Here is a 56,091-nt window from a genome sequence, read left to right as displayed (position 1 = left end):
GTACCCACGCCCGGTATGCCTGCAGAGGTCATGATCCAGACCGCAACGCGAACTTTCGCGCAGTATATTGCCAAACCAGTCGCAGACAGCATGACGCGAGCGTTCCGCGAACAGTGAATCGCCCCGAGTTTGCCGGAGATGAGGAGCCCCCAGTCTCCTGGACACCTGCTTCCTTCAGTTTCTGGTGTCTGATTTCAAAATCAACGGGCGGCGGCCCGTCCAAAAGGGCGGATTGGTTCATCACTCGGATCGCGGTGGGCAATACTTGTCCATTCGATACACGGAGCGTATGTAGGCATCGAACCATCGGCCGGCAGCCTAGGGGAGTCCTACGACAACGCCCTCGCTGAGACGATCAATGGTCTCTAAAAAACCGAACTGGGTCATCCGGCGGGGGTATTTTCGGAAAAATGAAGCAGGCATCGGAAATCGACTGGCCCGAGGGCTATGGTCGCCGGGTACTGGCCTCGGTCGATAGCACCAATGCCGAGGCTGCGCGGCTGGCCCCCGGCTTGCGTGGACCGGAGTGGATACTGGCGCTGGAGCAGACGGCGGCGCGCGGGCGGCGCGGGCGGGTTTGGGTTAACCCGATGGGGAACTTCGCGGCGACCTTGGTGATGCGGCCCAATGAGAGCCCGGACAAGGTGGCGTTGCGGTCTTTCGTGGCGTCGCTCGCGCTTTTCGACGCGCTTGTTGCGGCGACCGGGCGTGCCGAGGGGATCAGTCTCAAATGGCCCAATGACGTGCTGCTCAATGGCGGCAAGCTGGCGGGTATCCTGTTGGAGAGCGCGGGCGCGGGCCGGGGGCTGAGTCATTTCGCCATCGGCATCGGAGTGAATCTGCGCAGCGCCCCGGCGCGCGCGGAGGTGGAGGAGGGCGCGTTGCGACCTGTCTCGCTGTTGTCCGAGAGCGGGGTGGCAATCGGGCCGGAGGAGTTTCTAGACCTTCTGGCCCCGGCCTATGCGCGGTTTGAGGCGCAATTCGTGACCTACGGGTTCGCGCCCATTCGCCGGGCATGGCTCGACCGGGCGGCGCGCCTCGGTGAGGCGATCACCGCGCGCACTACACGCGACAGCCATCACGGCACGTTCGAGACGGTAGACGAGGCGGGCAATCTCGTTCTAATGACACCGAAGGGGCGGCAGGCGATTGCCGCAGCCGAGGTGTTTTTCTGACGCGGGAGGGCGGTGCCCATGCTTCTGGCGATTGATTGCGGCAATACCAACACGGTATTCTCGATCTGGGACGGGACGCGGTTTTTGTGCACGTTGCGCACCTCGACCGAGCATCAGCGCACGGCGGATCAGTATTTCGTCTGGTTCAAGACGCTGCTGGCGCATCACGGGATTGATGCCAAGATCAACGCGGTGGTGATCAGTTCCACGGTGCCGCGGGTGGTGTTCAATCTGCGCGTTCTGTCTGATCGCTATTTCAATTGCCGCCCGCTGGTGGTGGGCAAGCCCGACTGCCGTCTGCCGGTGGATGTGCGGGTGGATGCGGGCACGCAGGTGGGGCCGGATCGGCTGGTCAACACCGTGGCGGGCTATGACCTTTATGGCGGCGATCTGATCATCGTGGATTTCGGCACCGCCACCACGTTCGATGTGGTCGATCATGATGGTGCCTATATCGGCGGGGTGATCGCGCCGGGGGTGAACCTGTCGCTTCAGGCGCTACATGAGGCGGCGGCGGCGCTGCCGCATATCGACGTGACCAAGCCTGACCGCGTGATCGGCACCAACACGGTGGATTGCATGCAATCGGGTGTATTCTGGGGTTATGTCGGCCTCATTGATGGGATATGTGAACGGATAAAGGCCGAGCGTGGCCGCGCCATGAAGGTGATCGCAACAGGTGGGCTGGCACCGTTATTCCAGCAAGGTACGGACATGTTCGACATGTTCGAGGACGATCTGACAATGCACGGGCTGACCGTGATACACGAGCATAACAAGGAGGGCTGACGCCCCATGAGCAGCGAACGTTTGATCTACCTGCCCCTCGGTGGGGCGGGTGAAGTTGGTATGAATGCCTATGTCTACGGCTATGGCAAACCGGGCAAGGAGAAGCTGATCCTGGTCGATCTTGGGGTGACGTTCCCGGATATGGACGGCACGCCCGGCGTCGATCTGATCCTGCCGGATATTTCCTGGCTTGAGGCGCGCAAGGACGATCTGGAAGCGGTGTTCATCACCCACGCCCATGAGGATCACGTCGGTGCCGTCGCGCATTACTACGACCGCCTTGGCGCGCCGATTCATGCGCGCGCCTTCACCGCCAACATCGCACGGCGCAAGATGGAGGAGCATGGCCATTCCGAAAAGGCGGTCAAGACTGCGTCTGCGTGGCCCGAGACGGTCAAGGCGGGGCCCTTCAGCGTGGGGTTCGTGCCGATCTCGCATTCGATCCCGGAAAGTTCCGGCCTTGTCATCGACAGCCCCGGCGGGCGCATCGTGCATAGCGGCGATTTCAAGATCGACGAAAACCCGATCGTGGGAGAGCCGTTTGATCATGACCTCTGGGCGAGTCTGGCCGAGCCGGGGGTCAAGGCGCTGGTTTGCGATTCGACCAATGTGTTCAGCCACCATGACGGGCGGTCCGAGAGCACAGTGGGCCAACCCATTACCGATCTGGTGCAGGCATCAAAGGGCATGTTCGTCTGCACGACCTTCGCCAGCAACGTGGCACGGGTCAAGACGCTGGCCGAGGCGGGCAAGCGTGCCGGGCGTTCGGTCTGCCTGTTGGGCCGGGCGATGCGGAGGATGATCGAGGCGGCGGTCGAGACTGGCGTGCTCAAAGATTTCCCCGCGACCGTCAGCCCCGAAGAGGCGAGCAACATCCCGCGCGAGAACCTGATGCTGATCGTCACTGGTAGTCAGGGCGAGCGGCGCGCGGCGAGCGCACAGTTGGCCAATGGCAAGTACAATGGCATGGTGCTCAAAGAGGGTGACACGTTCCTCTTCTCCTCCAAGACCATTCCCGGCAACGAGCGCGGCGTCATCCATATCATCAACAAGTTCTCCGAGATGGGCGTGGATGTGGTCGAGGGCGATGATCGCTATCACGTCTCCGGCCATGCCAACCGGCCCGATCTCGACGCGATGCACAAGCTGATCAAGCCGCAGATCGTGGTGCCAATGCATGGCGAGCACCGCCACCTGCGCGAGCATGTGAAGCTGGCAGAGGCGAACCGGATCAGCGGCGTTCTGGCCGTCAACGGCATGATGATCGACCTCAGCGGCAATGCGCCCAAGGTGGCCGAATATGTCGAGACCGGGCGCACTTACGTGGACGGCTCGATCAAGATCGGGGCGATGGACGGTATCGTGCGCGACCGGATTCGCATGGCGCTCAACGGGCATGTGATGATCAATGTCATCATGGACGAGGAAGACGAGCCCCTAGGCGAGCCTTGGGTCGAGGTGATGGGGCTTGCCGAGACCGGACGCAGCCGAGCGCCGCTGGTCGATGTGCTGGAAGAGGATCTGGCGCAGTTCATGGGCCGGGCCGGGGCCAAGACGCTGACCAATGACGACAAGCTGGAAGAGGGGTTGCGCCGGGTGGCGCGGCAAAGCGCGCAGAACGAGATCGGCAAGCGGCCCGAAGTGACGGTGGTCATCAGCCGCCTGACCGCCTGAGGACGCCGCCCATGCGCATCGCCTATGTGATGGCCGAGGGGCGGGGCGATACCGATCTTCTGCTGCACGGAGTGGCCGTGCGCGCGCAGGCGCGCGGGCTGCGGCTGTGTGGCACGGTGCAGATCAACTCCAACTGCGATGCGGATCGCCCCTGTGACATGGATGTTCAGGTCTTGCCCGACGGGCCGGTGATCCGCATTTCACAGACCCTCGGGCCGGGGGCGCGAGGCTGTAGGCTCGACCCGGCCGCGCTGGAACAGGCGGTGGCCGAAAGCGAGACGCGGCTCGATGCGGGCTGCGATCTGGTGATCGTCAACAAGTTCGGCAAGCACGAGGCGGAAGGGCGCGGGTTTCGCGGGTTGATTGCGAACGCGCTGACAGCCGGGGTGCCGGTTCTGGTTGGCGTCAATCACCTCAACGCGGCGCGGTTTCAGACGTTTTGCGAGGGTTTGGCGGAGCCTGTCGCGCCTGATGATGCTGCCCTCGACGCCTGGCTTGCACCGCTCTACACGGAGATATGGGCAAAAGTTGGTGATGCCTGATCAGGCGGCAGTTTGAAGTTGGCGGATCCCATCGCGGAACTCAACCCCCTGGATGATCTCGGGCAGGCGGTTCTGTCCGTCGAGTTTGCGCCATTTCTTCTGCGCTGACATCATCAGCTTGAAGGCCATGGCCAGCCCGGTCTTGCGGCTGAGGCATCCTTTGGTGCGTTTCGTGCGGTGCCGGACCGTGGCGAAAGTGCTTTCGATCGGGTTTGACGTTCGGATGTGTTTCCACTGTTCCGCCGGATAGTCGTAGAAGGTCAGCAGCGCATCCCGGTCCTTGACCAGCTTGGCGACCGCCTTGTCCCATTTCACGCCGTAGGTTTCGACGAAAAAATCGAAGGCTGCGTTGGCCTTGGCTTTTGTCTCTGCCTGCCAGATGTCGTGCAGATGACCCTTGGCCTTGGCTTGCACGGATTTCGGCATCGCGTTCAGCACGTTCATGGTCTTGTGGACCCAACAGCGTTGCTCCCGCGTCGTGGCGAACACCTCGCGCAGGGCTGTCCAGAACCCCATGGCACCATCGCCGATAGCCAGCTTTGGATCCTGCTTCAGGCCACGCCGCTTAAGATCAAGCAGAACCTCGCGCCAGCTTTGAGTGCTCTCGCGGAAGCCGTCGGTCATGGCCAGCAGTTCCTTGCGGCCATATTCGTCTGCGCCCACAACCACCAGAACACATTGTTTTTCCTCAGCCATTCGCGGCTTGAAGTAGACTCCGTCTGCCCAGATGTAGAGAAACCGCCGCGAGCCAAGATCGCGTTTCTGCCAAGCCTCGTAGTCCTGCCACCAATCGGCTTTCAGGCGCGTGATGGTCTTGGCGGATAGACCCTTGGCATTCGGGCCCAGCAGCGCTTCAAGTGCCTCGGTAAAATCGCCCGTGGACACGCCCTTGAGGTAAAGCCAAGGCAGCAGTTCTTCGATAGATTTCGCTTTGCGCAGGTAACGTGGCAGGATGCTGGGCGTGAAGGTGATCTTGTCTTCGTAAGCACCCCGATCCCGAACCCGCGGCACCTTCACGGGCACCGGACCAATGCCGGTCATTACCTCGCGCTCAGGCAAGTGACCATGACGGACCAGGCGTGCCCGCCCATCCTCAAGTCTTTCTCCGGAAAAGGCCGCCATGAGTGTGGCCAGCTCGGCGTGGATCGCCTGTTCAATCAGCTTGCGCGCGCCATCGCGGATGACATCCGTGAACGGATCGGCGCTAAATCCCGATGGATCGGGCAGTTGAGTAATGGTAGTCTCTGACATGGGGCATATCCTTTTCTCAGCAGAGAATCGCGGCGTCTGAACACCGCCATGATATGCCGCCCCTCAGGGCGTCACCAACTTTCGCGCCTATCTCCTCTACACGGATTGACGGTCGCAAGAAGAGTGCAGCGTAAACCGCTGAGGTTATTCAGTTTTCACGCTACCGGTTTTGGGGAACGGTGGCGGACCGAGGAGGATTCGAACCCCCGACCCCTTGATTCGTAGTCAAGTACTCTATCCAGCTGAGCTATCGGTCCGTCGAGGGCAGGAATTAGACTCTGCGGACCGGCAATGCAAGGGCGTTTTGGAAGATTTATGACACATCCGTCAAATTTCCCTTGGGCAGGGTGATGCAAAAGGATGTGCCCGTCTCGTCGCTGTGTTCAAGCGAGAGCGAGCCGCCGTGACCACGCACGAGATCCTGCGCGATGGTCAGCCCAAGGCCCGTCCCACCCTTGGTCGCCCCACCTTGAAATGGCTTGAACAGGTGTTCGAGGGCCTTCGCGGGCAGGCCGGGGCCGGTGTCGGCAACACGGATGATCCAGGCGCGCTCGTCTTCGTCGGCCATGACACTGATCTCACCCGGATTTCCGGTGTTCACAATGGCTTGGCGGGCATTCCTCACAAGATTGGCGATCACGCGATAAAGTTGCTCGGCATCGGCGCGCAGCACCATATCGGCTGGGACGTCCTCGGCAAAACTGATATCGGACTTGCCCGCCGATAGCCGCTCGCTGTCGATGACATCGGCCACGATATCGGCAAATCGCACCTGCGCGAGGGTTGGGCCGGGTTCTTCTGCCTTGCCATAGGCGAGCGTGGCCTCGCAGAGATGGATCGCGCGGGTCAGCGAGTTCACCAGCTTCGGTGCCATGCGTTTCACGCTGGGGTCTTCGCTCATCTCGATGCGGTCTGTGAAAAGCTGCGCCGAGGTGAGGATGTTGCGCAGATCGTGGCTGACCTTGGCCACGGCGCCGCCAAGCTGTGCCAGATGCTCTTTTTGCTTGAGCGCACTGGTCAACTGGGTTTGCAGCGTTTGCAGCGTCTCCTCGGCCTCGCGCAACTCGCGAATGCCCGAGGAAGGAGCGATCACCCGGTGCGCGTCTTCTGGCGCTTCGGCATAGGCCTGCATATTTCCGACCACCCTGCGGATGGGGCGCACCAGAAAGTATTGGACGGCCCAGAACAGAAGCACGGCGGTAAAGACCGAGATCACCAGCGACAGCCAGAGGATACGCAGCCCGTAGTCGATCATCGCGGCACGCAGGTCGTCGGTCTCCAGCGTAACCTCGATCAACAACCCGCCCATGCGCACCGGCTGACCGATCACCCGGATCACCTGATCTTCCGGGGTGGTCAGCCGGGTCATGGCATCGCGGATGAGGGTAAAGGCGGGCGCGTTCCGCAGATCGTAGGTTTCGGATATCGGTCGGGGCACGGGTGAAGACAGTACCAGTTGCCGTGCCTCGTTGCGTCGCATCACCACGTTGAACACGCCCGCGTTGCGCAATAGTTCCTCCTGGAGGTCCGGGTTCACCTCTTCATCGGCTAAAAGCACCAGCGATGCGATCTGCGCCCGTTCCAGTCGGGTCAGCAGGAACTCCTCGCGAAAGCGGGCGATGGAGGGCACGAAGATCAGGACTTCGGCCAGCATCACGAAGACGGCCGTCAGGATCAGGAAGCGTCCCGAAAGTGAATTGAGCAAGCTGTCCCCTCCCTTGGTCGCCGCTCAGGGCAACCAGCGCTGCACGAAGCCTACAACACGTTTGACCATAGGGTTATCAAACAGCTTTGGCGAGAAATAGGCCCCGGCGACGCGCTTGTTGATCTCACCCAAGGTGGGGTAGGGGGCGACCATGTTGGCGACGTGTTTCATCTTGAACCCGTTGGCGAGGATGAAGGCCCAGAGATTGATCAATTCGCCCGCCTGTGCGCCTGCAATCGACGCGCCCACGGGCCGCCCGCGCACCACCATCACCTTGATCAGACCATCGGTCTTGCGCTCGGCAATGGCGCGGTCGTTGTGGGTGTAGTGAAAACGCACCACGTCGAGATTGCCGCCATGTTCCTTGCGCGCGGCCTCTTCGGTGAGGCCGACATGCGCGATCTCGGGGTCGGTATAGGTGGCCCATGGCACGTGATCGGTGCGTTCCTTGGCGGGCAGGCCAAGCAGTGCCTGCCGGATGATCAGCCCGGCGTGATAGCCCGCCATATGGGTGAATTGTAGCCCGCCCGCCACGTCGCCGATGGCATAGACCCGGCGATTGGTGGTCCGCATCGAGGTGTCGACCTTGATGCCGCGTTTCGTGGTCTCGATCCCGGCGGCGTCTAGGTTGAGGCGGTCGGTATTGGCCTTACGCCCGACGGCCATCAGCAGATGCGTCCCCTTGAAGATGCGCCCGTCCTTGGCCTCGACCTCGATCGCGCCCGCCTTGCCGCGAATTTCCGACGCCATGGCGCTTTCTTCAATGCCAATCCCTTCGGCCTTGAACTGGTCGATCACAACTTGCGCCAGTTCCGGATCATCCTGACCCAGCACCTTGGCCCCCTCGATCACTGTCACGTCACAGCCCAAGCGCCGATGCGCCTGCGCCATCTCCATGCCGATCGGGCCGCCGCCGATGATCAGGAGGTGATCAGGCTTTTCGCGAAGATCGAAAATCGTCTCGTTGGTGTCATAAGGTACCGTGTCGAGCCCTGGAATCGGCGGCACGAAAGGGGACGACCCGGTTGCGATGACTACCCGGCGCGCGGTGATCAGATGATCGCCTGCCTTCACTTGCTTGGGTGAGATGAATTCGCCGAATTCCCGGATCACCCGCACGCCGAGCCCCTCGAACCGTTCCTGGCTGTCCACCGGCTCGATCTGGGCGATGACATCGGCCACATGATCCTTGGCGGCGGCGTAATCCACATCCGGGGTCACATTCGCCACGCCGTATTGTGCGGCATGGGATTGCGCATAGGCCGCCTTGCCGCTGGCGATCAGCGCCTTGGAGGGCACACAGCCGAAATTCAGGCAATCGCCGCCCATCTTGTGGCCTTCGAGCAGGACCACGCTCGCCCCCATCTGCACCGCGCCCGCCGCGACGGACAGCCCGCCGGAGCCGGCGCCGATGACCAGCAGATCCGTCTTAATCTCTTGCATGCTCAAATGTCCTTCTTGCCACGAATGCTCTTGATCAGGATGGGGAGTGCTGCGAGCGCGCACAAGCCCAGGATCGGCCCGATGATCTGCGGCTCCCACAGGAGTGACAGATCGGGGCTGTCGCCGCGGTCGAAGACCTCGCCCAGGCCTACGCCGATCCAGGTGAAGACGATGGCTCCGGGGATGATTCCCAGCACGGTGGTGATCGCGAAATTCACGAAGCGCACGCCGACGAGGGCGGGCAGCAGATTGGCGACGAAAAACGGCACGGCGGGTACGAGGCGCATCAGGAACAGCACGCTGATTTCATTGTCGTGCAGCCCCGCCTTGAGCCGCTTCAGCGTGCCCTCGGAGGTTTCGATCCGGGCCGCGAGCGAACTGCCCAGCCCCCACCGGGCCGCGAGAAAGATTGCGAAGGCGCCGAGCGACGCGGCCAGCACGTTGAACGCCGTGCCCGAGACGAGGCCGAAGAGAAATCCGCCGGTGACCGAGGCCACCGCCGCACCCGGCAGCGAGAAGGCTACGATCACGAAATAGATCGCTATGAAAGCCAGCACCATCAACCCGAAATTGGCGTCCCGGAATGCCAGTAGCGCCTCTCGATTGTCGCGCAGCGTGTCGAAGGTGATGTAGTCTCGCAGCGTGAAATAGCCGATGATGGCTACGGTGAGAATGATGGCGAGCGGCGCGTGTCGCGCCCAGCCTCCGGTTTTGTGCTCTGACGAATGCTGCATGCTGTAATCCATGGTCCTACCCGGGTTTGACTGCGTTGCCTTCTACTTGCACCGCGGGTCGCTGCTATACCAGTGGCCTCACGCGGGGGTGATCGCGGGTGATGGCATGGGCGGCTGGAACGGGCGTTTCGTCACCTCTTGTAACATCACCGGGTCAGCCCCGCATGATTTTGTTGCAAATTCCGGTTGCGGGGGTTTGACTTGATCCTGACCCACCTCTATAGACCGGGCTTCGGATACATCAGGGCCGTGTGCGATTCCGATTGCAGCGTGGCCCCAACGTCGGAGACGGAGCGATGAAACGCACCTTTCAACCCTCGAACCTGGTTCGCAAACGCCGCCACGGGTTCCGCGCGCGCATGGCCACCAAAGCCGGCCGCAAGATCCTGAACGCACGTCGTGCGCGTGGCCGCAAGTCGCTGAGCGCGTAAGCGCCAGCACGTTGTGACGACCATGACACCGCCGGAGGCCCCTGACCGCAAGCCAGGGAAAAGCCCCCCGGCGGTTTCGTCATGCACGCATGACAGTTTGAACGTATTGCGCAAGCGGTCGGATTTCCTTGCCGCTGCGCGTGCGAGGCGTCAGGGCACGCCCGCGATGATGGTGCAGGGCCGCGACCGGCGCGATGACGACCCTTCGATCCGGGTGGGATTTACCTGTTCCAAGAAGGTCGGCAACGCGGTTGCGCGCAACCGGGCCAAGCGCCGGTTGCGTGCCGTGGCGCGTGAGGTCTTGCATAGCTACGGGCAACCCGGCTGGGATTATGTGTTGATCGGCCGGGCGCAAGAGACGGCGGCGCGGCCCTATGAGGCGCTGCGCGACGATCTGATCCACGCATTGCAAAAGTTGCGGGGGCCCAGATGAGCCCGCTTGCCCGGATCCTGGCCTTGCCTATCAAGGGCTATCGCCTCATCCTGTCGCCCTGGGTCGGCTATCACTGCCGCTATCATCCGACCTGTAGCCAATACGCGCTCGAGGCGCTCGAGACGCATGGGGCGCTCCGGGGCGGGTGGCTCGCGGCAAAGCGTATCGCGCGCTGCAACCCCTGGGGTCAGTGCGGTCATGATCCGGTGCCGGACCGCGATCAGCGCTAACTGCGTGAGGCATAGCCGCTGCGCGAGAATGGCCCTTTTACCCGGAGGCCATCCATGTAATAGGGACGTGCCAAACGAGATATCCATGGAGAACCATAATGGAGATTCGCGAGGCGCTCACCTTTGATGATGTTCTGCTGGTGCCTGCGGCATCGAGCGTGCTGCCCAACACTGCGGATACGCGGACCCGCGTGACCAACACGATCAGTCTCAATATCCCGTTGCTGAGTTCGGCCATGGACACCGTGACTGAGGCGCGCATGGCAATCGCCATGGCGCAGTTCGGCGGCATCGGTGTGATTCACCGCAACCTGACGGTTGAGGAACAGGCCCGTGAGGTGCGCCGCGTCAAGCGTTTCGAGAGCGGGATCGTCTACAACCCCGTTACACTGCGCCCCGACCAGACGCTTGGCGATGCCAAGGCACTCATTGAGCGTTACAATTTCACCGGCTTTCCGGTGGTCGACGAGAAGGGTCGTGTTGTCGGTATCGTCACCAATCGCGACATGCGTTTCGCCTCTAGCGATGACACGCCGGTGCATGTGATGATGACAAGCGATAAGCTCGCCATCCTGCAGGAACCTGCCGACCGCGATGAGGCCAAGAGCCTGATGCAGGCCCGCCGGATCGAGAAACTGCTCGTGACCGACAGCAACGGCAAGCTGACGGGTCTGCTGACGCTCAAGGACACCGAGCAGGCCGTGCTCAACCCGACCGCCTGCAAGGACGAGCTCGGGCGGCTGCGGGTCGCGGCGGCCTCGACTGTGGGTGACGCGGGTTTCGAGCGTTCGCAGGCGCTTGTCGATGCCGGGGTGGATATGATCGTGATCGACACCGCACATGGCCATTCCGAAGGCGTGGCGCGCGCCGTGGAGCGTGCCAAGGCACTCTCCAATCAGGTGCAGGTCGTGGCGGGCAACGTCGCTACGGCAGAGGCCACGCGCGCGCTGATCGACGCAGGCGCAGATGCGATCAAGGTCGGTATCGGGCCGGGCAGCATCTGCACCACGCGGATGGTGGCTGGCGTCGGCGTACCGCAACTGACCGCGATCATGGATTGCGCGCAGGCGGCGGGCAGCGTGCCGGTGATCGCCGATGGCGGCATCAAGTTCTCGGGCGATTTCGCCAAGGCGATCGCGGCGGGGGCCTCCTGTGCGATGGTGGGCTCCATGCTCGCGGGCACGGATGAAAGCCCGGGCGAGACGATTCTCTACCAGGGCCGGACCTTCAAGGCCTATCGCGGTATGGGCAGTCTTGGGGCGATGGCGCGCGGCTCCGCCGACCGGTATTTCCAAAAGGACGCGGCAAGTGACAAGCTGGTGCCCGAGGGGATCGAGGGGCAGGTGGCTTATAAGGGCCCTGCCGGAAACGTGTTGCATCAACTGGTGGGCGGCTTGCGTGCAGCCATGGGCTATACCGGCTGCGCGACGGTTGAAGAGATGCGCCGCGATTGCAATTTCGTGCGCATCACCGGCGCAGGCCTGAAGGAAAGCCATGTGCATGACGTGCAGATCACCCGTGAAAGTCCGAACTATCGGATCGGGTAGGAATTCCAATTGGTTGCCGGGCGTTCTTGAGGTGAGCTCGTGACTCCCGGGGCACGTGTGGCGGCGGCAATCTCCGTGCTCGACGCGGTGCGCGCGGGCGAAGCGGCTGAGAAGGCGCTTACCGGTTGGGCGCGCGGCGCGCGTTATGCGGGTTCCAAGGACCGCGCGGCAGTGCGCGATCATGTCTTCGACGTATTGCGCCGCTGGCGCTCCTGCGCGGCGCTTGGCGGTGGTGACGATGGCCGTCACCTGATGATCGGCGCGATGCGGTCCGAGGGCATCGATCCTCACACGGTCTTTACCGGCGACGGACATGCGCCGACCGCGCTGACCGAGCCGGAACGGGCGGGTGGCCATGTGCCTGTGGGGCTTGATGCGCTTGACCTGCCGGATTGGCTCTGGCCGCATTTCGAGACCTCGCTCGGCGCATCTGCCGAGGGTGCCGCAGAGATGCTGCGCCACCGCGCGCCAGTGATGCTTCGGGTTAATTTACGGCGCGGAACTGTGGCGGATGCACAGGCGCAGCTGGCGTCCGAGGGGATTGATACGACTACGGCCGATATTGCGAAGTCCGCGCTGCAAGCGATTTCCGGAGAACGAAAAATTGCCGGATCAGTCGCCTATGCCGAAGGTCTGGTGGAGCTTCAGGATGGCAGCAGTCAGGCCGCGATGGAGGCGCTGCAGATCACAAAAGGGGCGCGTGTTCTGGACTACTGCGCAGGCGGTGGTGGCAAGGTGCTTGCCCTCGCGGCCCGCGCCGATGCCGCATGGTATGCACATGATATCGCGCCGCAACGCATGAACGACTTGCCCGCGCGCGCTAAACGGGCCGGCGTGGAGGTGACGCGTCTGGAGACCGGGGCCATCGCCCGCGCCGAACCGTTCGATCTCGTGCTGTGCGATGCCCCCTGTTCCGGCAGCGGCACCTGGCGGCGCAGTCCTGAGGCCAAGTGGCGCCTGACACCGGAGCGGCTCGAGGACCTGACGCAGATCCAATATGAAATACTGGCCAGAACCGCGCCGCGCGTGTCGGATGGCGGCTGTCTGGCCTATGCGACCTGCTCCGTTTTCAAGCAAGAGAACGAAGCGGTGGTCGCGCGATTCTTGCAAGAGCATCCGTCATGGCGGCTCGGCCAGCAGAGGACGTGGCCGATCTCGGGGGCGGGCGATGGCTTCTGTCTCGCACAGCTGGTTCGTGGATAGGTTTAGCGCAACAACCTTGACGGGTTTTCGGCTGTCGTTAAAGTTCAATTAAGGTCTTTGGGCCACGCTGCGGCGGAATTGGATCTGACAGAAAGGCGTCTTTGTGGCATTCTTGTCCACTTCCGGCAGACCGCTAGGCAGGGCTGTTCTCAGGATCGGTCCGCGCAGCGGAATGATCGTTTTGGCGGGTCTGCTGTTCGCCGTCGTTGCCGTCATGCTCGGTGATCCGCGCGCGCGGTTGATGGTGGCTTTCGCGGCGGGAATACTTCTGTTCGCCGCAGCCTGGCTGGTGATTTTTCGCCGCAACGGCGCAGCGCGCGAGAAACAGACCGTGACGCACGCCGGAGCGTTGATGCAGGATGATCCGTCACCGATGATCCTCGCCGCCGCGGATGGGCATATCCTTTATGCCAATCCTGCTGCGGGCAAGGCCTTTGTGACACCTGCGGTCACGACGCTGGCCGCCGCATTGAGAGAGACGCTTGCCAATCCCGGTCCGGTGCTCTTTCGGATGGAAAGCCGGGCCGGAGCGAAAGGTGCAGCGACCGAACATATCGTGACGCGGGCGGGCCATGTGCATGTGACCGTGCATCGCGCAGGCGAGGGGCAGTTTCTCTGGCGGATCGAGCCATCGAGCACGCGATCCAATCGTGGAACCGACAGTCATGCCTTGCCGATGCTGATCGTCGGGCGCAATGATGCGGTGCTCTACATGAACCCCGCCGCGCGCCAGCTTGTGGGCGAACGGGTGCGGTCCCTCGACCGGATTTGTCCGGGCCGCAGGTTTCAGTCGGGCGAGGTGCATAGCGTGCAAACCCCGGACGGTCCTGTCGACTGTCTGCTGGTCGAGAGACAGGGCGTCGCCGGGCGGCGTGAGATCTACATTTTGCCCGGGATTTCCGGATTGGAGCGCCCGGTTGACGGATGGGCCTTTTTCGACGAATTGCCGGTGCCCTTGCTCAAGCTGCGGCGCGATGGCGCTATCGCGCTGTTGAACCTCCCCGCCAGGACGCTGCTCGGGGTGGAGGGGAGCGCGGATATTCGATTGGGTGATGTGCTGGAAGGGCTTGGACGCTCGATCTCCGACTGGCTCGACGATGCCGCCGCCGGACGTGGAACCGTGCATTCGGAATTCCTGCGTGTGCGCCGCGATGACCGGGAGGTTTTCGTTCAGGTCACCCTCAATCGCGCGACCGAGGACGGCGAGGTGGTGCTGATCGCGGTCATGAGCGATGCGACGGAGTTGAAATCGCTCGAAGCGCAATTCGTTCAAAGCCAGAAAATGCAGGCGATCGGACAGCTTGCCGGTGGTGTGGCGCATGATTTCAACAATCTCCTCACAGCGATCACAGGGCATTGCGATTTGCTGCTGTTGCGCCACGATCAGAACGCGCCCGACCATGCCGATCTCATGCAGATCAATCAGAATGCAAATCGCGCGGCGGCATTGGTCAGTCAGCTACTGGCCTATTCGCGCAAGCAGACGTTGCTTCCGCAGGTCATCGACCTGCGCGACAGCTTGTCGGACCTCACGCATCTGCTCAATCGTCTGGTCGGAGAAAAGGTGTCTCTGACCTTGAGCCACGACCCCACATTGCACGCGATTCGCGCCGACAAGCGGCAGCTTGAGCAGGTCCTGATGAACCTTGTCGTGAACGCGCGCGATGCAATGCCCGAGGGCGGCGACATTCGCATCGTCACCGAGAATCTGACACTTACCGAACCGATGCGCCGGGACCGGGCCGTGGTTGCGCCAGGGCGGTATGTCTCTGTGAAGGTTATCGATGAAGGCGAGGGGATCGCGCCCGATAAGCTGCAGAAGGTGTTCGAGCCATTTTTCACCACGAAGCGCACCGGCGAAGGGACCGGGCTTGGCCTGTCCACCGCCTATGGCATCATCAAGCAGACCGGAGGGTTCATTTTTGCCAACAGCGTGCCCGGTGAGGGCGCGACGTTTCAATTGCTGTTTCCGGCCCATACCCAATCGCCAGACTTGGAGGCGTCGTCTGATGTGGAGCCGGATGGGCGCGAGCATGTGAGTGGTGTCATCCTGCTAGTCGAGGACGAGGCCACGGTACGGGCATTTGCCAGCCGCGCCCTGCAGATGCGCGGCCTGACCGTGCTCGAGGCCGAATCTGGCGAGGACGCGCTGGAAATTCTGGAGGATCAGGATCTAAACGTGGATGTGTTCGTGACCGATGTCGTCATGCCGGGCATCGATGGGCAGACCTGGGTAATGCGGGTTCTTGAAAATCGTCCGTCGGTAAAGGTGGTGTTCATGTCCGGATATGCCGAAGAAACGTTTGGGGACGTGCAGGAGAAGATTCCGAATTCGATCTTTCTTCCGAAACCATTCTCACTGAACGAGTTGACGGAAACCGTCTTGCGCCAGATCGGATAAGGCCCCAATCATGGTGGTGTCATTCTTTGGCATTCGATTTTGGACGTGGGGACTGTGGCGTGTATTGACCGCCCCCCGTGATCCCCTGCCATAGGGTGAAGTCCGCCGCATACTTGCGGCGCAGGCGGGTCTCTGTTCCCGAGGAGAGGTCCAGTGGCACTGAAGGCGACTGATTTTGCCAAGAGGTCTCTATACTGGTGGCGAGGCGTTTTTCCAGAAAGGCGCGGAACCCGGTCTGATCCTCGTATCGGAAAAGATGCGTGACTCTGGTGCCATTGCGTTGCGGTTCGAGGAACTTGGCCTGCGAGCCGACCTGCGCGAAACTCGGAGACTCGCCCTTGCAATACGCGGTGACGAAATCATCGAAACTGATGCCACGCGTGCTATTGGCCTGCCCGTCGAGGGATGCGCGTTGTCGGTAGCGATACCAGCTTCCAAGCCAGCTGACGGGTTCGCGCATGACGGCGACGATCTCTGCATCCTCGCCAATGAATCGCTCGATCATCTGTCTGAAAAACCGGTTATAGCGAAACACCGGCGCGTGCTTGAGTTCGGGCGGTGCGCTCACGACAATCGAGGCCAATGGGGCGAGGGCGGTTTCATAGGCTGTCGTCCCGGTCTTGGGGACTGACAACAAGATCAGGCGTTGCTTTGAAAACACGAGCATATTTCGCCTCTTTCCGGATTCGGCCCCGCTGGCCACGGATATAAACCACTTGTTAATGCTTAACGGGAAAACTGTCACCACAAACAAACTTCTTGAAATGTTCTTGTTTTACCCTCATACGGATATGGAACAAGTCATGAACAAAGGCAATCATTGCCGCCCTTGGCCGGGTATGGAATAAGGAAGCGAATGAATGGCAACGGCAGATCTTCTCTCCATGGATAACAAGCGCAACGCAGACAAGCAAAAGGCGCTCGACAGCGCCCTGGCCCAGATCGAACGGCAATTCGGCAAGGGCTCGATCATGAAGATGGGCGGCGACAATCCGATCGCCGATATCGAGGCGACCTCGACCGGGTCGATCGGGCTCGATATCGCGCTTGGCATCGGTGGCATTCCCAAGGGCCGTGTGGTCGAGATTTACGGGCCCGAAAGCTCGGGCAAGACCACGCTGACCCTGCATTGTGTGGCCGAGGAACAGAAAAAGGGCGGGGTATGCGCCTTTGTCGATGCCGAACACGCGCTTGACCCCATCTATGCGCGCAAGCTCGGAGTAGATCTTGATGAGTTGCTCATTTCGCAGCCCGATACCGGCGAGCAGGCGCTCGAGATCGTCGATACGCTGGTGCGCTCTGGCGCGGTAAGCCTCGTGGTGGTCGATTCGGTGGCCGCTCTCACGCCCAAGTCTGAGCTGGAAGGTGAGATGGGGGACAGCAGCGTCGGTGTGCATGCCCGCCTGATGAGCCAGGCGATGCGTAAGCTCACCGGCTCGATCAGCCGCACCAAGTGCACGGTGATCTTCATCAACCAGATCCGCATGAAGATCGGCGTCATGTTCGGCAGCCCCGAAACTACGACCGGCGGTAACGCGCTGAAGTTCTATAGCTCGGTGCGGCTCGACATCCGCCGTATCGGTGCGATCAAGGATCGTGACGAGGTGGTCGGCAATTCGACGCGCGTCAAGGTCGTCAAGAACAAGGTGGCCCCGCCCTTCAAGCAGGTGGAATTCGACATCATGTATGGCGAGGGCATTTCCAAGACCGGCGAACTGCTCGACATGGGGGTCAAGGCGGGCGTGGTCGAGAAGTCCGGCAGTTGGTTTAGTTACGGGGACGAGCGTATCGGACAGGGCCGGGAAAACGCCAAGACCTATCTCAAGGAGCATGCGCATATCGCGCTCGCCATCGAGGACAAGATTAGGGCCGCCCACGGGCTCGATTTCGACATGCCTGATGCGCCCGAAGAGGATGGCGATGACATCATGGAAGGGTGATCAGGGCGATCCCACGCAAAAGGCCCGAGATGTCGTTCTCGGGCCTTTTTTCTTGCGGTGGACATGCGGCGATGGCCCGGCTAAATCTGCGCAGACGCTGGCCACCCCATGCCCCGGAAAGAGATGCCCATGCCCACGCTGAATGAAATCCGTTCGACTTTTCTCAATTTTTTCGAACGCAATGACCATCGGATCGTCGACAGCTCTCCGCTGGTGCCGCGCAACGATCCAACGCTGATGTTCACGAATTCCGGCATGGTGCAGTTCAAGAATTGTTTTACCGGGGTCGAGCATCGCGACTATACCCGCGCTGCGACAAGTCAAAAATGCGTGCGGGCCGGGGGGAAGCACAACGATCTCGACAATGTGGGCTACACCGCGCGGCATCATACGTTCTTCGAAATGCTCGGGAATTTCAGCTTTGGCGACTATTTCAAGGAGCAGGCGATCCCCTATGCCTGGGATCTGTTGACCAAGGATTTCGGGATCGACAAATCCAAGCTCCTGGTGACGGTCTACCATACTGATGACGAAGCGGCGAATATCTGGAAGAAATACGCGGGCCTGAGCGATGACCGGATCATTCGCATCGCGACCGATGACAATTTCTGGTCGATGGGGCCGACCGGTCCCTGCGGCCCCTGCACCGAAATTTTCTATGATCATGGAGCGGAAATCTGGGGTGGCCCTCCGGGCAGCGCCGAGGAGGACGGTGATCGGTTCATCGAAATCTGGAACCTCGTTTTCATGCAGAACGAGCGGTTTTCCGACGGCACGCAGCGCGACCTTGACATGCAGTCGATTGACACCGGCATGGGGCTGGAACGGATCGGTGCGCTGCTGCAAGGCAAGCATGACAATTACGACACCGACCTGATGCGCCACCTGATCGAGGCGAGCGCCCACGCCACGAGCGCCGATCCCGACGGGCCGGGCAAGGTGCATCACCGGGTGATCGCCGATCATTTGCGGTCCACGTCCTTCCTCATTGCCGACGGTGTGATGCCCTCGAATGAAGGGCGCGGCTATGTGCTTCGCCGGATCATGCGCCGCGCGATGCGGCATGCACATATTTTGGGTGCCAAGGATCCGGTCATGTACCGACTGGTGCCCGCGCTGGTGGCGCAGATGGGGCAGGCCTTCCCAGAACTGGGCCGGGCGCAGGCACTGATCGAGGAAACGCTGCGGATCGAGGAGACACGGTTCAAGCAGACGCTCGATCGCGGGCTGCGTTTGCTCGACGACGAATTGGCGCACCTGCCCGAAGGGACGGCATTGCCGGGTGAGGCGGCGTTCAAGCTCTACGACACGTTCGGGTTTCCGCTCGATCTGACGCAGGATGCGCTGCGCGAGAAGGGGCGCACGGTCGATACCGACGGGTTCGATTCCGCCATGGCTGAGCAAAAGGCCAAGGCGCGCGCCGCGTGGTCTGGGTCGGGTGAGGCGGCGGATCAGGCGATCTGGTTCGACATCGCAGAGGACAAGGGCACCACCGATTTTCTGGGCTATGACACTGAGATCGCCGAGGGCCAGATTGCCGCCGTCGTTTCCGACGGTGCGATGACGGGGGCGGCGGGCAAGGGAGAGACCTGCCAGATCGTCCTCAACCAGACCCCGTTCTATGCGGAATCTGGCGGTCAAGTGGGCGATTCCGGCTCGCTTGAGACCGAGTCCGGCCGCGCGCGCATCACCGACACGAGGAAGGTCGCCGGGGTCTTCATCCATTTCGCTGAGGTCGAGACTGGCGAGATCAAGAACGGGCAGGCGGCCAAACTGGCCGTTGATCACGACCGCCGCAGCGCCATTCGCGCCAATCATTCGGCCACGCACCTGTTGCACGAGGCGCTTCGCCGGGCGCTTGGTGATCACGTGGCGCAGCGCGGCTCGCTCAACGCCTCGGACCGGCTGCGCTTCGACTTCAGCCATGCCAAGGCGCTCAGCCCCGAGGAAATGACCCGGGTCGAAGCCGAGGTGAACGCCTATATCCGGCAGAACGCGCCCGTCGAGACGCGGATCATGGCCCCGGACGATGCGCGCGATCTGGGCGCGCAGGCGCTCTTTGGCGAGAAATACGGCGATGAGGTGCGGGTCGTGTCCATGGGCATGCTCGACGGGTCCGGCAAGGGCAGTGACGGTCGCACCTATTCGATCGAGCTGTGCGGTGGGACCCATGTGCGCCAGACCGGTGACATCGGCACCTTCGTGGCGCTTGGTGACAGCGCATCGAGTGCGGGCGTGCGCCGGATCGAGGCGCTGACGGGGGCGGCGGCGTTCGACTATCTAAGCGGTCAGAACGCACGGCTGGCACGGGTCGCGGGGGATCTCAAGACCCGGCCCGAGGATGTGCCCGAGCGGGTGAAGTCGCTGATGGAGGAGCGCCGCGCCTTGGCCAACGAGGTAGCGCAGCTGCGTCGCGATCTGGCGATGGCAGGCGGGGCAGGGCAGGGTGAAGCCGTTGCCGCGCGCGACGTGGGTGGGGTTGCGTTCCATGCGCAAGTACTTTCGGGTGTGCAGGGCCGCGACCTGCCGCCGTTGATCGACGAGCACAAGGCGCGGATGGGCAGCGGTGCGATCTTGCTTATTGCCGATACCGGCGGCAAAGTGGCGGTTGCGGCGGGTGTCACCGATGACCTGACGGCGCAGCTTTCGGCGGTCGATCTGGTTCGGGCGGCGGTGGCGGAACTGGGCGGCAAGGGCGGCGGTGGCCGACCCGACATGGCCCAGGGCGGCGGCAGCGATATCGGCGGGGCAGATGCTGCGATTAAAGCGGCAGAGGGGGTGCTTACCTCCTGAGGAGGATGAATGCGCGCCTATATTATCGGACGGATCACGGTCAACGACCCGCAGGACTACCAGGCCTATGCCGATCAGACCGTGGCCCTCGCCGAGAAGTTTGGCGGACGGTTTTTGGTCAAGGGCGGTGAGCAGACCGCTCTTGAGGGCAACTGCCCCGAGCGACATGTGATCATCGAATTCCCGAACCGGCAGGCAGCGCTCGACTGGTACCGCTCGGAGGAGTATCGCCGCATCCTGCCGCTGGCACTGTCGTCGAGCAGCCGGGACATCGTCATCGTCGATGGCATCTGAACAGACAGGAGATCACCTCATGCCCGCCCTATGGATCGCCCATGTGACCGTCACCGATGACGCTGCCTATGGCCGCTACGCCGCCCTTGCGGGACCTGCCATCGCAAAGCATGGTGGCGCCTTCATTGCGCGAGGCGGACGGTATGTGCAACTGGAGGGCAAGGAGCGGGCGCGCAACGTGGTTGCGCGTTTTCCCAGCCTCGAGGCCGCGGAGACCTGTTATCGCAGCCCCGAGTACCAGAAGGCGCTCGACCATGCGCGCGGCGCGTCGGAGCGGGAATTGGTGATCGTGGAAATCACGGACTAGGCTGGTCGCCGCAAACCGTGGCCCTAACTCCTCTTGCGAAAGGGGTTTGGGATGCGGTTGTTACTTTTTATCTGGCTTTCTGCGAGTGCTACCTGCGTCACGGCGCAGGGGTTTGACGCGCTGAAACAGCCGGGGGTCGTTGCGCTGATGCGGCACGCGCTTGCCCCGGGAACGGGAGATCCGGCAGGTTTCGCGGTCACCGATTGCAGCACGCAGCGTAATCTGGATGCCCGCGGTCGTGAGCAGGCCCGGCGCACTGGCGATGCGCTGCGCGACGCCGGTGTCACCTTTGATCACATCTGGACCAGTCAATGGTGCCGGGCACGCGACACAGCTGTATTGATGGAGATGGGAGATGTGGAGGAAAAGCCACCGCTCAATTCCTTCTTCGCCGGGCGCGGCGACCGGGCGGCGCAGACAGCGGCAACTCTCGATCTGATCGCGGAGTTGCCTGAGGGTGATCGGCTCTTGATCGTGACGCATCAGGTGAACATCACCGCCTTGACCGGGCGTGGCGTGGGCTCGGGTGAGATTATCGTGACCCGGCGCACGGGGGACGGGCTTGAGATGGTCGATCGGTTTCTCGTCGCCCCATGAGCGCCTAGCGTTTACCGTAATAGAGCCCGACGACATGCTCTGCCTCGGCAAAGAACAACCAGCGGGAAGCAGCTATGCCTGCGATATGGGCCAGAACCGCGACGAGCGCCAGCATATGCGAGAAGGGCACCAGCAGGAGCGCGACGGGTAGCACGTAGCCTAGCCCGAAGGCGATGGCCCGCAGTTTCATCGCGTGTTTGCGCCCGACCTGATGGACCATTTCCCGCAAGAGGTAATTGGTGCCGGTATGGGGCGGCTCGAAGGCGCGAACGGTGCCAATGCTGCCAAGCCCCGTCGCCGTCGCCATGTCGGTGCCCGAGGCGGCAAAGGCCCCGTCGCCGCGCACCCACCACAGGATTTGCAGCACGCCGGCAATGGGAATGAGGATCAGCGCGGCGCTGAGTTCTCCGGCCAGAAGCGCGCCCCCGGCCAGCGAAATGGCAATCAGCAAGGCGGGGGTCAGGGGGGTGTTCCAGCGCGGCACGGTTTTCATCTGCGTGTAAATCATCGAGGTGGTGAACACCGTGCCGAGCGACAGCAGGGCTCCGACCCAGCCAAGCAACGCCAGCCGGGTGTCGAAAAACACCAGCCCCGCGCCATAGGCGGCCATGACCAGAAGCGCTGCAACCGCGCAAACGCCTTCGCGTGACAACCAGCTAGAACGCCACTGGCTGAACGCCTTCCATGCGCGTTCCGGATGCCCGAGGTGAAAGGTCGAGGCCAGGAGACCGCCCACAGCGAGCGCATAGGCAATGGCGAAGAAGGCGAAGGCGACCCAGCCGGTGACCGCAGGCAGGCCCAGCCCGAGCCAGATCAGCAGGCCGAAGCCAAGCCCCGAGAGGGTGGTGAAGACGATGACGGACGGGGCGGGATGCATCAGATCTTCTCCAATGTGCGGTCAAGCCAGCCGAGAAAGCCCTTAGGCTCCTCCATCACCGGCTCCAGAAACGGGGCCAAGATGTCGATGTCGCCCGCCGGTTTGGGCTGGTCGAGCGTGTCCTTGGGGCGGGGTGGCAGGTATTGATTGACGGGCTTGGTGCCCTGCTCGGGCATGAGATCCATACCGCCGCGCTCTGCCACAAGCTGGCTCACGTCGCTGTCGGGATCGCCGAGGTCACCGAAATGACGCGCGTTCGACGGGCAGGTGCGCACGCAGGCGGGCACGCGGTCCTCCTCGGGGAGGTTGTCGTTATAGATGCGGTCGACGCAGAGGGTGCATTTCTTCATCACCCCCTCGGCCTGATCCATCTCGCGCGCACCATAGGGGCAAGCCCATGCGCAGAGGCCGCAACCGATGCAATCGGTTTCATTGACCAGAACGATGCCGTCCTCAACCCGCTTGTAGCTGGCCCCCGTCGGGCAGACGGTCACGCAGGGCGCATCCTCGCAATGCAGGCAGGATTTGGGAAAATGCACCAGTTGCGCAGCCGGGTGTGGCATGGCCGAGGTCGCCAGCGGCTGCACCTCGTAGCTGTGAACGCGGTTGAGGAAGGTGCCCGACGGGTCCGCACCGTAAGGGTCCTGATCGCTGAGCGGTGCGCCGTAATTCTCGGTGTTCCAGCCCTTGCAGGACACCACGCAGGCGTGACAGCCGACGCAGGTATCAAGGTCGATCACGAGGCCCATCTTGCGGGTGGTGCTTTCGGGAAGCGTGGTCATGCGGGGCGCTCCTCAATTATGTGGGTGCGGGTGCTTACCGGCTCTTCGCGGCTCTTGTCCCATGTGGCGATGAACCAGATGAACGAGCCGACACCGAAGGCGACAAAGGCCAGAATGGCGAGCAATGTCAGGGTCTTGCCGCTCATTTTCCGACCTTCCATTCGAGGTGGTCGGGGCCTTGCCCCACCGGCGATTTGATCGGGGCGAAGGCGGGTTGCGATTCTGCCGGGGCTTGAGCCTTTTCGATCTTCACCCGCAGGTCGAACCACGCCGCCTGCCCGGTGATCGGATCGGAGTTTGACCAGCGCAGCCCATCACCCTTGGGCGGCAACAACTCGTGGATGAGGTGGTTGAGCAGGAAGCCGCGCGTGGCCTCGGGGGCATCCTCGGAGAGCGCCCAGGCCCCCTTGCGCTTACCGATGGCGTTCCATGTCCAGACGGTATTTTCATTGAGCGCGGCCATGTGGGCGACCGGCACCGTGATCTCGCCATGGGCGGAGGTCACGCGCGCCCAATCGCCGTCGGTAAAGCCGTGTTCCTCCCAGAGTTTGGTCGGCAGATAGAGCGGGTTCTGCCCGTGTATCTGCCGCAGCCAGGCGTTTTGCGTGCCCCAACTGTGATACATCGCCATCGGGCGCTGTGTCAGCGCATGCACCGGGAATTCCTCGGTATCGACGCTGCTATCCTCGAAGGGCAGATACCAGATCGGCAGCGGGTCCATCATTGATTTGATCCGCGCGCGAAGGTGATCGGGCGGTTGACGATCGCCATGCCCCTCGGCTGCCAACTGGAACTTGCGCATCGGCTCGGCGTAGAGATCGAAGATATAGGGCTGCGGTTTGTCGAATATGCCCATGCCGACGGCCCAATCCTGATAGGCCATGTTCCACGGCTTGTAGTAATTCGCGCCCTCGGGGATGTGGCTGACGAAAAAGCCGCCGTTTTCAATATAGCGGTCGATCTGCGCCGGGTTGGGCGCGCCGCGGCCCACGTCCTCGCCATTGCCGCGAAAGCCCGCGAGCGGGCCGATCCCCGGCTTGCGCTCATGATTGACCATGTAATCGGCGTAGTCTTGATAGCGCGGCGTGCCGTCCTCGGCGGTAAAGCCTGGCAATTTCAGCTTGTTGGCCAGTTGCACCAGTACCGTCTGAAAGCCGCGCACATCACGGTCGGGCTCGATTACTGGCCAGCGGATCGCGTCCGCCGCCGCATCGGCCTCGCAGATCGGACGGTCGAGCAGGGAAATGCAGTCGTGGCGCTCCAGGTAGGTGGTGTCGGGCAGGATGAGATCGGCATAGGCGACCATTTCGGAACTGTAGGCATCCGAATAGATGATGCGCGGGATGACGTAGTCGCCGTTCTCGTCCTGATCGGTCAGCATCTCCATCACGCCACGCGTGTTCATCGACGAATTCCACGACATGTTGGCCATGTACATGAAGAGCGTGTCGATCTTGTAGGGGTCGCCCGCATGGGCGTTGGAGATGACCATGTGCATCAGCCCATGCGCCGACATCGGGTTTTCCCAGGTGAACGCCTTGTCGATGCGGGCGGGGCTGCCGTCGTCTTTTAGGGCGAGGTCCTCAGGGCCTCGCACGAAGCCCAGATGCGGCCCGTCGAGCGGCTGACCGGGCGCGAATTTGCAATGCGGCGTGGGATGGGCGCTGACGGGTTTGGGGTAGGGTGGCTTGAAGCGGAACCCGCCGGGCACCTCGACCGTGCCGAGGATGATTTGCAGCACATGCAGCGCGCGGGCCGTCTGGAAGCCGTTGGAATGGGCCGATATTCCACGCATGGCGTGAAAACTGACCGGGCGGCCGGTCATCGTCTTGTGCGTCTCGCCGCGAAAGTCTGTCCATTCGTGATCGAGGGTGAAGGCCTCGTCAAAGGCCACGCGCGCGATCTCGGCGGCGATGCGGCGGATCTTGTCTGGCGTGATGCCGCAACGCTCGGCCACCGCCTCGGGGGCGTATTGCGGGTCGAGGTAACGCTCGGCCATCAGGTGCATCACGGGGCGATGTGTGATCCCGTCCACCTCGTGCGTGGCGCTCAGATCGGGGCGCACGCCGGGGGCGTCGAACGCGGTGAGCTTGCCGGTGGTGCGGTCGATAACTGTCGGTTTTCCGTCGGTATCGCGTAGGAAAAGCCCGTGCTCGGGCGAATTGGGATCGGCGTTCACCAGAACGGGCGCGTTGGTGTAGCGGGCGAGGTAGTCGAGGTCGATCTTGCCCGCGCGCATCAGCTCATGGATCAGCGACAGGATAAAGAGGCCATCGGTGCCCGGCGTGATGCCGACCCAATCGTCGGCCACGGCGTTGTAGCCGGAACGGATCGGGTTCACCCCGATCACCCGCGCGCCACGCGCCTTGATCTTGCCGATTCCCATCTTGATCGGGTTGCTGTCATGGTCTTCGGCCACACCGAACAGCATGAAGAGCTTGGTATGGTCCCAATCCGGCTGTCCGAATTCCCAGAACGCGCCGCCCATCGTATAGATGCCGCCAGCTGCCATGTTGACCGAGCAGAACCCGCCATGCGCCGCGAAATTCGGCGTGCCGAAATTCTGCGCCCAGTAACCGGTGAAGCTCTGCGATTGATCGCGCCCGGTGAAGAACGCAAGCTTGGAGGGGTCGGTCTTGCGGATCGGCTCCAGCCAGTCGCAGGCGATTTGCAGCGCTTCGTCCCAGGAAATTTCCTCGAACTCCCCCGAGCCACGGGGGCCCACGCGCTTCAAAGGCGCGCGCAGGCGCGAGGGGGCGTTGACCTGCATGATCCCCGCCGAGCCCTTGGCGCAGAGCACTCCCTTGTTCACCGGATGGTCGCGGTTGCCCTCGATATAGGCCACCTTGCCGCCCTTCATATGCACGTTGATCCCGCAGCGGCAGGCGCACATGTAGCAGGTCGTCTTGCGCACCTCGTCCGAGACATGGGGAGAGGTGTCGATGTGTGGCTGGTGATGCGTCATGTGAGGGCCTTGTCCTTGGTCGGCGTCACGTTAGGGCAGACGAAGTCTGGCCGCGACCGTTTTCTGAGATCTTTGCATTTCCTGAACATCCGTCTTGGAAATCCCGAAGACAGCGTTTCAATGTTCCTGTTTTCATGGCGGCGATACATTCAAGAGATGAAGCGCATCGGCGGCGATCATGCGTTCCTCCTGCGCGGGTACGATCCAGCCGGTGATGGTCGACCCCTTGCTGTGAAGGCGTGATTCACCGCGGGTGTTCGCCTCCTCATTCAGCTGCGCGCCAAGCCATGCGAGGCCCCGAAAAATGCGCGCCCGGATGGGGGTCGCGTTTTCGCCGATGCCGCCAGTGAAGGCCACGGCATCGACCCCCTCCATTGCCGCGATCAGCGATCCGGCATGGCGGATTGCCCAGTAGCAGAAGTGATCTATCGCAAAGCGCGTCTCGGGTGTGTCCGCCTCCATCAGCGCGCGCATGTCCGATAGCCCGCCCGAGAGGCCGCGCAGCCCGCTTTCCTTGTTCAAGAGGTGATGCGTGGCCACGATCCCGTCTTCCTCAGCGAGGCGCAGCACGGCATTGCCGTCAATCTCGCCGGTGCGGGTGCCCATGGTCAGCCCGCCAAGCGGGGAATAGCCCATGGTCGTGGCAACCGACTGCCCGTCACGGATGGCGCAGACAGAGGCCCCGTTGCCGAGGTGAAAGGCGAGCAGGCGCGTGGGCAGCGCCGCGCCGGTCATGTCCGGCATGTGACGTACGAGCGAGGCGTAGGAGGTGCCGTGGAACCCGTAGCGTCGGATGCCGCGCGCCTCGATCCCGGCGGGCACGGCATAGCGGGCCGCAACCTCGGGGTTGGTGGCGTGAAAGGCGGTGTCGAATGTAGCGGTCTGGGCCAAGCCGGAGGCAAGGCGCGCCAGCGTCTTGATGGCGGCAAGATTATGCGGGTTGTGCAGCGGCGCGAGCGCCGAACAGCGGTCAATCGCCGCGATCACCTCGGGTGTAACACGCGCCGGTTCGGTCAGTTCGGTGCCGCCATGCACGACCCGGTGCGCGGCGGCGCGAAAGCGGCTGAAGGGCAGGCCGTTCGCCTCCAGCCCCGCAAGCACCGCTTGCAGCGCGCTTTCGTGATCCGGGAAATTCTGTGCTGTCGTGACGCTGCCCAGTCTCAGGTGCCCCGCACCCCCGATACCATCGGCGATCCCGGTCAGCGTCTCGGTCAGATCGCTGTCGAATACCGCGAGTTTGATCGAGGAGGATCCGGCGTTCAGGACCAGTATGAGATCGCTATCCGCCGGATCGCTCATTGCGTCAGACCTGCTGCTCGCGCATGTCGGTGGCGTCGATTCCGGCGACGGCGACGGGCTTTTTCATCGCGTCGCGGCGGAACGGGTCGCCGAGTTCTTGGTTGAGCAGCACTTCGATCAGCGTGGTGGTGTTGTTCTCCATCTGATCCTTGATCGCCTGATTGAGCGCGTCGGTGAGCGCATCCATCGTCTTGACCTGCACGCCCTTGAGGCCGCAGGCCTGCGCGATGCCGGCATAGGAGACCTTCTGGTCAAGCTCGGTGCCGACGAAGTTGTCGTCGAACCACAGCGTCGAATTGCGCTTTTCAGCGCCCCATTGGTAGTTGCGGAAGACGATCTGCGTGACCGGCGGCCATTCCTCGCGGCCAATCGCGGTCAACTCGTTGACGGCGATGCCAAAGGCACCATCCCCGGCAAAGCCCACGACCGGCACGTCGGGCTGGCCGATCTTGGCGCCCACGATGGACGGCAGCCCATAGCCGCAGGGGCCGAAAAGCCCCGGCGCGAGGTATTTGCGCCCTTCCTCAAAGGACGGGTACGCGTTGCCGATGGCGCAGTTGTTGCCAATATCCGACGAAATGATCGCCTCTTTCGGCAGCGCGGCCTGAATGGCGCGCCACGCCATGCGCGGGCTCATCCAGTCGGGCTTGTCGGCGCGGGCGCGCTCGTTCCAGTTGGTGCCGGGGTCATCCTCTTCGTGATCCATCGAGGAGAGCTGCTGCGCCCAAGTGGATTTCGTCTGTGCGATCAGGGCCTTGCGCTCTTCCCGGCCCGCGTCACCCGCGCTGTCGGCGAGGGTGCCGAGGATCGAGGTCGCGACCTTTTTCGCGTCGCCCACGATGCCCACGGTCACCTTTTTGGTCAGACCGATGCGGTCGGGGTTGATGTCGACCTGAATGATCTTGGCGTCCTTGGGCCAATAGTCGATGCCATAGCCCGGAAGGGTGGAGAACGGATTGAGCCGGGTGCCGAGGCAGAGCACGACATCGGCCTTTGCGATCAACTCCATCCCCGCCTTGGAGCCGTTATAGCCCAAAGGTCCGGCAAACAGCGGATGCGAGCCGGGGAAGGCGTCATTGTGCTGATAGCCCACGCAGACCGGCGCATCGAGACGCTCGGCCAGTTGCCGCGAGGCGTCGATGCCACCCGCCAGAACCACGCCCGCGCCGTTTAGAATGACCGGAAATTTCGCCTCGCTCAGCAGCTTGGCGGCCTCGGCAATCGCCGTCTCACCGCCCGAGGGGCGCTCGAACTCGACGATGGCGGGCAGATCGACATCGATGACCTGAGTCCAGAAATCGCGCGGGATGTTGATCTGCGCCGGGGCCGAGGCGCGCTTGGCCTGAAGGATCACGCGGTTGAGTGTTTCGGCGATGCGAGTGGGGTCGCGCACCTCTTCCTGATAGGCGACCATGTCCTCGAACAGTTTCATCTGCTCGACCTCCTGAAAGCCGCCCTGACCGATGGTCTTGTTGGCGGCCTGCGGGGTCACCAGCAGAAGCGGCGTGTGGTTCCAGTAGGCGGTTTTGACGGCGGTGACGAAATTGGTGATGCCGGGGCCGTTCTGCGCGATCATCATCGACATCTTGCCGGTCACGCGGGTGTAGCCGTCGGCCATCATGCCCGCAGAACCCTCATGCGCGCAGTCCCAAAAGGTGATTCCCGCCTTGGGAAAAATGTCCGAGATCGGCATCATGGCTGAGCCGATGATCCCGAAAGCATGTTGGATTCCATGCATTTGCAGGGTTTTTACAAAGGCTTCTTCGGTGGTCATCTTCATGGGCGTGATCCTTCGGGTCGGGCGCAATCCGGCGCCGGGAATGACTGATTGATGTGAGCCTAGCCTTGGGGGCAGGGTGTTTCTAGGGCCAGATGCATATCTCAGGTAAGGCCAAGAATGCAAATTAATGGGAATAAAGGTATCAATAGTTGAATCAAGTCAAACAAAAATTCGCTCAATACACATGAAGTGTTAGCCGGAGTGCTCAGATATTAAAGATTAAAATTATAAAACTCCTCCTTCGCACTCTATTCCGGGCAATCCGCCAATTCGCGTGCCAGGAGCGTAATCCCGGGAGCGATGCGCTCGGACGGGATAGAGGAATAGGCGAGGCGGTAGAAATTACGCGGACGGCGCTTGCCATGAAAGAAGGGCGCGCCCGGCTCCACGAGCACGCCGCGCTTGCGCAGGCGCGCGTCGAGCTGGCCCATGTCGATATGAGCGGGGCCCTCCATCCATATGGACGAGCCGCCAAAGACCCCGCGCCCGGCGACGTCGAGCCCGTGCGCTGCGAGTGCCTCTTCCATGACCTTGCGGCGGCGGGAAAAAACTTGCCCCATGCGCCGCACGAGGCTGTCGTAATGGCCGAGCGACAGGAAATAGGCCGCCGTGCGCTGGATATGGCCCGGCGGGTGCCGCAACACGGAGGCGCGTAGGGCGCGGCATTCGCGAATAAAGGCTTTTGAGCCAACGAGATATCCAAGGCGCAGGCCCGGAAAGATCGACTTGGAGAAGCTGCCGACATAGATCACGCGCCCCTCGGTATCGAGGGATTTGAGGGCGGGTAAAGGCGCGCGGAGAAAGGAAACTTCGAACTCGTAATCATCCTCGACGATCAGCGCGCCCATATCGGCGGCCTTGGCCAAGAGCGCCTCGCGGCGGGCGCGGGGCATGGTGGCATTGGTCGGTGCCTGATGGCTGGGGGTGGTAAAGATCACGTCGGCCTGATCCGGCAGCGCGTCGGGCGGGAGGCCGTCGCGGTCCACGTCCACCGGGGTCAGATGACAGCGCGATTGCGTGAGAATATCGCGGAGCGCGTGGTAGCAGGGGTTCTCGATCACCGCCGTGCGGCGTTGTGTCAGGAGCACCTGCGCGGTTAGCCAGAGCGCGTTCTGCGCGCCCATTGTCACAAGTATTTCAGAGGGTTGTGCCAAGATTCCGCGACGCGGCAAGGTGTGGCGGGCGATGAATTCGATCAGTTCGGGATCGTCCTGATCGTAGTAATCGGCCGTCAGCGCCTGAAAATCCTTTTGCCCGAGCGCGCGCAGCGCGCAATGCCGCCAGTTGGTGTGATCGAAGAGCGCGGGATCGGTCTGGCCATAGATGAATGGGTAGGGATAGCGCGCCCAGTCCTGCGGCTTTTCGGGGGTGTCGCCGCCGGTGAAACGCCGCCCCAAAGCGCGCGACCAGTCGATGGTGTCGGCGCGCGGCGTCGGGGCGATGAATGCAGGTGGTTCTGGCGCGTTTTCAGACACATAGTAGCCGGAACGGTCGCGTGCTTCGAGATAGTCATTGGCCTGCAACTCGGTCAGCGCGAGGGTCACAGTGATCCGGCTCACCCCGAGATGGGCGGCGAGTTTGCGCGAGGAGGGCAGCTTTTCGCCCTTGCGGAACCGGCCTGAGAGAATGCCCTGAGCGATCATCTGCTGGATCTGCGCCTGCAAGGTGCCCTCTGCCTCGGGGGCGAGAAAGAATGTCTCAACCGGAATCGCCATGGGGCAAGAGTAGGTTGGACTTATGACTTGCGCAATCTGGTCCGAACGCGAAGGTATGGTTTTGTGACCATAGCGCTCTGGTCGCGGGATCCGTCTCAGGCGATCGGAAAGGCCCGGTCGAACAATTTCTGCCCCTCTTTGGAGTACTCGATGACCCGGCTGTCGGGCACGCGCCGGATCCAGCCCAGGGTTTCAAAATGCGCAAGCAAACCCCGGCCAAGACGGCCGGCCAGATGAGACCGGCGGTCCGACCAATCAAGGCAGTCACGGCACAGCGGCGTGCGAGGCGAGGGCAGGGATTGCAGATCAAGGCCGAGTTGGGCAACAAACTCCTGCCCCGAGGTGGTAAGGTGCAGCATGTCCCCATCGTGGCGCAGGAAGTCGCGGACCATCAGGCTGTCATACATCCGGGTGCCCATGGCCCCGGCCAGATGGTTGTAGCAGACCCGGGCATGGCGCATCGCCCCGTCGCGTGGTCCGGGGCGCGTGCGCAGCCGACCGGTGCCTGCCGCGAGGCCCATAAGCGCCTCGAGCACATGCGCCACATCCTCGGAGCCGAGCGTGAAATACTTGTGCCGCCCTTGCTTGCGCACCCTGATAAGGCTAGCGTTTTCGAGCTTTGACAGATGCGATGACGCGGTTTGCAAGGTGACGCCCGCCTCGGATGCCAACTCGGACGCGGTGAGAGCCTTGCCGCTCATCAAGGCGGTCAGGATGTTGGCGCGCGCCGGGTCGCCGATCAGTGCAGCGATTATCGAGATTTCGGGTCCGTCTTTCATAGTTCGACACTAATCGAAGCATTGGTGCGTAGCAAGCGGATAGGATCAACGCAGCAAGCCAAGGAGGACCCAATGCTGACCTGTGTGATCCGTTACCATATCGACCCGACCAAGAAGGACCAATTTGCCCTATATGCAAGCAACTGGGGTATCGCGATTCCGCGCTGCGGCGCGGACCTGATCGGGTATTACCTCCCGCATGAAGGCAGTAGCACGCTGGCCTATGGCATCTACAACGTGGCGTCGCTCACCGATTACGAGGCCTATCGCGCAAGGCTGGCAGATGATCCTTTGGGGCGCGAAAACTACGCCTTTGCGCAGAAAGAGAAGTTTTTGTTGCGCGAGGATCGGACTTTCCTGAAGCTGGTGCCCGTACCCAAGGGAGGCGCGGCATGATCGCGGTCATATTCGAGGTGGAACCGGCGGAGGGACAGAAAGAGCCCTATCTGGACATGGCGGCAAAGATGCGGTCGCTGGTCGAGGGGGTCGACGGTTTCATCAGCGTCGAGCGATTCCAGAGCCTGACCAACCCCGGAAAGCTCTTGTCGCTGAGTTTCTGGGAGGACGAGGCGGCGGTCGATCGGTGGCGCAAACTGCACGCGCATCGGCAGGCGCAACGCGCTGGACGCGCGGTGATGTTCGACGACTACCGTCTGCGCGTCGTCAGCGTGATACGGGATTACGGCAAGCACGACCGCGCCGAGGCACCCGGGGATAGCCTTGAGGCGCATGCTGGCTGACACATCTCTCGCCAAGCTGTGATTTGATTGCGCGGGACGATGTCGCTAGCCAGATGGGGTTTGGCATGAAGGGCGGGCGCGATGGCATTGCACGACAAGGCAACTCTGAGACTCCAGGACAGGCTGGATGGCCTGGCGCTGTTGGTGCTGCGGCTGGGGCTCGCGTGGTTCATGTTTCTGTGGGCAGCGCACAAGGTGATCACGCCCAGGCAATACCAGAACCTCGCGCGGCATTTCGACGGGGTCGATGTGAGCCTCGCGCAGGTCTATGCCATGGGAGGCGTGCAGATCGCGCTCTGTGTACTGGTGGTGATCGGGGTGTTTCGCTATTTCAGCTATGGCAGTCTTCTGGTGATGCATTTCTTCACCGTGACGCGCCGGTGGGAGGGTTTTTTCGATCCCTTCGCCGTGAATGACCGTGGCTTTCCAGTCAATCGCAACCAGGTGATCGACCTCGCTGTGCTGGGAGCGCTCATCGCGCTGGTGCTGCTGATCCGGCGTGATCATTTCAGCATCGGGGGCTGGCTGGCCCGGCACGACCGCGCTCGCTGGTGGATGTGACGCGCGATCAGCTGCCCAGAATGATCTTCACGTAGTTCCGGGTTTCCTTGAACGGGGGCACGCCGCCGTATTTCTGGACCGCCCCCGGACCTGCATTATAGGCCGCCAGCGCCAGCCGCCACGAGCCGAAGGTGCGGTATTGCTCGGCGAGGTAGCGCGCGCCGCCTTCGAGGTTCTGGCGGGGATCATGTGGATTGACGCCCAGCACCCGTGCGGTCTGTGGCATCAGCTGCGCCAGCCCGATTGCCCCCTTGTGCGAGACAGCATCGGCGCGCCATCCCGATTCCTGCTGCACCAACCGCAGGAACAGATCCTCGGGCACGCGATAGCGCCGCGCCGCCTGTCTAGCGATGTCGAGATAGGGCCCGCGATACACCCCGCGAAACGTCGGCGCACTCTCTCCCCACATGGTCGGGGCCTGAAACCGCTGCGGTTGGAGCCGGACCGAGTTGTTGTATTGCTGGCGGGCACGATTATCGAGAACCCGTGTCTGCGAGTCGAACTGCGACAACCGTCCTTTTGTGGACAAGACATCGGCCTGCGCGCCAAGTGATGTCGCCAGTGCCGCAATCAGCGTCGCACTTGTCAGTCTCAACATCTATGCTTTTCCCATCACCCGATAGTCGGGCAATATACGGAAAATCCCGGAAGATTCGAGGCATTTTTTGCCGCGAGGCAGACCTGCCGTGCGATATCCAGCGCATTTGAGACGTATTTTAACCTTTCCTTCATGTCGTTGGGGTGGTGTAACCGTCGGAATGCAAGGACCAATCGATTCAAGGAGGGCGCGATGGCCGGCTCTGTCAACAAGGTAATCATCATCGGCAATCTGGGCCGCGACCCGGAGGTGCGGACATTCCAGAACGGTGGGAAAGTCTGCAACCTGCGTATCGCCACCTCCGAGAACTGGAAGGATCGCAACACCGGCGAGCGGCGCGAACGCACCGAATGGCACACGGTCGCGATTTTCAACGAGGCGCTTGTGCGACTGGCCGAGCAATATCTGAAGAAGGGCTCCAAGGTTTATATCGAGGGCAAGCTGGAGACCCGCAAGTGGCAGGACCAAAGCGGTCAGGATCGCTATTCGACCGAGGTGGTGTTGCGGCCGTATGCCGGTGAAATGACCTTTCTCGACGGGCGCAGCGATGGCGGCGGCGGTGGCGGCGGCGGCGGCAGCTATGGTGGCGGTCAGGATCAGGGCTATGGCGGCGGCGATTATGGCGGCGGTAGCGATGCCGGCGGTGGCGGTGACAGCCGCCCGTCGCGCGACATGGATGACGAAATTCCGTTCTGACCGGAAGACGGGGCTCGGTCTGCTGTCACCGCGTCACCACAGGTTGACGCGCGCAGTCACGCTTGCGCGCGCTTTGCCTCTGGTCTTTCCGCGCTGCGGCATGTAGGGCGCGGACCATCACGGAACAGGACACCCCCCAATGGATCTGCGCAACATCGCCATCATCGCCCACGTTGACCACGGCAAGACCACACTCGTGGATGAATTGCTGAAGCAGTCTGGTGCCTTCCGCGCCAACCAGGCGGTGGATGAACGCGCCATGGACAGCAACGATCTGGAGCGCGAGCGCGGGATCACGATCTTTGCCAAACCGACCAGCCTGATGTGGAAGAAGACCCGCATCAATATCGTCGACACCCCCGGTCACGCCGATTTTGGCGGCGAGGTGGAGCGCATCCTGAGCATGGTCGATGGTGTCGTCCTGCTGGTCGACGCCGCCGAGGGCCCGATGCCGCAGACCAAGTTCGTCACCTCCAAGGCGCTGCGCCTCGGGCTGCGGCCCATCGTGGTGCTCAACAAGGTCGACAAGCCCGATGCCGAGCCTGATCGCGCGCTGAACGAATGTTTCGATCTTTTCGCCAATCTCGATGCCAATGACGATCAGCTGGATTTTCCGCATATGTATGCGTCCGGCCGCTCGGGCTGGGCCGATCACGAATTGGACGGGCCGCGCAAGGATCTCTCGGCGCTCTTTGAGTTGATCGTCAACCACGTCCCGGCCCCGAAGCAGATCGCGCATGTGGACGAAGATTTCCGCATGCTTGCCACCACGCTCGGGGCTGATCCGTTTGTCGGTCGCCTGCTGACGGGGCGGGTGGAATCCGGTCGCCTCAAGGTGGGTCAGACCGTGCAGGCGCTCAGCCGCATCGGTCAGAAGATCGAACAGTTCCGCGTCACACGTATCCAGGCGTTTCGTGGTCTGGCCTCTCAGGACATCGAAGAGGCGACGGCGGGCGATATCGTCAGCCTTGCGGGCATGTCCAAGGCCACCGTGGCCGATACGATCTGTGCGCTGGCCGTGGAAGAGCCGATCGAGGCTCAGCCCATTGACCCGCCCACCATCACAGTCACTTTCGGGATCAATGACAGCCCGCTGGCGGGCCGCGACGGCAAGAAGGTGCAGAGCCGGGTCATTCGCGAACGCCTTATGAAGGAGGCGGAATCGAACGTCGCCATCAAGATCAGCGATACCCCCGGCGGCGAGGCGTTCGAGGTCGCGGGACGCGGCGAATTGCAGATGGGCGTGCTGATCGAGAACATGCGCCGCGAGGGGTTCGAGTTGAGCATTTCGCGCCCGCAGGTGCTGATGCGCGAAGGCGAGAACGGCGAGCGCCTGGAGCCCATCGAAGAGGTCACCATTGACGTCGATGACGAATACTCCGGCGCGGTGATCGAAAAGATCACCGGCCCGCGCAAGGGCGAGTTGGCCGAGATGAAACCGGCGGGGGCAGGTAAGACGCGGATCATCGCGCATGTGCCGTCGCGCGGTCTTATCGGCTATCACGGTGAATTTCTGACTGATACGCGCGGCACCGGGGTGCTCAACCGCGTGTTCCACGGTTGGGCGCCGCACAAGGGACCAATCCCGGGCCGCCGCGCGGGTGTTCTGATTTCGATGGAAAACGGCGACGCCGTGGCTTTTGCGCTATGGAACCTCGAAGATCGCGGGCGTATGTTCATCGGTGCGCAGGCCAAGGTTTATACCGGCATGGTCATCGGCGAGCACAGCCGCGAGAACGATCTCGAGGTGAACCCGCTCAAGGGCAAAAAACTGACCAACGTGCGGGCCTCGGGCACTGATGAGGCCGTTCGCCTGACCACGCCGATCACGCTCAGCCTCGAAGAGGCGATTGCCTATATCGACGATGACGAGTTGGTGGAAGTGACGCCAAACGCGATCCGGTTGCGCAAGCGCTATCTCGATCCGCATGAGCGCAAGCGCCTGTCCAAATCGAAGTGAGCTTTGGGGCGCGCGCGCAGGATTTCGTCCTCCGCGTGCGCTTCTCAGGCCCTGAAGCCGATCTTGTAGAGGTGAATTTCGTTGGCCGGGTGCTTCTCGGCATTCACCAATCGCCCGTTGTGGTGATTGTAGAGCGCGCGCCAATAGGGCTGGATGATGACGCCTTCGTCGCGCAGGATAGTCTCCAACTGGGCCATGACGCTGCGCCGTGTCTCGGGGTCGGAGAGACGATTGGCCTCGTCCAAAAGGGCGTCGAACGCGTCATTTGAAAAACCGGTCTCGTTCCAGACAGCCCCGGTGCGGTAGGCGAGAGACAGCACCTGCACGTCGAGCGGGCGATGGTTCCATTGCGTGCCAGAAAACGGGTAGTCGCGCCAGTTCGCCCAAAAGGTCGCGCCCGGCACGATCCGCCGATCCACTCGCAGCCCCGCGTCGCGCAGTTGGGCCGCCACGGCATCGCCGGTGTTGCGTTGCCATTCATCATCGACGGTGACCAGTTCATGCTTGAAACCGAGGAGGCCGGCTGTCTCGATTTCGGCCCGGGCCTGGGCCGGATCATAGGCCGCAGGCCCGATATCGGCATAGGCGGGGTGGATCGGGCTGACATGGTGGTTGGCGGCCAGGGTGCCGCGCCCGCTATAGCCAAGCTCCAGGCAGATCGCGTTATCGACGGCGAGCGCGAGCGCGCGGCGCACCGCTGCGTTTCGATAGGGGTTGCTGCCGACGAGTGCCGCGTTCTGTGATCCACGGATCACCAGCGTCGCTGCTGTTTCGGCGCGAGTCGCGATCCAGCCGATGGCATCCATCGCGTCGATAAAGGCCCCTACCGACTCGTAGAGCAGGTCAATCGCGCCGTCATCCGCGGCCGCGAGCCATGCCGACGGATTGGTGCCGAGGTCGATGAATTCGACCCGGTCGAGCCATGGTCCGCCGAAAACCTCGGTCCCCCACCAGTCGTGATCGGGGTGGCGTTCTAGGATGCAGCTTTCTCCGACGGTCATGCTGACGGGGCGAAACGGGCCGGTGCCGATGCCATGGGAGAAGGGATCGCCGCCCTCATAGCTTTCATGGACAATGGCTGCCGGATAGTCAGACATGTTGGCAATCAGCGCGATATCGGGGCGCGACAGGCTGAGCGCGACGGTGAGATCGTCGACGACCGTGATCGCCCCGTCGCGGACCTGTCCGGTTTCCGGGTTGATCAGCGCGGCAAAGCGGCTGGCCATGGAATTGCCAAGGGCGCGCGTATCGCACCAGCGGGCGATGTTGCGGGCAACGTCTGTGGCGGTGAAGGGGTCACCGTTGTTCCAGCGCACGCCGGGGCGGAGATGCAGGAGGTATCCGGTGGCGTCGGCATTGATCTCCCATGCCTTGAGGAGCATGCCGGTAAAGGTGCCATCGCCTCGGTATTCCACCAGATACTCGAGAAAGCCACGGGTCTGGTTGGCCAGCTCACTCCAGTCGTAGCTGCGCGGATCCTTGAGCGGCTTGACGCTTTGCTGGATGCGCAGGGTGCCGCCCTGTGCGATGGCGGATTGTGCCTGTGCCGGCCAGGGAAGGCCTCCCAGGGCATAAGCCGCCGTGGCCCCGAGGCCGAGCGTTGTCACGCGGCTGAGAAATTCGCGTCGCCCCATGCGCCCGGCCCGAAGCTCTGTCACCAGGGGGGCGGTCGCGGGATGAGGGGGCTTTTGCGTCATGGCGGGCTTTCACTGGTTGAGGGCCTTTTCTCATTAGATATTGCCGTGGGTCCGAGCGCAACCCGGCAGGGGTCGGGACCAAGATGTTTCGGGTGTGATCGGATGTCCGCCCGGCCAAGAGCGACCGTGCCGCCCGTACCCCGTCAGACCGCGCGGGCAATGGGCGGGCGGGCCGTTGCCTTGCCGCGCAGGGATGAGGGACTCTGACCGGTGTGATGCAATATGAAGCGCGAGAAATAAGCGGCGCTGCCGAAGCCGAGGCTGGCGGCGATCTGGCCTACCGGTATCTCGTTGGCCTCGAGCAGGTCGCGGGCGGCGTGCAGGCTGCGTTCGGTCAGCATGTCGGCGGCAGTGAGGCCCGACAATTGCTTGCACACGCGGGTGAGATGCGTGGGCGTCACACCGAGTGCACGCGCATAGACGGCCATCGACCGCCCGCTCTGGAAATCGCGCTCGATCAGGGCGGCATAGGCGCGCACCAGACGCTCGCCCGCCGTGGGGCGCGCGGTTTCGGGGTGGTCGATCATCGCGCGACGCAGCCAGACGCTGACAAGATTGGCCTCGGCATTGAGCGCCTCGTCCATGTAGGTGCGTGTGTTGCTTTGCTCGCGCTGCATCGCCTCGAATATGGCGGTCAGCTCGTTCTGGCTGGCCACGTCGCGGATGCGCAGGTGTTGCGGGATATCGGGCATCGGGGTGGTCCCGCCGGAGGGCACCTCGCACACCAGCCCGAAGCCGGATTTACCTAGATCGAGCGAGAACATGGTACCTGCGGGAATGGCCAGTGCGTTGTGCACGCCGACGCCGCGTCGCACGCCCTCAACCACCGCGATGCCCTGACCGCGGGTGATCCAGACAAGGGCGTGATGCGGGCAGGAATGTTGCAGCGTGGCACGCCAATCGGCCCCCTGCACCCATTGCACCACGGTCATGACTCGCGCGTGTGGCATCTGGCGAATTTCCCGAAATAGTCGCGTTTGGACTAGTCATCGCATGAATTTGTGGCTGTGTCAGGGAGAAACTGCGGAAAATCTAAAGCGTATCGGCGGCGATCCGCCGCCAGTCGCGCATGCGGGCGCGGAACCAGGTGCGTTGCCTCTTGGCATATTGCCGGGTGGCGATGGTGGCCGCCTCGCGGGCGGCGTCAAGGGTGATTTCGCCACGCAGATGCGCCACGAGGTCCGGCGCGCCGATGGCTTTCATCGAGGGCAGAGTAGGGTCCCAGACGGCGAGGTTGGCGCGCACCTCGTCAAGCGCACCTGCCGAAAGCATCGCGTCGAATCGTCGGGCGATGCGGGCGTTGAGCCAGTCCCTTTCCGCCTCGACCAGAAGTGCTGTGCAGGCATCGAGCGGAAGTAGCGGCGGTGGTGTCATGTCCTGCCATGCGGCAAGGCCCTGTCCGGTGGCCTGTTGCACCTCCCATGCGCGCTGCACGCGCATCGGGTTCCGGGTGTCGATGCGGGCCCGGGTGACGGCGTCGATGCCGTCAAGGAGGGCGTCGACACCCCGATCCCTACGCAAACGGTCGGCCTCGGCGCGGAGCGCGGCGGGCGTTGTGGGGATGTCGGCCAGCCCTTCGGTAAGGGCGGTGAAGTAGAGCCCGGTGCCGCCGGTGATGATCAGGCGGTGGGGTCCGTCGAGCAGGTCCCTGACCTCGCGCAGCCAATGGCCGGTGGAATAGTCCTGCCGCGCGCCGATATGACCGTAGAGCCGGTGTGGCACGGCGGCCGCGTCCGCTGCGTCGGGCCGGGCCGAAAGAATGCGCCAGTTCTCATAGACCTGCAACGCGTCGGCATTGACGATCACACCGCCTTGCGTGCGCGCGATCGCCATGGCCAGCGCTGATTTGCCACTGGCCGTCGGGCCTGCGATCAGCACGGTTCGGGCGGGGTCTATGTCGGTGATCACGTCCATGGCGTTTCGTTACCCAAGAAAGGCCCGCTTTACGAGGTGCATTTCTAGCGGTTTCCCGCGCCACGCCGGTTTTCTGCGATTGCACCTGCCGCCCATTTGCGACATTTTGCGCTCAACCCGAAATTTGCGGAGATCCCCGATGACATCCCCCGACAGCCCGAAGCCGAGATTCAGCCGCGTCATGCTCAAGATCTCGGGGGAGGCGTTGATGGGCGACACATCCTACGGGCTGCATCCGCCGACCGTTGAGCGGATCGCACGCGAGGTCAAGGTGGTGCATGATCTGGGCGTCGAGATCTGCATGGTGATCGGCGGAGGCAACATCTTTCGCGGCCTGCAAGGCTCGGCGCAGGGGATGGAACGCACCACCGCCGATTACATGGGCATGCTGGCCACGGTGATGAACGCACTGGCGATGCAAAGCGCGCTGGAGAAGATCGGCGTCTTTTGCCGGGTGATCAGCGCCATTCGGATGGATGAGGTGGCGGAGCCGTACATTCGCCGCCGCGCCGTCCGGCATCTGGAGAAGAAACGCGTCTGCATATTCGCGGCGGGTACGGGCAATCCTTATTTCACCACCGACACCGCGGCCACGCTGCGCGCCAATGAAATGGCCTGCGAGGCGATCTTCAAAGGCACCAAGGTGGACGGGGTCTATGACAAGGATCCGATCAAGCATGCCGATGCCAAGCGCTATGACAGCGTCACCTATGACGAGGTTCTGGCACAGCATCTCAACGTGATGGACGCCTCGGCAATTGCGCTCGCGCGGGATAACAACTTGCCGATCATCGTCTTCTCTCTCGACGAGCCGGGCGGGTTCAAGGGTATTCTCGGCGGTGAGGGCACCTATACAAGCGTGCACGGTTAAGGCTAAACAGAAAGCGAGACGCAGCCCGCAAGAAGGACAAAGACGACATGGCGGACGATATCGAAATCGACACAGGCGACTTGGAGCGGCGGATGGACGGGGCGATGAATTCGCTCAAGACCGAGTTTGCATCGTTGCGCACGGGCCGGGCCTCGGCCTCGATGCTGGAGCCGGTGCAGGTTGATGCTTACGGCCAGATGACACCGATCAATCAGGTGGGCACCGTCAACGTGCCCGAGCCGCGCATGGTCACCATCAATGTCTGGGACAAGGGCCTTGTCGGCAAGGTAGAGAAGGCCATTCGGGAGAGCGGGCTGGGGATCAATCCGCAGCTCAACGGGACGATCATCATGCTGCCCATCCCCGAGCTGAACGAGGAACGCCGCAAGGAGTTGACCAAAGTTGCCTCGCAATATGCCGAGCATGCGCGGGTCGCCGTGCGCAACGTGCGCCGCGACGGCATGGACAAGATCAAGAAGGCCAAGGCCGACGGCATGTCCGAGGACGATCAGAAGTTCTGGGAGACCGAGGTGCAGGATCTGACCGACCGCTTCATCAAGCTTGTCGACGATGCGCTGGAGCACAAGCAAGCCGAGATCATGCAGGTTTGATGATGAAGGGCGCTGTCACGGCCAAGACCAAGCCCGCAGGCGAGGGGCCGCGCCATGTTGCGATCATCATGGACGGCAATGGCCGGTGGGCGCAAAAGCGCGGGCGTCCACGCTTGTTCGGTCATCATGCCGGAGCGCGGCGGGTGCGCGAGATCGTGGAATCCTGCCCCGGGCTGGGGGTCGACTATCTGACGATCTTCGCGTTTTCGACCGAGAACTGGAAGCGCACGCAGACCGAGGTGGCCGGTCTGATGAATCTCTTTCGCCGCTACATCATCAAGGAAATGCAGGGGTTCGTGCGCGAGAACGTGCGGGTGCGCTTTATCGGTGACCGCTACCGGCTGGAAAGCAGGCTGCGCGCACTGATGGAGGAGGCCGAGGCGATGACGGCGCATTGCACGCGGCTGAACCTGACCATCGCGCTCAATTACGGGGGGCGAGACGAGGTGTCGCGTGCCACGCAGCGGCTGGCACGGGACGTGGCAGAAGGGCGGTTGCGCCCCGAGGACGTGGATGAGGAGACGCTGCCGCGCTACCTTGATACCTGCGTATTGCCCGACCCCGATCTGGTGATCCGCACGAGCGGCGAGGCGCGGATCTCGAATTTCCTGCTGTGGCAGTCGGCCTATGCGGAATACGAGTTCATCGACACGCTCTGGCCGGATTTCACTGCTGACATCTTTGCCGGAGTTCTGGCGCAATATGGCACCCGCGACCGGCGGTTCGGGGCCGTCTCCGCATGAGTGTGACGGCCCGATGGTCCGATCTGGCCCCGAGGGTGATGTCGGGGCTGGTGATGATCGTGCTGGGCGCAGTCGCGATCTGGCTGGGCGGTGTAGTCTTTGGAGCGGTCGTGGCCGTCTTGTCTGGGCTGATGGTCTGGGAAGGCGCGCGGATGTTCGCGGCACCCGACGCGGGGCGCTCGGGCGTGCTTGCGGCGGCGGCTGTGGCACTGTCGCTCTGGCTGCCGGGCCTGGTGGTGTTGCCGCTGCTTCTGGCTGCAACGCTGGTTACGGTAAGTGCTGTCGACCGCGAGCGCGGACCGTTCTTTGCCCTGACCCTCTGGGCGCTGTTGGGGTGCTATGCCATGGGCCTGCTGCGCGCCGAGGCGGGGGTGATCTGGGTGCTGTGGATGGTCGTGATCGTGGTCGTGTCAGATGTCGCGGGCTATTTCGCGGGGCGCAGCCTGGGCGGGCCGAAATTCTGGCCACGCATCAGCCCCAAGAAGACATGGTCGGGCACCATTGCCGGCTGGATCGGGGCGGGGATCGTTGGTGCGGTTTTTGCCTGGCCTACGGGCGCGGGGCTGGCGCTGATCCCGGTGTCGATCCTCGTGGGCTTTGCCGGGCAAATGGGCGACATCGCCGAAAGCGCGATCAAGCGTCTGCGCGAGGTGAAAGACAGTTCCAACCTCATTCCCGGGCATGGCGGTGTGCTCGACCGGTTCGACGCGATGCTGGGGGCGGCGCTTGTTGTGGTGATCCTCTGGGCGCTTGGCCTGATGCCGGGGGTGGCATGAAACGGGTATCCATTCTGGGCGCCACCGGCTCTGTCGGGCAAAGCACGATCGATCTTATCTCGCGTGATCCGGATGCCTATGATGTGGTGGCGCTGACCGGGGGGGGCAATGTCGCGCGACTGGCGGCGGATGCCCGTGCGCTCAAGGCCGATCTGGCGGTCGTTGCGCAAGAGGACCTATTACCGGATCTGCGCGCGGCGCTTGCAGGGTCGGGGCTAGAGGCTGCTGCCGGGCGCGATGCGCTGATCGAGGCGGCGCGGCGGCCTGCCGATTGGGTGATGTCGGCCATCGTTGGTGCTGCGGGGCTTGCGCCGGGGCTGGCGGCCTTGGAGCAGGGCGCGACGTTGGCGCTGGCCAACAAGGAATCGCTGGTCACGGCGGGGCCGCTTCTGATTGCGACGGCCAAGGCGCATGGCGCGCGGATTTTGCCCGTCGACAGCGAGCATTCGGCGATCTTTCAGGCGCTGGTAGGTGAGGATGCGGCGGCGGTGACGCGCGTGATCCTGACCGCCTCGGGGGGGGCGTTTCGCGACTGGCCGCTGGAGCGGTTGGCGGCGGCGACGGTGGCCGAGGCGTCAAGTCATCCCAACTGGGACATGGGACAGCGGATCACCATCGATTCGGCGTCGATGTTCAACAAGGCGCTGGAGATGATCGAGGCGCGGGAATTCTTCGGCTTTACCCCCGATCAGATCGAGGTGCTGGTGCATCCGCAATCGCTGGTGCATGCGCTGGTGGGGTTCTGCGATGGCGGGTTGATGGCGCATGTCGGCCCGCCGGACATGCGCCACGCCATTGGCTATGCGCTCAACTGGCCGGACCGGCGCAGCTTGCCGGTGGCGACGCTCGATCTGGCGGCTGTGGGCACGCTGGAGTTTCGCGCGCCCTGCGAGACACGCTATCCGGCGCTGCGGCTGGCGCGCGAGGTGATGGCGGCGGGGGGCCTCTCGGGGGCGATCTTCAATGCCGCCAAGGAGCGCGCGCTCGATCACTTCATCGCCGGGCGCGTGCGGTTTACCGACATGAGCGCAATCGTCGAGGACACGCTGAGCGTTCTCGCGGCGCGCCCCGAGGCCCGTTGTGACGATCCGACCCTTGATGTGGTGGCCCATATGGACCATTTGGCAAGGGATGAGGCCGACCGGGCGGCCATGACGCGACAAGTTTAGGGACAGCACGTGGATATTCTGACGTTCCTGCCGCAATTCGGCAGTGTTTTCATGACCATAATTGCCTTTGTGGTGGCGCTTTCGGTCATCGTGGCCGTGCATGAATACGGCCATTACATCGTCGGTCGCTGGTCGGGCATCAAGGCGGAGGTGTTTTCGCTTGGGTTCGGCCCGGTGCTTTATTCGCGGATCGACCGGCACGGCACGCGCTGGCAGGTGGCGGCTTTGCCATTCGGCGGCTACGTGAAATTCCTCGGTGACGCGGACGCGGCGAGCGGCAAGGACGGCGAGGCGATGGCTGACCTGCCACCCGAGCGGCTGCGCCAGACCATGCACGGCGCGCCACTCTGGGCACGTACGGCGACGGTGGCTGCGGGGCCGGTCTTCAACTTCATCCTGTCTATTATCGTGTTCGCGGCCGTGATGATGAGTGGCGGCAAGACTGCGGAGCCGCTGACCGTAGGGGAACTCAAGCCGCTGCCGGTCGAGGGGATCACGTTGCAAACCGGCGACGAGATCCTCGGAATCGCGGGCGGTGACCTGCCGCCGATGGATGAGACCGAGCCCTATGAGGCGTTTCTCGATGCGTTGCCGGTGCAGGCATTGCTAGACTACGACGTTCGCCGCGACGGCGCGCGCATGACCGCGCAGGGCCCTCACCTGCTGCCGCCGCTGGTGGCCGGGCTGTCGCCGCAATCGGCGGCATTCGATGCGGGGCTGAAGGCCGGAGACGTGATCACCGGGATCAACGACCGATCTGTCGTGGCGTTTTCGGAGCTCAAGGAGATCGTCGAGGGATCGAATGGCGCGCCGCTGGCGCTGGACATGTGGCGGCCGGAGAGTGGCCCGTTCGAGACCACGCTGACACCGCGCCGGGTGGACGAGCCGCAGCCCGAGGGCGGGTTCAAGACCGAGTGGCGGATTGGCATCGCGGGCGGTCTGGCCTTTGAGCCCGCGACCGAGGCGCTTGGGCCTGTCGAGGCGGTCAGCGGCGCGGTTGTGCAGACCGGTGAGATCATCCAAAGCTCGATTTCGGGCCTGTATCACATGGTCACCGGCGCGATCAGCAGCTGCAACATGTCCGGGCCAATCGGCATCGCGCAGGTCTCGGGTGCGATGGCGAGCCAGGGGGCGCAAAGCTTCATCTGGTTCATCGCGGTTCTGTCGACTGCCGTAGGGTTGCTCAACCTCTTTCCGGTGCCGGTTCTGGATGGTGGGCACCTGGTGTTCTACGCCTATGAGGCCGTCACCGGTCGCCCCCCGAGCGAGCGCGCCCTGCGCGTGCTGATGACGGTGGGGTTGACGCTGATCCTGTCGCTGATGCTGTTCGCGGTGTTCAACGATCTCTTCTGCCCGTGACGCGCGCTTGCGGGGCGGATGATGGAATTGAGTATTTTCGCCAAGAAGACGCAATGGGGCTGTTTTTGCGGTCCGGTTGATTTATCCTGACGGGCAACGAGACCGGGGACCGGCGAATGAGCAGGATCATGCGAACATGGCTGATGGGGCTGGCGATGCTGGTCCTAGCCTCTGCGGTGCAGGGGCAGGAGAGCGGATTTAGCGGTCTTGCGCGGCTCGACACGGCCCAAAGCACGATCAGCGATACGCGGCACGGGCTGGAGGTCACGCTGACGCTGTCGCAAGGCGTGCCCTACCGGGTGTTCACGCTGGATGATCCGGCGCGGCTGGTGATGGATTTTCGCGAAGTGGATTGGAACGGCGCGCAGTCGGGAGCCTTGATCACCGGTGCGCGTGCACTCGGCCTGCGGCTGGGGCAGATCCGGCCCGGCTGGTCGCGTATGGTGGTCGATCTCGCGGGGCCGCATATGCTGGAAGAGGCCGGGCTGCGGATCGACCGGCAAAGCGGCGCGGCGCGGCTGCAGGTTCGACTGGGACGCGAGGACGCAGAGGGGTTTGCTGCCAGCGCGGGCACGCCGGATGTGCCCGGTTGGGATCTGCCTGCCGCCGTATCGGCACCGGTGGCCCCACGCGCGGATGACGGCGTGTTTCGCGTCGTGCTCGACCCCGGACATGGCGGCATTGACCCTGGGGCCGAGGTCGATGGCACGCAGGAGAAAGACCTGATGCTGATTTTCGCGCGCGAGTTGCGCGAAGTGCTCTTGCGCACCGGTGGCTTTGACGTGGTACTAACCCGTGACGCCGACGAATTCGTCAGCTTGGAGCGACGCGTGGCGCTGGCACATCGGGCGGGGGCGGACGTGTTTTTGTCCTTGCACGCCGATGCGCTCAGCGGTGCGCGGGCGCGGGGGGCCTCTGTCTACACGTTGTCAGACAGTGCCTCGGATGCCGCGAGCGCGGCGCTGGCCGAACGCCACAACCGGGCCGATATTCTGGCCGGGGTCGATCTGAGCGGCAAGGATGACGTGGTGGCCGATGTCCTCATGGATCTGGCGCGAATGGAGACGCAGCCGCGCTCGGAACATCTGGCGCGGGTCTTTCTGGAGGGGTTTCGCGCCGCCGGTCTGCCGCTCTTGTCGCGGCCAAAGCGGCATGCCGGGTTTTCGGTGCTCAAGGCGCCCGATATCCCGTCGGTCCTGATAGAACTGGGGTTTCTGTCGAACCCGCGCGACCTGAAGAACCTGCGTGATGCGGAGTGGCGGGCGCAGGTGGCGCAGGCGGTGAGCGACGCGCTCGGGCTGTGGCATGATGCCGATGCGGCGCGCGCCGGGCTGGTGCGGCAATGAGCGGGCCTGCGCCAATCCTTTTGACCCGTGCCCCCGGCATGCCTATATGGGGCGCATCCATCCAGCGGGGGCGCGCGTGTTCCGACCGATTCTGAGCCTTTTCGGCACTGTCTTTAGCCTGATCACCCTTGTCGTGGTGATTGTCGGGCTGAGCATCGGTGCGGTCCTGCATATTTATGGCAAGGACCTGCCAAGCCATGAGAGCCTTGCCAATTACACGCCCCCCACGATCAGCAGGATCTATTCCAGCGAAGGGCGCATCATCGACGAGTTCGCCCGCGAGCGGCGGCTGTTCACGCCCGCCGAGGATATTCCCGATCTGGTGAAGCAGGCTTTCATCAGCGCCGAGGACAAGAATTTCTACAGCCATGGCGGCTATGACGCCTTGGGCATCGCGTCCGCCATTGTCGATGCGGTGAAGTCACGCGGGCGCAATGTGCGTGGTGCGTCGACCATCACGCAGCAGGTGATGAAGAACTTTCTGTTGTCGGGCGATCGGCAGTTGGAGCGCAAGATCAAGGAGATCATTCTCGCCACGCGGATCGAGGAGACGCTGAGCAAGGAAAAGATCCTTGAGCTTTATCTCAACGAGATTTTTCTTGGCCAAAACAGCTATGGCGTCACCGCAGCTGCCCAGACCTATTTCAACAAGACGCTGCGCGAGTTGGCCCCGCATGAGGCCGCCACGATAGCGGCCATGCCCAAGGCCCCGAGCGATTATCACCCGGTGCGCGAGAAAGAACGCCTGCTCGACCGGCGCAATTTCGTGCTTCGGGAGATGTGGGAAAACGGCTATCTGACCGAGGCGGAGTATCGCGCGGAGCGCGAGGCACCGCTGCGCTCGGTCCAGAATGGTGATTTCCCACCGTTCAGCGCCGATCTGCCACCGCGCGATTACTTCACCGACGAAATCCGTCGTCAGCTGAGCGAGGATTTCGGCGAAGGCGAGTTTTTCTCGGGCGGGCTGTCGGTGCGGGCCACGCTCGACCCTGAGATGCAGGCGAACGCGGCGCGCGCGCTGCGTCGTCAGTTGGAGCAGTATGACCGGGGCCGGGGCAGGTGGCGCGGCACCGGGATGACGATCCCGCCCGATGCGCTGGATTCGGAGGAGACATGGCGCGCCGCGTTGAACGATTTGCGTGTGCCGCGCGATATCGACCTCAATGGCCAATGGTATCCGGCGGTGGTGCTGGAAACCGGCGATCAGGCGATGCGCATCGGCATCGAGGGCGTCGAGGGCGTGCAGGAGGTGCCGCGCAGCGATATCGCCTGGCTTCCCGGGGACTTTCACGAAACCTTTGATGCAGGTGACGTGGTGCATGTGCGCCGCATGATCGAGGACGATAGCGGCGACTTAATCCGCTGGACGTTGCGGCAGGTGCCCGAGGCGCAGGGCGGCTTTATGGCGATGGACGTCAATACGGGCCGGGTGCTGGCGATGCAGGGCGGGTTTTCCTATCAGCATTCGGTATTCAACCGCGCGACGCAGGCGATGCGGCAGCCCGGCTCCAGTTTCAAGCCATTTGTTTATGCCGCTGCCCTCGACAGTGGCTATTCCCCGGCCACCATCGTGATCGACGCGCCGATCGAGATCGATACGCCGCAGGGGCTTTGGCGGCCGCGCAATTCGTCGAACAAGTATTACGGTCCGACGCCGTTGCGCACCGGCATCGAGCAGTCGCGGAACCTGATGACCATCCGCCTCGCACAAGAGGTGGGGATGGATGTGGTGGCGAATTACGCTGAACGCTTCGGCGTCTATGACAACATGGGCAAGTTCCTGGCCAACTCGCTCGGCTCCGAGGAGACCACGCTGTTCAACATGGTGGCGGCCTATGCGATGTTCGCCAATGGCGGCGAGCGGGTGCGCCCCAGCCTCGTGGACCGGGTGCAGGATCGCTATGGCCGCACCGTCTATTCGCAGGATCAGCGCCAATGCGTGGATTGCAACGACCCCAACCTGCCCGAGGGGACAGGCCCGCGCATCGTGTCGGATCGCGAGCGGGTTATGAACGCCGTCACCGCCTATCAGCTGACATCGATGATGAAAGGCGTGGTGGATCGCGGCACCGCCTCTGGGGCGATCAACCTGCCGGTGCCCGTGGCAGGCAAGACCGGCACCACCAACGATGCGCGCGATGTGTGGTTCGTGGGCTTTACCAGCAACATCGCAGCCGGGTGTTATATTGGCCATGACCAGCCGCGCGGCTTGGGGAGCGGGGCCTATGGCGCGTCGCTGTGCGGGCCGGTGTTTCAGGAGTTCATGAAAGAGGCGGTCGCGAAATACGGTGGTGGTCCGTTCGATGTGCCGCCCGGGGGGCACTTCATCAAGATCGACCGGTTTTCAGGTGCGCGCCTGCCCGACGATGCCTCGGGGCCGAATGTGGTGGCCGAGTATTTCCGTGACGGTGAGGAGCCGATCTTTGGCGTGATGTTCGATGGCGGGTTCGCCATGGGCAACGATCTGGATCTGTATAGCGCAGGTACGCGCGAACAGGTGCGCGACGTGACCACCTCGACCGGGGAAAAGGCGCAAGTGGGCGGCAAGGCAACCTTTGGCTCGATGAGTTCGGGTGGGTTGTACTAGGGATGGTCGGCGGGCCGGTGGCGGGTTTGGTATAACGCTGCCGTTGCCGTGAGCCGCGTACCGCGCGGGTGCGGAAATCCTGGGTCCATGCCGGACCATGACAGCCTCTCTTCTGCCTGCCCCTGCTACGACGCGCTGCCCTTGCCCGGCCCGCCGCGCTGCGGTATCACCCGCATCTGAGCAGGCAAGGACAGATCAGACAATGCGCGCCGAAGCACAAACCCTCGTTTCCGAGATCGAAAAATCGCTGGAGCTGTTGCGTCAGCGACTGGGATGGGAGACCGCCCGGCACCGGCTGGAGGAATTCAATGCGCGGGTCGAGGACCCGACGCTGTGGGATGATCCGGCACAGGCGCAAAAGCTGATGCGCGAGCGGCAGGCGCTGGTCGACGCGCTGGAGACGCATGACAACATCAAGCAGGAGATGGAGGATCAGCTGGGCCTGATCGAGCTAGGCGAGATGGAGGGTGACGAAGAGGTCATCACAGAGGCAGAGGCCGCACTGCGTTCACTGGCCAAAGTCGCCGCCGCCAAGGAACTGGAGGCGCTGCTCGATGGCGAGGCGGATGCCAATGACACGTTCCTCGAGATCAATGCGGGCGCGGGCGGCACCGAGAGCTGTGACTGGGCGTCGATGCTCGCGCGAATGTATGTCCGTTGGGCCGAAAAACGCGGCTACACCGTCGAGTTGCAATCGGAGTCGTCGGGGGAAGAGGCGGGGATCAAATCCGCCGCCTACAAGATCAGCGGCCACAATGCCTATGGCTGGCTGAAATCGGAATCGGGCGTGCATCGGCTGGTGCGGATTTCGCCGTTTGATTCGGCGGCCAAGCGGCACACGTCGTTCTCGTCGGTCTGGGTCTATCCCGTGGTGGACGACAATATCGAAGTCGAGGTGAACCCCGCCGATATTCGCATCGACACCTATCGCTCGTCGGGTGCGGGCGGGCAGCACGTGAACACCACCGACTCGGCTGTGCGGATCACACATATCCCGACCGGAATCGTGGTGACATCTTCGCAGAAATCGCAGCACCAGAACCGCGATATCGCCATGAAGGCGCTGAAATCACGGCTTTACCAGCAAGAGCTTGACCGGCGCAACGCGGCGATCAACGAGGCGCATGACAATAAGGGCGACGCAGGTTGGGGCAACCAGATCCGCTCTTACGTGCTGCAGCCCTACCAGATGGTCAAGGATCTGCGCACTGGGGTCGAGACCTCCGACACGAAGGGCGTGCTCGATGGCGATCTCGACCCGTTCATGGCCGCGACGCTGGCGCAGAACGTTAGCGGCAAAAGCCGCGCCGAGGCGCAGGGGGATGATTGACCGCTTTTCGTGCCGCCCCTAGGATGGGCGCGCGAAATTTATCATGATTTCGGGGGCGCGCCCGTATTGGTGCTTCCAACTGCCGCTTTGAACGACTAGATAAACCAATGATATTCCCGGGGGCGATCCATGGACCCCCGAGATAGGGAGAGACAGACATGCTGAACAATATCGGCCTTCCCGGCCTTCTTCTCATCGCCGTGGTGGTGCTGGTGCTTTTCGGTCGCGGCAAGATTTCCTCGCTGATGGGCGAAGTGGGCAAGGGTATCACCTCGTTCAAGAAAGGTGTCGCTGACGGCACCAAGGAACTCGATGACGAGTCCAAGGACGAGGATGAAACCGCCCGCGACGTGACCCCCACCGACGAAAAAGACAAGGTCTGAACCTTAAATGCTGGACTTGGGCTGGACCGAGCTTTTGCTCATCGGCATCGTGGCACTGATCGTCGTGGGCCCCAAGGACCTGCCCGGGATGTTTCAGGCCGTGGGCAAATTCGTGGGCAAGGCCAAGGGCATGGCACGCGAATTCAGCCGCGCGATGAATGACGCCGCCGATCAATCCGGCGTGAACGACATTCAGAAGAGCTTCAAGGCTGCGTCCAACCCGATGAAAACGGCAATGGACGAGGTCAAGAAGACCACCGAGAATGCGACCCGCGACCTGACCACGGTCGACACGCCCGCGCTCAGCCCCGAGCGGCGGGCGCAGGCTGACAAGATCCGTGAGAAATCCGCCGAAATGGCCACAGCGCGTCATGCTGCCGAGGCCGAGGCAAAGGCTGCCGCCGAGGCGCAGGCCACGGAACCGACCGACAGCAAGCCCGCCAAGCCAAAGCCAAAGCCCAAAACCAAGGCTAAAGCCAAGACCAGCAAGACCGCCGCGGCGAAGGCCGAGGACAAGGCATGAGCACCCCCGAAGAGATCGAAGACAGCAGCGCACCGCTGATCGAGCACCTGGCGGAGTTGCGCAACCGTCTGATCCATTCTGTCGTCGCCTTCATCATCGGCATGGTGATCTGTTTCACCGTCGCCACCCCGATCTTCAACTTTCTTACTGCGCCACTCTGCCAGGTTCTGGCCGAGCGCGGGCAGGATTGCGACCTGATCTTCATCTCGCCGCAAGAGGGGTTCTTCGTCGCGATCAAGGTCTCGCTTCTGGGCGGGTTCATCCTCGCCTTTCCTTATATCGCAAACCAAATGTGGCGGTTCGTGGCTCCGGGGCTCTATAAATCCGAGAAAGGCGCGTTCCTGCCGTTTCTCGTGGCCTCGCCGTTCATGTTCTTCCTCGGCGCGTCCTTTGCATTCTACGTGGTCACGCCGCTGGCCTACGACTTCTTCCTCGGCTTCCAGCAATTCGGCGGGCAGGGCGAGGCTGTCGAGGGCGGTCAGAATGCGGCCCCTCTGTCGGTGGTGTTCCAGGGCTCCGCGCAGGAGTACCTCAACCTCACGATCAAGTTCATCGTGGCCTTTGGGCTGTGCTTCCAGCTTCCTGTTCTGCTCACGCTGATGGGCAAGGCGGGTCTGGTGAGCGCGCCGGGCCTGCGCTCGGTGCGTAAATACGCGGTGGTGGGTATTCTGTTGCTGGCTGCGCTGGTGACGCCGCCTGATGTCATTACGCAGATCATTCTCTTTATCGTGGTTTATGGTCTCTATGAGGTGTCGATCCAGCTGGTGCAGCGGGTTGAACGCAAGCGTGAAGCGGAACTGCGCGAACAGGGTCTTTGGTTTGATGAAGACGAGGAGATCATCCCCGACGAGGACGAGATGCAGGCCGAGTTCGATCCCGAGGCCGACAAGGGCAAGGACTGAGGCAAGCACTAAATGACCACCGATCCGCTGGACCGTATTGCCGCCGCATTGGAACGGATGGCCCCCGCGCCGCTAAGCGCGCCGCAGTTCGACGCCGCTGACGCCTTTGTCTGGCATGTGTCACCCGACCGACTGGAGCCGGTCGAGACGGTCAACCGGGTGGATATGCAATTGCTGGTGGGCATCGACCGGTCACGCGACACGCTCCTGGCCAACACCCAGCAATTCGCACGGGGCCTGCCTGCCAACAACGCGCTACTCTGGGGCGCGCGCGGCATGGGCAAGTCGAGCCTTGTCAAGGCCGTGCATGCGTCTGTGCGCGCCGAGGGGCTGCCGCTCAAAATCGTGGAGTTGCAGCGCGAAGACCTGCCGTCGGTGGGGCGTCTGCTGAACCTCTTGCGCGGGTCTGAAGCGCGGTTCCTGCTCTTTTGTGACGATCTGAGCTTTGGCCATGACGATCAGCATTACAAATCATTGAAGGCGGTGCTGGATGGCGGGATCGAAGGGCGGCCTGAGAACGTGGTGTTCTACGCCACCTCGAACCGCCGCCACCTGATGCCCCGCGACATGATCGAGAACGAGCGCTCGACCTCGATCAACCCCTCCGAGGCGGTGGAGGAAAAGGTGTCTCTGTCGGACCGGTTCGGGCTGTGGCTGGGGTTCCATCCCTGTGATCAGGACGAATACCTGTCGATGATCCGCGGCTATTGCGACGCCTATGGGGTCGAGATCGACGACGCCACCCTGCGCGCCGAAGCGATCGAGTGGCAAGCCACGCGTGGCGCGCGATCGGGCCGGGTGGCGTGGCAATACTTCACCGACCTTGCGGGCCGTCGGGGCGTGAGGGTTTGAGGCAACTGCGACGCTGCCCTTGAAACCGAGCACATCCTTCAGACAGCACTGAGATACGCCGTAACGAAAAACCCCGCCTTGCGGCGGGGTTTTGTTTTGCGAAGCGCGGGTCTGGTTCAGGCGCGACGGCGGCGGCTGCGGGAGCCCGCGCGGCCACCGGTGCGGACTTCTTCGCCCGGCTTCGGCGGGGCCTTGTTGAACTTGATCCAATTGCCGCCGTGCGGATCGTTGTTGGTCAGGAAGTTGGCGGCCATGATCGCCTCCATCTCCTTGCCCGCGCGCGGCTTCATCGAGCCGAGGCCGAACAGCTGGCAGAAGGTCTCGTCGTCCATGTCCTCGGGCAGGATCAGACCGGCGGCGGCGATCTCGGCCTTTTTTGCCTCCATCTCGGCCTGTTTCACCGGCAGCGCGATCGGGTTCATGATGGCGCTGGTCATGCCCGCGCCCATGGCCATGGGCAGGAAGGCGTTGTTGATGCCGTGGCGGTTGGGCAGGCCGAAGGAGATGTTCGAAGCCCCACAAGTGGTGTTGACGCCCAGTTCCTCGCGCAGGCGGCGGACGAGGGTGAAGACCTGCTGACCGGCCGTTCCCATCGCGCCGATCGGCATGACCAGCGGATCGACCACGATGTCATGCGCGGGGATGCCGAAATCGGCGGCGCGCTCGACGATCTTCTTCGCGACGGCAAAGCGGACGTCGGGGTCTTCGGAGATGCCGGTGTCGTCATTTGAGATGGCGACGACCGGCACGTTGTATTTCTTGACCAGTGGCAACACGTATTCGAGACGGTCCTCTTCGCCGGTCACCGAGTTGAGCAGCGGACGGCCATGGGCGGCCTGAAGCCCGGCCTCGAGGGCCGCAGGAACCGATGAGTCGATGCACAGCGGCAGGTCGACAAGACCCTGCACCAGCTCGACAATGGCGGTCATCAGCGGCGGTTCGGTCTCGTTCGGGTTAGGGTTGGAGTTATAGACCACGCCCGCGTTGATATCGAGTACTGTGGCCCCGGCGGCGGCCTGCGCGATGGCGTCGGATTCCACGGTGGAATAATCGCCCGCCTCCAGCTCGGCGGCGAGTTTCTTGCGGCCGGTCGGGTTGATGCGTTCGCCAATGACACAGAACGGCTCGTCAAAGCCGATCACGGCGGTCTTGGTTTTGCTCTCGACGATGGTGCGGGTCATGGTCTGTTGTTATCCTTGTTTGCTGGCGGGCGTGGCTGCGGCCCCGCCGTTTTCGATGGCCCATTCTGCATTGGCCTTGATCCCGCCGAGCGGGAAGAAATGCACATGCTCGATGTTGAAGTCCGGGTTGGCGGCCTTGTGGGCCGCGAGTTCGGTGAGCACCTCGGTTGGCTCGTAGGGCATGAGCAGCTTGGAGACATCCATAGCGCGTTTCTGCAGAACCTTCAAAGAGGGGCCGACACCGCAGGCGATGGCGAACTTGATCAGGGTCTGGAGTTTCGCCGGTCCGGCGATGCCGATATGGATGGGCAGCGTGATCCCCGCCTCGCGCAGCGCGTCGGCCCATTTGATGATCGGCTTGGCGTCAAACGCGAATTGCGTGGCGAGCGCCATCTGCGCGTCGGTGGTTTCGGAAAACTTCTGCTTCCAGCGCAACGCATCGTCGACGTTTCGGCGGCTGCCGTCGGGGTCGATGTCGCGGTTCCCCTCGGGGTGGCCTGCGACATGCAGGCGTTTAAAGCCCGCGCGATCGAACTCGCCGGTTTCCAGCAGTTGCGTGGAGGCGTGGAAATCGCCGTGCGGTTTCTCGACGCCACCGGCGAGCAGAAGCGCCTGATCGACGCCAGCCTCGCCCTGATAGCGCGCGATCCAGTCGGCCAGCGTGGCGCGGTCCTTGATGATGCGCGCAGGGAAGTGCGGCATCACCGGATAGCCTTCGCGCGACAGGCGCTTGGCGGTGGCGACCATCTCGTCGATCGGCGTGCCTTCGATGTGGGCGATGTAGACGCGGGTGCCTTCGGGCAGGAGGTCGCGGAAATTCTCGACCTTCTCGGCGGTGCGCGGCATCACCTCGATGGAATAGCCCTGAAGGAACGCCTCCAACTGGGCATTGGCCGGGGTGACTTTCTCACGCTTCTTGAAGTTCAAAAGTGCCATTGCGGCCTCCCATATCGAACCGGGGCGCATTCACGCCCAGCCATTGTTGGCGATCAGGGTCTTGATGCGATCCTGATCATACTCTGCGTCGAGCCGCGCCGCCTCGGATTTGGCGACGGCGTCGGGCTCGCCTTCTACGGGATAGGGATCAGCCTTGCGCCATTCAGCAAGGTAGTCGTCGGTGCCTGCGGCACCCGTCTTCATCGCGGCCCGGTCGATGGCCTGCTCAAAGCGTTCGGGCAATTGCACCTTGCTGCCGCGACGCCCCTTGCCGACGATGACCTGCGCGGGGATGTCCCGCCAATAAACGATGGTGACGTCAACCATGCTGATTCCTTTCTCCTCAAGGCCTCTACCTAATGCAGGGCAGGCACGTGTCAGTGCATGATTTCGACAGAACGGAAGCGTCATGCGACGTCGCGAGAATAGCCGGGGCGCAATCGGGAGGCCATGGGCGCGATTGGGAAAATGATTCATGATCTTCATCGGATCATTGCAACGCTTGCGCGGGCGGCGGGATGAGATTACCTTGAAGGCAACTTGAAATGGAGGGCGTGTTGTCATGGCGCCCAAGCGTCCCGAAAGTGCGGGCGCGATCCCGAAACCGGTTGAGAGCCCCGCACTGAGCCTGCCGGATCAGCCGTCGCTATATGCGGCACTGGATCTGGGA

The 56,091-nt window shown here is 62.9% G+C and carries 55 protein-coding genes, 1 tRNA gene and 1 pseudogene (2 of these 57 only partly in view); 36 read left to right on the top strand and 21 right to left on the bottom strand.

The window, feature by feature from the left end; all coding sequences use genetic code 11:
- From PVU19_RS10230 to PVU19_RS10205, 6 genes and pseudogenes are all read left to right on the top strand, one after another.
- Positions 1-117 carry the end of an HlyD family type I secretion periplasmic adaptor subunit gene (locus PVU19_RS10230; protein ID WP_050664191.1) on the top strand. Its footprint begins 1,233 nt before the window's first position, so only the last 117 of its 1,350 coding nucleotides appear in the window; the start codon falls outside the window, past its left edge; the stop codon is at positions 115-117.
- A gap of 91 nt (positions 118-208) precedes the next feature.
- A pseudogene (locus PVU19_RS10225) lies at positions 209-366 on the top strand (IS3 family transposase); the annotation flags it as partial.
- Between the two features lie 44 nt (positions 367-410).
- Positions 411-1,175 (top strand): biotin--[acetyl-CoA-carboxylase] ligase, encoded by a 765-nt coding sequence (locus PVU19_RS10220; protein WP_050664192.1) that lies wholly within the window; start codon positions 411-413, stop codon positions 1,173-1,175.
- A gap of 18 nt (positions 1,176-1,193) precedes the next feature.
- Positions 1,194-1,964 (top strand): type III pantothenate kinase, encoded by a 771-nt coding sequence (locus PVU19_RS10215; protein ID WP_050664193.1) that lies wholly within the window; start codon positions 1,194-1,196, stop codon positions 1,962-1,964.
- 6 nt (positions 1,965-1,970) lie between these two features.
- A complete protein-coding gene (locus tag PVU19_RS10210; protein WP_050664194.1) occupies positions 1,971-3,638 on the top strand; it encodes a ribonuclease J in 1,668 nt (555 codons plus the stop codon).
- A gap of 11 nt (positions 3,639-3,649) precedes the next feature.
- On the top strand, positions 3,650-4,180 hold the full coding sequence (locus tag PVU19_RS10205; RefSeq protein ID WP_050664195.1) for a DUF2478 domain-containing protein: 531 nt from the start codon (positions 3,650-3,652) through the stop codon (positions 4,178-4,180).
- Here PVU19_RS10205 and PVU19_RS10200 read toward each other — a convergent pair whose 3' ends face one another.
- The 5 genes from PVU19_RS10200 to PVU19_RS10180 form a co-directional block, all read right to left on the bottom strand.
- A complete protein-coding gene (locus PVU19_RS10200; protein ID WP_089280568.1) occupies positions 4,181-5,431 on the bottom strand; it encodes an IS256 family transposase in 1,251 nt (416 codons plus the stop codon).
- Between the two features lie 180 nt (positions 5,432-5,611).
- A tRNA-Arg gene (locus PVU19_RS10195) sits at positions 5,612-5,688 on the bottom strand.
- A 56-nt stretch (positions 5,689-5,744) separates the two neighbouring features.
- Entirely contained in the window at positions 5,745-7,136 is a 1,392-nt protein-coding gene (locus PVU19_RS10190; RefSeq protein WP_050661855.1) for a sensor histidine kinase, read from the bottom strand.
- A 24-nt stretch (positions 7,137-7,160) separates the two neighbouring features.
- Complete coding sequence (locus PVU19_RS10185) at positions 7,161-8,579, bottom strand: dihydrolipoyl dehydrogenase family protein (RefSeq protein ID WP_050661856.1); 1,419 nt, start codon at positions 8,577-8,579, stop codon at positions 7,161-7,163.
- A gap of 2 nt (positions 8,580-8,581) precedes the next feature.
- On the bottom strand, positions 8,582-9,313 hold the full coding sequence (locus PVU19_RS10180) for a TVP38/TMEM64 family protein (RefSeq protein ID WP_082237419.1): 732 nt from the start codon (positions 9,311-9,313) through the stop codon (positions 8,582-8,584).
- Between the two features lie 296 nt (positions 9,314-9,609).
- Between PVU19_RS10180 and rpmH the strand changes: the two genes are divergently transcribed.
- The 6 genes from rpmH to PVU19_RS10150 all read left to right on the top strand — a co-directional run bounded on the left by rpmH (position 9,610) and on the right by PVU19_RS10150 (position 15,558).
- A complete protein-coding gene (rpmH, locus tag PVU19_RS10175; protein WP_012177012.1) occupies positions 9,610-9,744 on the top strand; it encodes a 50S ribosomal protein L34 in 135 nt (44 codons plus the stop codon).
- Between the two features lie 22 nt (positions 9,745-9,766).
- Positions 9,767-10,177: a ribonuclease P protein component gene (gene rnpA, locus PVU19_RS10170; protein ID WP_050661858.1), complete on the top strand. Its 411-nt coding sequence runs from the start codon at positions 9,767-9,769 to the stop codon at positions 10,175-10,177.
- The gene (yidD, locus tag PVU19_RS10165) at positions 10,174-10,407 is read left to right on the top strand and encodes a membrane protein insertion efficiency factor YidD (protein WP_050661859.1); all 234 of its coding nucleotides are present in this window, start codon (positions 10,174-10,176) and stop codon (positions 10,405-10,407) included. Before rnpA ends, yidD begins: the two co-directional genes overlap by 4 nt.
- Positions 10,408-10,505: 98 nt before the next feature.
- The gene (guaB, locus tag PVU19_RS10160; protein ID WP_050661860.1) at positions 10,506-11,954 is read left to right on the top strand and encodes an IMP dehydrogenase; all 1,449 of its coding nucleotides are present in this window, start codon (positions 10,506-10,508) and stop codon (positions 11,952-11,954) included.
- A gap of 39 nt (positions 11,955-11,993) precedes the next feature.
- Positions 11,994-13,157, top strand: a complete 1,164-nt coding sequence (locus PVU19_RS10155; protein ID WP_050661861.1) for an RsmB/NOP family class I SAM-dependent RNA methyltransferase — start codon at positions 11,994-11,996, stop codon at positions 13,155-13,157.
- A gap of 172 nt (positions 13,158-13,329) precedes the next feature.
- Positions 13,330-15,558, top strand: a complete 2,229-nt coding sequence (locus PVU19_RS10150) for an ATP-binding protein (RefSeq protein ID WP_082237421.1) — start codon at positions 13,330-13,332, stop codon at positions 15,556-15,558.
- Between the two features lie 19 nt (positions 15,559-15,577).
- On the opposite strand, the gene PVU19_RS10145 is transcribed toward PVU19_RS10150, so the two are convergent.
- Positions 15,578-16,225, bottom strand: coding sequence for a hypothetical protein (locus tag PVU19_RS10145; protein WP_050661863.1), 648 nt, complete (start codon positions 16,223-16,225; stop codon positions 15,578-15,580).
- Between the two features lie 193 nt (positions 16,226-16,418).
- On the opposite strand from PVU19_RS10145, the gene recA reads away from it, so the two are divergent.
- The 5 genes from recA to PVU19_RS10120 all read left to right on the top strand — a co-directional run bounded on the left by recA (position 16,419) and on the right by PVU19_RS10120 (position 21,489).
- Complete coding sequence (recA, locus tag PVU19_RS10140; RefSeq protein ID WP_050661864.1) at positions 16,419-17,498, top strand: recombinase RecA; 1,080 nt, start codon at positions 16,419-16,421, stop codon at positions 17,496-17,498.
- A 129-nt stretch (positions 17,499-17,627) separates the two neighbouring features.
- Positions 17,628-20,291 carry an alanine--tRNA ligase gene (gene alaS / locus PVU19_RS10135; protein ID WP_050661934.1) on the top strand — a complete coding sequence of 888 codons (2,664 nt, stop codon included), beginning with the start codon at positions 17,628-17,630 and terminating at the stop codon, positions 20,289-20,291.
- 9 nt (positions 20,292-20,300) lie between these two features.
- Positions 20,301-20,585: a DUF1330 domain-containing protein gene (locus PVU19_RS10130; protein ID WP_050661865.1), complete on the top strand. Its 285-nt coding sequence runs from the start codon at positions 20,301-20,303 to the stop codon at positions 20,583-20,585.
- A 19-nt stretch (positions 20,586-20,604) separates the two neighbouring features.
- Positions 20,605-20,892 (top strand): DUF1330 domain-containing protein, encoded by a 288-nt coding sequence (locus PVU19_RS10125; protein WP_050661866.1) that lies wholly within the window; start codon positions 20,605-20,607, stop codon positions 20,890-20,892.
- 51 nt (positions 20,893-20,943) lie between these two features.
- Positions 20,944-21,489: a histidine phosphatase family protein gene (locus PVU19_RS10120; RefSeq protein ID WP_050661867.1), complete on the top strand. Its 546-nt coding sequence runs from the start codon at positions 20,944-20,946 to the stop codon at positions 21,487-21,489.
- Between the two features lie 4 nt (positions 21,490-21,493).
- On the opposite strand, the gene PVU19_RS10115 is transcribed toward PVU19_RS10120, so the two are convergent.
- The 8 genes from PVU19_RS10115 to PVU19_RS10080 form a co-directional block, all read right to left on the bottom strand.
- The gene (locus PVU19_RS10115; protein WP_050661868.1) at positions 21,494-22,366 is read right to left on the bottom strand and encodes a dimethyl sulfoxide reductase anchor subunit family protein; all 873 of its coding nucleotides are present in this window, start codon (positions 22,364-22,366) and stop codon (positions 21,494-21,496) included.
- Positions 22,366-23,148, bottom strand: coding sequence for a 4Fe-4S dicluster domain-containing protein (locus tag PVU19_RS10110; RefSeq protein ID WP_050661869.1), 783 nt, complete (start codon positions 23,146-23,148; stop codon positions 22,366-22,368). Before PVU19_RS10110 ends, PVU19_RS10115 begins: the two co-directional genes overlap by 1 nt.
- A complete protein-coding gene (locus tag PVU19_RS10105) occupies positions 23,145-23,294 on the bottom strand; it encodes a hypothetical protein (RefSeq protein ID WP_162490390.1) in 150 nt (49 codons plus the stop codon). The genes PVU19_RS10110 and PVU19_RS10105 overlap by 4 nt, the downstream gene beginning before the upstream one ends.
- Positions 23,291-26,113 (bottom strand): molybdopterin oxidoreductase family protein, encoded by a 2,823-nt coding sequence (locus PVU19_RS10100; protein WP_050661870.1) that lies wholly within the window; start codon positions 26,111-26,113, stop codon positions 23,291-23,293. Before PVU19_RS10100 ends, PVU19_RS10105 begins: the two co-directional genes overlap by 4 nt.
- A gap of 132 nt (positions 26,114-26,245) precedes the next feature.
- Positions 26,246-27,412 (bottom strand): acetate/propionate family kinase, encoded by a 1,167-nt coding sequence (locus tag PVU19_RS10095; RefSeq protein WP_050661871.1) that lies wholly within the window; start codon positions 27,410-27,412, stop codon positions 26,246-26,248.
- Positions 27,413-27,416: 4 nt separating this feature from the next.
- Positions 27,417-29,192 carry a sulfoacetaldehyde acetyltransferase gene (xsc, locus tag PVU19_RS10090; RefSeq protein ID WP_050661872.1) on the bottom strand — a complete coding sequence of 592 codons (1,776 nt, stop codon included), beginning with the start codon at positions 29,190-29,192 and terminating at the stop codon, positions 27,417-27,419.
- Between the two features lie 248 nt (positions 29,193-29,440).
- Positions 29,441-30,907, bottom strand: coding sequence for a MocR-like pyridoxine biosynthesis transcription factor PdxR (gene pdxR, locus PVU19_RS10085; RefSeq protein ID WP_050661873.1), 1,467 nt, complete (start codon positions 30,905-30,907; stop codon positions 29,441-29,443).
- Positions 30,908-31,002: 95 nt separating this feature from the next.
- Positions 31,003-31,686, bottom strand: coding sequence for an ArsR/SmtB family transcription factor (locus tag PVU19_RS10080; protein WP_050661874.1), 684 nt, complete (start codon positions 31,684-31,686; stop codon positions 31,003-31,005).
- A 72-nt stretch (positions 31,687-31,758) separates the two neighbouring features.
- On the opposite strand from PVU19_RS10080, the gene PVU19_RS10075 reads away from it, so the two are divergent.
- The 3 genes from PVU19_RS10075 to PVU19_RS10065 all read left to right on the top strand — a co-directional run bounded on the left by PVU19_RS10075 (position 31,759) and on the right by PVU19_RS10065 (position 32,987).
- Positions 31,759-32,082: an NIPSNAP family protein gene (locus PVU19_RS10075; RefSeq protein WP_050661875.1), complete on the top strand. Its 324-nt coding sequence runs from the start codon at positions 31,759-31,761 to the stop codon at positions 32,080-32,082.
- The gene (locus PVU19_RS10070; protein WP_050661876.1) at positions 32,079-32,426 is read left to right on the top strand and encodes an antibiotic biosynthesis monooxygenase family protein; all 348 of its coding nucleotides are present in this window, start codon (positions 32,079-32,081) and stop codon (positions 32,424-32,426) included. Before PVU19_RS10075 ends, PVU19_RS10070 begins: the two co-directional genes overlap by 4 nt.
- Before the next feature lie 81 nt (positions 32,427-32,507).
- Positions 32,508-32,987 (top strand): hypothetical protein, encoded by a 480-nt coding sequence (locus PVU19_RS10065; protein WP_050661877.1) that lies wholly within the window; start codon positions 32,508-32,510, stop codon positions 32,985-32,987.
- A gap of 7 nt (positions 32,988-32,994) precedes the next feature.
- Here PVU19_RS10065 and PVU19_RS10060 read toward each other — a convergent pair whose 3' ends face one another.
- Positions 32,995-33,585: a lytic transglycosylase domain-containing protein gene (locus PVU19_RS10060; RefSeq protein WP_050661878.1), complete on the bottom strand. Its 591-nt coding sequence runs from the start codon at positions 33,583-33,585 to the stop codon at positions 32,995-32,997.
- 192 nt (positions 33,586-33,777) lie between these two features.
- Between PVU19_RS10060 and ssb the strand changes: the two genes are divergently transcribed.
- Positions 33,778-34,281 carry a single-stranded DNA-binding protein gene (gene ssb / locus PVU19_RS10055; protein WP_050661879.1) on the top strand — a complete coding sequence of 168 codons (504 nt, stop codon included), beginning with the start codon at positions 33,778-33,780 and terminating at the stop codon, positions 34,279-34,281.
- A gap of 139 nt (positions 34,282-34,420) precedes the next feature.
- Positions 34,421-36,241 carry a translational GTPase TypA gene (gene typA / locus PVU19_RS10050; RefSeq protein WP_050661880.1) on the top strand — a complete coding sequence of 607 codons (1,821 nt, stop codon included), beginning with the start codon at positions 34,421-34,423 and terminating at the stop codon, positions 36,239-36,241.
- Between the two features lie 44 nt (positions 36,242-36,285).
- On the opposite strand, the gene PVU19_RS10045 is transcribed toward typA, so the two are convergent.
- The 3 genes from PVU19_RS10045 to miaA form a co-directional block, all read right to left on the bottom strand.
- A complete protein-coding gene (locus PVU19_RS10045) occupies positions 36,286-37,938 on the bottom strand; it encodes an ABC transporter substrate-binding protein (RefSeq protein WP_050661881.1) in 1,653 nt (550 codons plus the stop codon).
- A 143-nt stretch (positions 37,939-38,081) separates the two neighbouring features.
- Positions 38,082-38,888, bottom strand: a complete 807-nt coding sequence (locus tag PVU19_RS10040; protein WP_050661882.1) for a helix-turn-helix domain-containing protein — start codon at positions 38,886-38,888, stop codon at positions 38,082-38,084.
- 82 nt (positions 38,889-38,970) lie between these two features.
- Positions 38,971-39,852: a tRNA (adenosine(37)-N6)-dimethylallyltransferase MiaA gene (gene miaA / locus PVU19_RS10035; protein WP_050661883.1), complete on the bottom strand. Its 882-nt coding sequence runs from the start codon at positions 39,850-39,852 to the stop codon at positions 38,971-38,973.
- Positions 39,853-39,991: 139 nt separating this feature from the next.
- Between miaA and pyrH the strand changes: the two genes are divergently transcribed.
- The 13 genes from pyrH (at position 39,992) to PVU19_RS09970 (ending at position 53,304) form a co-directional block, all read left to right on the top strand.
- A complete protein-coding gene (gene pyrH / locus PVU19_RS10030; protein WP_050661884.1) occupies positions 39,992-40,723 on the top strand; it encodes a UMP kinase in 732 nt (243 codons plus the stop codon).
- Positions 40,724-40,770: 47 nt separating this feature from the next.
- The gene (gene frr, locus PVU19_RS10025) at positions 40,771-41,334 is read left to right on the top strand and encodes a ribosome recycling factor (protein WP_050661885.1); all 564 of its coding nucleotides are present in this window, start codon (positions 40,771-40,773) and stop codon (positions 41,332-41,334) included.
- A complete protein-coding gene (locus PVU19_RS10020; protein ID WP_050661886.1) occupies positions 41,334-42,077 on the top strand; it encodes an isoprenyl transferase in 744 nt (247 codons plus the stop codon). Before frr ends, PVU19_RS10020 begins: the two co-directional genes overlap by 1 nt.
- A complete protein-coding gene (locus tag PVU19_RS10015) occupies positions 42,074-42,853 on the top strand; it encodes a phosphatidate cytidylyltransferase (protein WP_050661887.1) in 780 nt (259 codons plus the stop codon). The genes PVU19_RS10020 and PVU19_RS10015 overlap by 4 nt, the downstream gene beginning before the upstream one ends.
- On the top strand, positions 42,850-44,022 hold the full coding sequence (dxr, locus tag PVU19_RS10010; protein ID WP_050661888.1) for a 1-deoxy-D-xylulose-5-phosphate reductoisomerase: 1,173 nt from the start codon (positions 42,850-42,852) through the stop codon (positions 44,020-44,022). The genes PVU19_RS10015 and dxr overlap by 4 nt, the downstream gene beginning before the upstream one ends.
- A 9-nt stretch (positions 44,023-44,031) precedes the next feature.
- Positions 44,032-45,381 (top strand): RIP metalloprotease RseP, encoded by a 1,350-nt coding sequence (rseP, locus tag PVU19_RS10005; protein WP_050661889.1) that lies wholly within the window; start codon positions 44,032-44,034, stop codon positions 45,379-45,381.
- Positions 45,382-45,497: 116 nt separating this feature from the next.
- Positions 45,498-46,727, top strand: coding sequence for an N-acetylmuramoyl-L-alanine amidase (locus PVU19_RS10000; RefSeq protein ID WP_050661890.1), 1,230 nt, complete (start codon positions 45,498-45,500; stop codon positions 46,725-46,727).
- A gap of 76 nt (positions 46,728-46,803) precedes the next feature.
- A complete protein-coding gene (locus PVU19_RS09995) occupies positions 46,804-49,314 on the top strand; it encodes a penicillin-binding protein 1A (RefSeq protein WP_050661935.1) in 2,511 nt (836 codons plus the stop codon).
- 202 nt (positions 49,315-49,516) lie between these two features.
- Positions 49,517-50,644 carry a peptide chain release factor 2 gene (gene prfB, locus PVU19_RS09990; RefSeq protein ID WP_050661891.1) on the top strand — a complete coding sequence of 376 codons (1,128 nt, stop codon included), beginning with the start codon at positions 49,517-49,519 and terminating at the stop codon, positions 50,642-50,644.
- Positions 50,645-50,802: 158 nt separating this feature from the next.
- Positions 50,803-51,027, top strand: coding sequence for a twin-arginine translocase TatA/TatE family subunit (locus tag PVU19_RS09985; RefSeq protein WP_050661892.1), 225 nt, complete (start codon positions 50,803-50,805; stop codon positions 51,025-51,027).
- Between the two features lie 7 nt (positions 51,028-51,034).
- The gene (gene tatB, locus PVU19_RS09980; RefSeq protein WP_050661893.1) at positions 51,035-51,550 is read left to right on the top strand and encodes a Sec-independent protein translocase protein TatB; all 516 of its coding nucleotides are present in this window, start codon (positions 51,035-51,037) and stop codon (positions 51,548-51,550) included.
- Complete coding sequence (tatC, locus tag PVU19_RS09975) at positions 51,547-52,452, top strand: twin-arginine translocase subunit TatC (protein ID WP_050661894.1); 906 nt, start codon at positions 51,547-51,549, stop codon at positions 52,450-52,452. Before tatB ends, tatC begins: the two co-directional genes overlap by 4 nt.
- A gap of 12 nt (positions 52,453-52,464) precedes the next feature.
- Positions 52,465-53,304 carry an ATP-binding protein gene (locus PVU19_RS09970; RefSeq protein ID WP_050661895.1) on the top strand — a complete coding sequence of 280 codons (840 nt, stop codon included), beginning with the start codon at positions 52,465-52,467 and terminating at the stop codon, positions 53,302-53,304.
- A 116-nt stretch (positions 53,305-53,420) separates the two neighbouring features.
- Here the strand turns inward: PVU19_RS09970 and PVU19_RS09965 are convergent, their stop codons facing one another.
- From PVU19_RS09965 to PVU19_RS09955, 3 genes are read right to left on the bottom strand one after another with little or no spacing between them, the layout of a single operon-like run.
- Positions 53,421-54,485 (bottom strand): methyltetrahydrofolate cobalamin methyltransferase, encoded by a 1,065-nt coding sequence (locus tag PVU19_RS09965; RefSeq protein ID WP_050661896.1) that lies wholly within the window; start codon positions 54,483-54,485, stop codon positions 53,421-53,423.
- A gap of 9 nt (positions 54,486-54,494) precedes the next feature.
- A complete protein-coding gene (locus PVU19_RS09960; RefSeq protein WP_050661936.1) occupies positions 54,495-55,421 on the bottom strand; it encodes a methylenetetrahydrofolate reductase in 927 nt (308 codons plus the stop codon).
- A gap of 30 nt (positions 55,422-55,451) precedes the next feature.
- On the bottom strand, positions 55,452-55,748 hold the full coding sequence (locus tag PVU19_RS09955; RefSeq protein WP_050661897.1) for a virulence factor: 297 nt from the start codon (positions 55,746-55,748) through the stop codon (positions 55,452-55,454).
- 235 nt (positions 55,749-55,983) lie between these two features.
- On the opposite strand from PVU19_RS09955, the gene PVU19_RS09950 reads away from it, so the two are divergent.
- On the top strand, positions 55,984-56,091 hold the start of the coding sequence (locus tag PVU19_RS09950; RefSeq protein ID WP_050661898.1) for a Ppx/GppA phosphatase family protein. Its footprint extends 1,002 nt past the window's final position; only the first 108 of its 1,110 coding nucleotides appear in the window; its start codon is at positions 55,984-55,986; its stop codon lies off the right edge, out of view.

The sequence above is a fragment of the Roseovarius tolerans genome, from assembly GCF_028885395.1.
In the GTDB taxonomy this organism is placed as follows: domain Bacteria; phylum Pseudomonadota; class Alphaproteobacteria; order Rhodobacterales; family Rhodobacteraceae; genus Roseovarius; species Roseovarius tolerans.
The sequence above is the reverse complement of the archived record's forward strand: the minus strand, read 5'-3'. Positions and strand labels throughout refer to the sequence as shown.

What these genes read in the sequence shown, in the direction of transcription:
- PVU19_RS10220 (WP_050664192.1), top strand. Translation starts at nt 411, where the DNA reads ATGAAGCAGGCATCGGAAATCGACTGGCCCGAGGGCTATGGTCGCCGG.
- PVU19_RS10215 (WP_050664193.1), top strand. Translation starts at nt 1,194, where the DNA reads ATGCTTCTGGCGATTGATTGCGGCAATACCAACACGGTATTCTCGATC.
- PVU19_RS10210 (WP_050664194.1), top strand. Translation starts at nt 1,971, where the DNA reads ATGAGCAGCGAACGTTTGATCTACCTGCCCCTCGGTGGGGCGGGTGAA.
- PVU19_RS10205 (WP_050664195.1), top strand. Translation starts at nt 3,650, where the DNA reads ATGCGCATCGCCTATGTGATGGCCGAGGGGCGGGGCGATACCGATCTT.
- PVU19_RS10200 (WP_089280568.1), bottom strand. Translation starts at nt 5,431, where the DNA reads ATGTCAGAGACTACCATTACTCAACTGCCCGATCCATCGGGATTTAGC.
- PVU19_RS10185 (WP_050661856.1), bottom strand. Translation starts at nt 8,579, where the DNA reads ATGCAAGAGATTAAGACGGATCTGCTGGTCATCGGCGCCGGCTCCGGC.
- PVU19_RS10180 (WP_082237419.1), bottom strand. Translation starts at nt 9,313, where the DNA reads ATGCAGCATTCGTCAGAGCACAAAACCGGAGGCTGGGCGCGACACGCG.
- rpmH (WP_012177012.1), top strand. Translation starts at nt 9,610, where the DNA reads ATGAAACGCACCTTTCAACCCTCGAACCTGGTTCGCAAACGCCGCCAC.
- rnpA (WP_050661858.1), top strand. Translation starts at nt 9,767, where the DNA reads ATGACACCGCCGGAGGCCCCTGACCGCAAGCCAGGGAAAAGCCCCCCG.
- yidD (WP_050661859.1), top strand. Translation starts at nt 10,174, where the DNA reads ATGAGCCCGCTTGCCCGGATCCTGGCCTTGCCTATCAAGGGCTATCGC.
- guaB (WP_050661860.1), top strand. Translation starts at nt 10,506, where the DNA reads ATGGAGATTCGCGAGGCGCTCACCTTTGATGATGTTCTGCTGGTGCCT.
- PVU19_RS10150 (WP_082237421.1), top strand. Translation starts at nt 13,330, where the DNA reads ATGATCGTTTTGGCGGGTCTGCTGTTCGCCGTCGTTGCCGTCATGCTC.
- PVU19_RS10145 (WP_050661863.1), bottom strand. Translation starts at nt 16,225, where the DNA reads ATGCTCGTGTTTTCAAAGCAACGCCTGATCTTGTTGTCAGTCCCCAAG.
- recA (WP_050661864.1), top strand. Translation starts at nt 16,419, where the DNA reads ATGGCAACGGCAGATCTTCTCTCCATGGATAACAAGCGCAACGCAGAC.
- alaS (WP_050661934.1), top strand. Translation starts at nt 17,628, where the DNA reads ATGCCCACGCTGAATGAAATCCGTTCGACTTTTCTCAATTTTTTCGAA.
- PVU19_RS10130 (WP_050661865.1), top strand. Translation starts at nt 20,301, where the DNA reads ATGCGCGCCTATATTATCGGACGGATCACGGTCAACGACCCGCAGGAC.
- PVU19_RS10125 (WP_050661866.1), top strand. Translation starts at nt 20,605, where the DNA reads ATGCCCGCCCTATGGATCGCCCATGTGACCGTCACCGATGACGCTGCC.
- PVU19_RS10120 (WP_050661867.1), top strand. Translation starts at nt 20,944, where the DNA reads ATGCGGTTGTTACTTTTTATCTGGCTTTCTGCGAGTGCTACCTGCGTC.
- PVU19_RS10115 (WP_050661868.1), bottom strand. Translation starts at nt 22,366, where the DNA reads ATGCATCCCGCCCCGTCCGTCATCGTCTTCACCACCCTCTCGGGGCTT.
- PVU19_RS10110 (WP_050661869.1), bottom strand. Translation starts at nt 23,148, where the DNA reads ATGACCACGCTTCCCGAAAGCACCACCCGCAAGATGGGCCTCGTGATC.
- PVU19_RS10105 (WP_162490390.1), bottom strand. Translation starts at nt 23,294, where the DNA reads ATGAGCGGCAAGACCCTGACATTGCTCGCCATTCTGGCCTTTGTCGCC.
- PVU19_RS10100 (WP_050661870.1), bottom strand. Translation starts at nt 26,113, where the DNA reads ATGACGCATCACCAGCCACACATCGACACCTCTCCCCATGTCTCGGAC.
- PVU19_RS10095 (WP_050661871.1), bottom strand. Translation starts at nt 27,412, where the DNA reads ATGAGCGATCCGGCGGATAGCGATCTCATACTGGTCCTGAACGCCGGA.
- xsc (WP_050661872.1), bottom strand. Translation starts at nt 29,192, where the DNA reads ATGAAGATGACCACCGAAGAAGCCTTTGTAAAAACCCTGCAAATGCAT.
- pdxR (WP_050661873.1), bottom strand. Translation starts at nt 30,907, where the DNA reads ATGGCGATTCCGGTTGAGACATTCTTTCTCGCCCCCGAGGCAGAGGGC.
- PVU19_RS10080 (WP_050661874.1), bottom strand. Translation starts at nt 31,686, where the DNA reads ATGAAAGACGGACCCGAAATCTCGATAATCGCTGCACTGATCGGCGAC.
- PVU19_RS10075 (WP_050661875.1), top strand. Translation starts at nt 31,759, where the DNA reads ATGCTGACCTGTGTGATCCGTTACCATATCGACCCGACCAAGAAGGAC.
- PVU19_RS10070 (WP_050661876.1), top strand. Translation starts at nt 32,079, where the DNA reads ATGATCGCGGTCATATTCGAGGTGGAACCGGCGGAGGGACAGAAAGAG.
- PVU19_RS10065 (WP_050661877.1), top strand. Translation starts at nt 32,508, where the DNA reads ATGGCATTGCACGACAAGGCAACTCTGAGACTCCAGGACAGGCTGGAT.
- PVU19_RS10060 (WP_050661878.1), bottom strand. Translation starts at nt 33,585, where the DNA reads ATGTTGAGACTGACAAGTGCGACGCTGATTGCGGCACTGGCGACATCA.
- ssb (WP_050661879.1), top strand. Translation starts at nt 33,778, where the DNA reads ATGGCCGGCTCTGTCAACAAGGTAATCATCATCGGCAATCTGGGCCGC.
- typA (WP_050661880.1), top strand. Translation starts at nt 34,421, where the DNA reads ATGGATCTGCGCAACATCGCCATCATCGCCCACGTTGACCACGGCAAG.
- PVU19_RS10045 (WP_050661881.1), bottom strand. Translation starts at nt 37,938, where the DNA reads ATGACGCAAAAGCCCCCTCATCCCGCGACCGCCCCCCTGGTGACAGAG.
- PVU19_RS10040 (WP_050661882.1), bottom strand. Translation starts at nt 38,888, where the DNA reads ATGCCACACGCGCGAGTCATGACCGTGGTGCAATGGGTGCAGGGGGCC.
- miaA (WP_050661883.1), bottom strand. Translation starts at nt 39,852, where the DNA reads ATGGACGTGATCACCGACATAGACCCCGCCCGAACCGTGCTGATCGCA.
- pyrH (WP_050661884.1), top strand. Translation starts at nt 39,992, where the DNA reads ATGACATCCCCCGACAGCCCGAAGCCGAGATTCAGCCGCGTCATGCTC.
- frr (WP_050661885.1), top strand. Translation starts at nt 40,771, where the DNA reads ATGGCGGACGATATCGAAATCGACACAGGCGACTTGGAGCGGCGGATG.
- PVU19_RS10020 (WP_050661886.1), top strand. Translation starts at nt 41,334, where the DNA reads ATGATGAAGGGCGCTGTCACGGCCAAGACCAAGCCCGCAGGCGAGGGG.
- PVU19_RS10015 (WP_050661887.1), top strand. Translation starts at nt 42,074, where the DNA reads ATGAGTGTGACGGCCCGATGGTCCGATCTGGCCCCGAGGGTGATGTCG.
- dxr (WP_050661888.1), top strand. Translation starts at nt 42,850, where the DNA reads ATGAAACGGGTATCCATTCTGGGCGCCACCGGCTCTGTCGGGCAAAGC.
- PVU19_RS10000 (WP_050661890.1), top strand. Translation starts at nt 45,498, where the DNA reads ATGAGCAGGATCATGCGAACATGGCTGATGGGGCTGGCGATGCTGGTC.
- prfB (WP_050661891.1), top strand. Translation starts at nt 49,517, where the DNA reads ATGCGCGCCGAAGCACAAACCCTCGTTTCCGAGATCGAAAAATCGCTG.
- PVU19_RS09985 (WP_050661892.1), top strand. Translation starts at nt 50,803, where the DNA reads ATGCTGAACAATATCGGCCTTCCCGGCCTTCTTCTCATCGCCGTGGTG.
- tatB (WP_050661893.1), top strand. Translation starts at nt 51,035, where the DNA reads ATGCTGGACTTGGGCTGGACCGAGCTTTTGCTCATCGGCATCGTGGCA.
- tatC (WP_050661894.1), top strand. Translation starts at nt 51,547, where the DNA reads ATGAGCACCCCCGAAGAGATCGAAGACAGCAGCGCACCGCTGATCGAG.
- PVU19_RS09970 (WP_050661895.1), top strand. Translation starts at nt 52,465, where the DNA reads ATGACCACCGATCCGCTGGACCGTATTGCCGCCGCATTGGAACGGATG.
- PVU19_RS09965 (WP_050661896.1), bottom strand. Translation starts at nt 54,485, where the DNA reads ATGACCCGCACCATCGTCGAGAGCAAAACCAAGACCGCCGTGATCGGC.
- PVU19_RS09960 (WP_050661936.1), bottom strand. Translation starts at nt 55,421, where the DNA reads ATGGCACTTTTGAACTTCAAGAAGCGTGAGAAAGTCACCCCGGCCAAT.
- PVU19_RS09955 (WP_050661897.1), bottom strand. Translation starts at nt 55,748, where the DNA reads ATGGTTGACGTCACCATCGTTTATTGGCGGGACATCCCCGCGCAGGTC.